The sequence below is a fragment of the Bradyrhizobium algeriense genome (genome assembly GCF_003062295.1).
Classification (GTDB): Bacteria; Pseudomonadota; Alphaproteobacteria; order Rhizobiales; family Xanthobacteraceae; genus Bradyrhizobium; species Bradyrhizobium algeriense.
The window spans coordinates 168,013-219,224 of record NZ_PYCN01000011.1; the positions used below are offsets into that span (position 1 = coordinate 168,013).

Consider the following 51,212-nt stretch of genomic DNA (forward strand, 5'->3'; position numbering starts at 1 on the left):
ATTTCGAGAGCATGCTGTCGCACGCCATTCAGAACATGGCTATCGCAGCCGGCATCGCTGCGCTGCTCGTGATGATGCTGACCATGGTGCTGGTGCGCCGGGTGACCAAGCCGCTGATCTCGGTCACGGCCTCGCTGACGGCAATCGCCAACGGCAACACCGAGGTTGAGGTCGACTACCACGACCGAATGGACGAGATCGGCGAGATTGCGCGTACTCTCGCGGTCTTCAAGAACAACTCGGTCGAACGCCGTCGCCTGCGCGACGAACAGATTGCGGCTGCCGCCGCCGCCGCCGAGCAGCGCAAATCCGAGCTGCGCGGCTTCGTCGATGAGTTCCAGACCAGCATCGGCAGCATCCTCGACAAGGTGCTGAACTCCTCCAGCGAATTCGAGCGTGTCGCACGGCAGCTCACCGAGACCGCGCGGACCACCGCCGGGCTCTCCGGCAAGTCGGCGGGCGCTTCCGAGACCGCCTCCGAGCATGTCCGCACCGCGGCGACCGCCTCCGACGAACTCTCCAGCTCGATCGCCGAAATCACCCGCCGGGTCCAGGAATCGAACGGGATCGCGGCCGACGCCGTCAAGCAGGCGGCTGCCACCGACCAGCGCATCAACGAATTGTCCGAAGCGGGCGCCCGGATCGGCGACGTGGTGAAATTGATCACCTCGATTGCCGAGCAGACCAACCTGTTGGCGCTGAACGCCACCATCGAGGCGGCGCGAGCAGGCGATGCCGGCCGCGGCTTTGCCGTGGTGGCGCAGGAGGTCAAGAGCCTCGCCGGCCAGACCGCGAAGGCGACCGAGGAGATTTCCAGCCAGATCGGCAACATGCAGCTTGCGACCGAAGAGTCGGTCAGCGCGATCAAGGCGATCGGCCAGACCATCGAACGCATCAGCGATATCGCCACCTCGATCTCGGCGGCGGTCGAGCAGCAGCGCGGCGCTACCCAGAACATCGCCCAGAGCGTTCGCGCGGCGGCCAGCGGCACGGCAGACGTTGCGGCCAACATCCGCAACGCCGCGCAGGGCGCCGACGAGACCGGCGAGACCTCGAGCCGGATGTTCGCGTCGGCGCAGAATCTGTCGAGCGAGAGCCTGCATTTGAAAGCCGAGGTCGAAAAATTCCTCGATCGCGTCCGCGCGGCCTGAATACGGGCTTACGGCGGCGCACGGCGCCGCCGTTGAAACCGGAAGCCTCCACGTTCGTAGTTTGCCTATACTGCGAATGATTGCCCCTCGTTTCCCGGGCTGGAGGGCTTTGCGTGAATCGATACGCCGCGCTCTATCTGGTGACGCTGCTGGTCATCCTCCCCCTTGATTTTTTGTTCCTTGGCGTCGTCGCCAGGGACTTCTTCGCCTCCCAGGTCGGCAACATGCTGGGCGAGATCAAGCTCGCACCCGCGATCCTGTTCTATCTGCTCTATGTCGCCGGCGTCGTGATCTTCGTCAGCGGCGGGCAGGGCGCTACCTGGCAATCGACGCTGCTCTATGGCGCGCTGTTCGGCTTGTTTTGCTACGCGACTTTCGACCTGACCTCGCTGGCGCTGCTCAAGCATTGGAGCTGGCCGGTCGCGATCGTCGACATCAGCTGGGGCGCGTTCGTGACGGCGGTCTCATCGACCGCCGGATTGCTCGTGGCGAATTGGGTGGTGCCTAGAAGTTGAGGCGTCATTCCGGGGCGATGCGTAGCATCGAACTCTGGTGCGCAATTGCGCACCTGAGGTCTGGTGCTTACGCACCATCCCGGGATGACCGCTACGCCGTCACTTCGGCTGCGGCACGATGCGGATGTAGGGCTTCGGCGCCTTCCAGCCGGCCGGATAGATCGTCTTCGCCTCGTCGTCGCTGACGGAGCCGGCGATGATGACGTCCTCGCCCTGTTGCCAGTCGGCCGGCGTCGCGACGCGGTGCTTTGCGGTCAGCTGCAGCGAGTCGATCGCGCGCAGGATCTCCTGGAAGTTGCGGCCGGTGGTCATCGGATAGACGATCGTCAGCTTGATCTTCTTGTCGGGGCCGATCACGATCGCGTTGCGGACGGTCTGGTTGTCCGCAGGCGTGCGGGTGAGGGGATCGCCGGAGGTCGAAGCCGGCAGCATCTCGTAAAGTTTGGAGACGTTGTAATCGGTGTCGCCGATCATCGGGTAGTTCGGCGCCGCCCCCTGCGTCTCCTTGATGTCCTCGGACCATTTCGAATGCCGGTCGACGGGATCGACGCTCAGGCCCATCAGCTTGACGCCGCGCTTGTCGAATTCCGGCTTCAACTTTGCGAGAGCGCCGAGTTCGGTGGTGCAAACCGGCGTGAAATCCTTCGGGTGCGAGAACAAAAGCGCCCAGCTATTGCCGATCCAGTCGTGGAATTTGATTTTTCCCTCGGTGGTCTGGGCTTCGAAATCGGGGGCGGTTGCGCCAATCGGGAGTGCCATGATGTAACCTCATCTTGTTCTAGTTACAGGAGAAATCGTTGCGGAGATTATAGAGCCTGACGGGGGTTAAAGGAACTGGTTCAGGTAAAAGGTGAGATCCTTCTCCGCAAGCCCGGAACTTCTAGCACCTTCTTGCGGTCCGGGCCGCTGCGACGAAAAAACCGCAACGTCGCCACGGTCCGGCCGTCTGCCCCGATATTGCCTTTTATCAACCGCATCACCCCCGGCCGGTTTGCCATCTGAACCGTGACCGGCATCACAGCGACCAATTGGCAACCATGTAAAAATCTCGAAATGCCAGTTTCGAATCGTTAACCGCTCGTTCATGCCCGGTATGGAAATGCTGGGCCTGAAAAAGAAATCGAGAAGTGCAACTATGCCTGCCCCGACTGCCAAGACCACTGAAACGTCCACTGAGACGTCCGACGACGTCCCGCAACCGTCCTGCCGCCAGACCGCGGCGCACGCGCTCACCATCGTGCGCGACGGCGTGATCACCGGCGAGGGCCCCACCACCAGGGGCCGTATCCATTTTTCCCGCGCGCTCGATGCCGATGACGCCGCCTGGTGCGCGCGCATCCTGACCGTCAGCGCGGTCGAGCATCAGCCGGTGAGCCGCGCCGAAGTCGAGGCGCTGTTTGAAATCAGCGACGCCGCCGCCGAGCGTACCGACGACGGGCGTTTCGACGATCTGCTGGCCAAGGCGGTCGCCCATCATGCAGCCTCCGAGTCCGGCCTGCCGGTGCCGCCGCGCACGGTGGCGCTGTCGCCCGATACCGACATCGAGAGCTGGGCGCCGACGCAAGCCGCCAAGATCGATACCAAGGTGCTGGAATGGCTTGCCAGCCAGATGCGCGGCAAGCGCCGCGTCAACCACCGCCTCACAGCGCTGGTCGCAACCCTGATCGGCGCCGCCGCGCTGCCGCTCGCGCAACTGCCGGGCATGCTGGATATGGGGATGCTGTAGGTTCATCTGGCGATCACTGATCTGAAGACGGCGGGGTCATTCCCCGCCGTTTTGTTTTTGTAGGATGGGTGGAGCGAAGCGATACCCATCAGCGCTGCTGATGCTGTGGGATACAATGATGGGTTTCGCTTCGCTCAACCCATCCTACGGTGCGAGCGCCGCTTGTAGCCCGGATGAGCGAAGCGATATCCGGGGCGGTGTTAGAGCGGTCCCGGATCTCGCTGCGCTCATCCGGGCTACGAACTGAGTGTGCGGCTGCGATCTCGCGGCGCATTGCGTCCGAGGTTTGCATCTTCGTTTGCCCTCCTCGAAATAGAGGGCGCAGGGAAGACCGGGTGCTTGCTGCACCCGCGGTCTCGTGTGCAACGTGCACAGAAGAACACGCACACGAGCATACAGGTACAGGCGGAGCATCCCGGCCTTCCCTGCGCAATGGCTTTACGGCTTACTTCGTGCTCTTCCCGGAGAACGGCTTTCTTGCCTCCGTCGCCCCCAAGAAGCTTGCTTCTCGAGAACTTAGCGCCAGCACCGCGGCGCCCGAACCACACGACTTCGCCGTACGCGTCCGGCGCGTACGTCTAGCGCGCCATCAGCGTCCATCGCATCTCACCGCACGTTCGTGACGATCGCGAGCGTCCCTCAATTGGGTGAGACGAGCGGAGTTATGCGACTGATTTGCCCTGCAAGTTAAGCGGAATATTTTTGCTTCCGGGGATTGACGCGATTTCGGAAAATCAGAAGTGATTTGCCTGTGGGAAGAACGTCGCCGCGACTTGCTCCACCGCTCGAACTGAAGCCGACATCGCGGTTGTGGCCAGGAGCTTCATTTTTGGACCAAACGACAGAGGAATGTGACTTAGGTCACATTAACCTCTCGGCATTCCTACGTATTGTGACCGCTAAATTCGATGCTAGTGTCGGTTTTCATTGCCGATTTGGAAATTTTCTGATGCGCGCGTTTTTGGGGGTGGTCCTCACGGCCTGGCTGACTTTGCTGGCTGGCCAGCCCGCGTTTGCCGAGAAGCGCGTGGCGCTGGTGATCGGCAATTCGGCCTACCGGAACGTGGCCAAGCTGAGTAATCCCACGAACGACGCGGCGGCTGTTGCGTCGATGTTCAAGTCCGCAGGCTTCGACACCGTCGAGTCCAAGCTGAACCTGACCGTCGGCGAGTTGCGCAAGACGCTGCGCGATTTCGGCAACAGGAGCCGCGATGCGGACGTCGCCGTTGTCTATTATGCCGGCCACGGCATCGAGCTTGATGGCACCAACTATCTGATTCCGGTCGACGCCACGCTCGAGACGGACGCGGATGTTCTGGACGAGACGCTGCCGCTCGACCGGGTGCTGTTCGCAGTCGAGCCGGCGAAGCAATTGCGGCTGGTGATCCTCGATGCGTGCCGGGACAACCCGTTCGCCAAAAACATGAAGCGAACGATTGCGTCCCGCGCGATCGGACGGGGATTGGCCAAGGTCGAGCCTTCGAGCCCCAACACCATGATCGCCTTTGCGGCGAAGGCCGGATCGACCGCATCCGACGGCGACAGCAAGAACAGCCCGTTTGCGGCCGCGCTGGTCAATCATCTCGCCAAGCCCGGACTTGATCTTCGCAAGGCATTTGGCTTCGTGCGCGACGATGTCTTGAAGGCAACAGGCAATGCGCAGGAGCCGTTTGTCTATGGTTCGTTGGGCGGCAACGACGTGACGCTCGTGCCAGCCGCGCCTGCAGCCCCAGCCGCTCCAGCCGCCGCATCGACCGATCACGATGCCACCATGCAGCGGTACTACGAATTCGCACTTCAGGTCGGCACCAAGCCGGTGTGGGATGCCTTCATCGAGAAATATCCGTCCGGCTTCTTTACGGCACTTGCCAAAGCGCAACGTGACAAGCTCGCGGCTGAAGCGGCACGGATCGAGGCCACCAACAAGGCCAAGGCTGCACAGGACGAGCAGGCACGACTCGCTATCGAAGGCGCTAAAGCCGCGGAACAGGCAAAGGCAGCCGAACAAGCCAAGGCGGCCGAAAAAGCACGCATCGCGGCCGAACAGGCGAAAAAGGCCGAAGAGGCGAAAGTAGCGGAAGCCGAGCGTGCGAAGGCCGCGGCAGAAGCAAAGCTTGCCGAAGCCGAGCGTGCGAAAGCAGCAGCAAAAGCCGCCGAGGAAGCAAAGGCTGCGGAGGCCGCGAGGTTGAAAGCCGCCGAAGTAGAAAAGGAGCCCGCTGCGAAGAGGGGAAGCGAGAGCAAAATCGCCGCGCTCACGCCGCCGGCCGACCAATCCGATCAGCCCAAGGCGATCGACCTCCCTCGCTCCCTACAAGCCGAACTGCGGCGGGTCGGCTGCAACACCGGAGCGGTTGACGGGAACTGGAATGCGGCCTCGCAGCGGTCGCTCGATCTGTTCAACAAGCACACCGGGATGAAGCTGGAGGTCAAGGTTGCAAGTGTCGATGCACTCGATGTCGTCAGGAGCAAAACCACGCGCGTTTGCCCGCTGATTTGCGATCATGGGTTCAAGGCCGATGGCGATCGCTGCACGAAGATTACGTGTCGTGCTGGTTACGAGGTCGGCGACGACAACACGTGCGAAAAGATCGAGACGAAGAAGCCTACTGCAAAGCGCGAAGAACCGAGGGTGCAGCGCGACAAGCCAGAGCGCGGCAAGTTGGAATCGACCCCTTCGAAGCCGCAAGCCTCAGGCCAGATATTTTGTACCGGTCAGGGATGCAGGCCGGTAGGCAAAGGCTGTAGCATTCAAGTCGTGAGGCCCGGAGCGCCGGGATATGTCTCAGGCGCCAGCGGCCAGATCGAAGTCTGCAACTGAGCGGCTGACGAAGTGCGCGGTGTTTGGATCTAGGATTCGGTATGCCGATTTGAAAGTTTTTTGATGCGCGCTTTGCTAAACATCTTTTTGACGGTCGGGTTCATTTTCCTGGCTAACCAGCCCGCGTTTGCCGAGAAGCGCGTGGCGCTGGTGATCGGCAATTCGGCCTACCGGAACGTCGCCAAGCTCAGCAATCCAGCGAACGACGCAGCAGCTGTTGCCGCGATGTTCAAGTCGGCAGGCTTTGACACCGTCGAGTCCAAACTGAACCTGACCGTTGGCGAGTTGCGCAAGACGCTGCGCGATTTCGGCAACAGGAGCCGCGACGCGGATGTCGCGGTTATCTATTATGCCGGGCACGGCATCGAGCTTGATGGCGCCAACTATCTCATCCCGGTCGACGCGACGCTTGAGACGGATACCGATGTGCTGGACGAGACGCTGTCGCTCGACCGTGTACTGGTTGCGGTCGAGCCGGCCAAGCAATTGCGGCTGGTGATCCTCGATGCCTGCCGGGACAATCCATTCGCAAAAAGCATGAAGCGGACGATCGCGTCGCGCGCGATCGGCCGGGGACTTGCCAAGGTCGAGCCTTCCAGCCCCAACACCATGATCGCATTTGCTGCGAAGGCCGGGTCGACCGCATCTGATGGCGATAGCAAAAATAGCCCGTTCGCGGCCGCGCTGGTCAATCATCTCGCGAAGCCCGGACTTGATCTGCGCAAGGCATTTGGCTTCGTGCGCGACGATGTCTTGAAGGCAACCGGCAATGCGCAGGAGCCGTTCGTGTACGGCTCGCTGGGTGGCAACGATGTAACGTTGGTCCCGGCCGCGCCTGCAGCGGTTGCTGCGCCGGCCGATCAGGACGCCACGATGCGGCGCGATTATGAGTTCGCGCTCCAGGTAGCAACCAAGCCCGTCTGGGATGCCTTCATCGAGAAGTATCCGTCAGGTTTTTATACAGCGCTCGCCAAAGCGCAGCGTGACAAGCTTGCTGCGGAAGCTGCGCGGATCGAAGCTACCAACAAGGCCAAGGCAGCCCAGGACGAGCAGGCGCGGCTCGCGATCGAAGGCGCCAAGGCCGCCGAACAGGCCAGGGCTGCGGAACAGGCGAAAGCCGCCGAGAAAGCCCGTGTCGCTGCCGAGCTGGCAAAAAAGGCTGAAGAGGCGAAAGTCGCGGAAGCCGAGCGCGCGAAGGCGGCTGCGCTTGCCAAGGCCGCCGAGAAGGAGGCTGAGCGCGTCAAGGCGGCCGAAGAAGCCAAGGCTGCTGCCGAGGCAAAAAAGGCTGCTGCAGACGCCAAAGGTGCTGCCGAAAAGAAGGCGAAGGAAGAAAAACTCGCCGCGTTAGCGCCGCCGGCGGACCAATCCGATCAGCCGAAGGCGATCGATCTTCCCCGCTCGCTCCAGGCCGAACTGCGGCGGGTCGGCTGCAACACCGGTGCGGTGGATGGAAACTGGAATGCGGCCTCGCAGCGCTCGCTCGATCTGTTCAACAAGCATGCGGGGATGAAGCTGGAGGTCAAGGTTGCGAGCGTCGATGCACTCGATGTCGTCAAGGGCAAGACGACGCGCGTTTGCCCACTGATTTGCGAGTTTGGTTACAAGGCTGACGGTGATCGCTGCACCAAGATTGCTTGCCGTGCTGGCTACGAGGCCGACGACGACGGAAGGTGCGAGAAAATCCGAACGAAGAAACCAACAACTAAGCGTGAAGATGCGCAGCCAAGACGCGATGTTCAGGACCGAGCGAAGACTGAAGTCGCGCCATCCAAGCCGCAGACTTCTTCAGGTCAGATGGTATGCAGTCAACAAGGTTGCAGACCGGTCGCTAAGGGATGCCGTCTAGTGTATGGTGTTGCCAGCCGTACTTACGGCAGTCCAGCAAACAACATCGAGGTTTGCAATTAATGCTGTCGCCACCCGGACGCGGTGCAGCGGCTGCTGAGTGCCGTCGGATGTGTCTGGTTTGAAGTTTCGATACTTAACGCTCTGATCGGGGGCTGTGTTGTGAAGATATTTTGTGCGGGATTTCTGGCGGCCTTCGTTCTCATGGCGCAGTCGGCGCCGGTCGCCCAAGCAGGCGTTGTTCTGATCACGCCGGAAGAAGCCCAGCTTCCCACGCCCAAAGGCGTTCATGCCGCTCGCGCCATCACCCGCGGTCCGCGTATCGACCTTGCCGGTCCTGATGCCAGCGAGGCGCGTTCCCCGCTACGTCTGCAACTCAAATTTCGGGGTTTCGGCGGTGCAACGATCAATCTCGACTCGCTTCGCGTGACTTACCTGAAAATGCCGAACGTCGATCTGACGTCGAGAATAAGGCCTTATGCCCAGCCGACCGGCATCGAGATCCCGGACGCCGAAGCCCCGCCGGGCGAACATCTGGTTCGCGTGGAAGTCCATGATTCCGAGGGACGACGCACGGCGACGACATTTTTGCTCAGCGTCGCACGCTAGAAGGTCAGGGATGCCGGAAACTTGCTTCTTTTGCAAAACGGAGAAGGATGACCATGCGCTCGTCTGCGCGGCCTGCGGACGGGATACGGCCGTTCCTTTGCCGCTGGCCGCCGAACATCAGGCGCTGTCGCAAAAGCGCGATCGCTTGCGGGCCGAGCTCGTTGAGGCAAAGGCCCGGCTCGAGTCGCGCCGGCGCAGGCCGATCCGCGCATGAAGACTGATCCGGCAAGCCTCGCTCGAATGCTCATGGCGTTCCAATCTTCCACGGACCGACCGGCCGCCTGATGGAATGTCCGTTCTGCGCCGAGACGATCAAGGACGAAGCTCTCGTCTGCAGGCATTGCAGCAGGGATCTCCGCGTCGTGCAGCCGATTGTGATCGAAAACCAGAACCTCGTGGCGGAGCTGGACCGGCTCCAGCGGGAGCTGGACCGGGTCAATACGCAACTCGCGTTCCTGGACCGTCCGGTTCACTTCGTGCTGCGGCATGCGGCGCTCTATGTCTTGATCCCATCACTTCTGTTGCTCGCCGCGCACATCGTTGTGACGATCCTGCTGGATGTTTCCGCAGTCTACCTGCGGATAGCTTCGGTGCTCATCCCGATTCCGTTCGGCGTGATGCTCTACGCCGTCACCAAGATCGGGGTAAGGGGCGCCATCGGGTTTGGGATCGCCACGGCCTTCCTCAGCGTGACGGCCATGCTGATCACCATCGGAGTTGTCGACAAGGTACCGATCCTGCCCGACAGCCTCCGCGAATGGCGCGAGGCCGTCGAATACGCGCTCAGTATCATGCTGGCCTATTTGACGGGAAATCTGCTGGTCATGCTGATCCTTCGTTCGCTGCCGAATGCGATCGCGGCTTCAGGCCGCCCGAGTGCTGTAGCGGTGCGGCTCGCCCGGATGTTTGGCCAGCATGTGGGGCCGGACGTCATGCGCCGACGGGCGCGCCGGATACAGGAACTGATGAAAACCCTTGGCCCGCTCGCCGGCCTGTTGGTGACGGCCGGCGGATCGATTTACACCGGGCTAAAAGGGGTGTTGGGGCACTGATAGGGCGAGTGAGGGGGTTTAAATCTCACCCCGCCATCCCCATATAGAGTTCCATGGCACAATGGAAATCATCGACCACGCGGCAACCACCGATGACAAAGGACGAGTTGCGTCTGATGCTGGCCGAAGCTGTCCGCAACACGCAACCGAGCCCGGCCCCCAAGCCGAGAGGCTCGAAGGTCGAGGACGACCAGGCCTAGAGTGGGATGACTTTTCTTCGAATCGTCATCCCACTCTATCTCTTTGATTTACGCATGATCTTTTCGGAAAACCGGTACCCACTTTTCCGGATCATGCTCTAGTTGGCGTCCGTCGATCAGCCGTATTGGATTGATTGCCTACCAGCCAGAAACGAACGTGACTTGCGGCAGCGATGTCGAGCCGATAGTGCTGTCTTGAACAAGAATTCGAAAGGGAATAGTGGATGCGGATTGCTGCCAAGCCCACCGAACAAGAGATCATCGAGGGGCCGCAAGCGGTATCCTTTCAGATCGCGAACGGGAACGTGCGGCAGCGCTGCATTCTGCAAACCGAGCTGCCGACGAAGGCGCTGGCCCAAAAATATCTTCTCGCCAATTGGTCTGTTATCGAAAAGATGGCACGCGATGCGCTCGCGGCGGGAAATCTTGAAGACGGCCAGATCAAACTCGTGGCCTGAGTAGTTTCATTGGCCTGAGCGTTCATCATGAACGCCGGTTTTGGATTGCAGGAGCAGTTATGCTGAAAGATCGCGAGAATATCCTGAATGCGCTCCGCGAGAAGCCGCAGAAGGCTTACCAACTCATGCGGCGCGCCAATCTCCCGAATGAGGAAGCCTGCCAATCCCTGCTTCTGAAGATGCGCGACGAAGGCCTGGTGAAATTCGACATCCACAAGGGGCTATGGCTCATCGGATAGTCCGATACATGCGGCGAGGTTATTTCCCCGCCGTTTTCTGTTTGCCGCCTTCCGCATCCAGTCCGAGCGTGCGGCCGGGAAAGCCCGCCGCGTCGAAATAGCGTTGCGAGCCGACGCGCTGGAAGTTGAGCACGGTGCGCAGGCCGTTCGCCGCCGGTTTTGACTTCACGGTGCCGGCATAGGCGATCGGCGTTGCGCCATTGGGCATGGCTTCGGTCATGACGCGGCCGATCAGCTTGCCCTTCGCCTTTTGCGTCAGTCCCATGATCTTCGCTGCGGTGGCGCCGACGTCGGCATTGCTGACGGGGAGGGGATCGACATAGCCCGATTTGAAGTCGGGTCCGATCGCCGCCATGAAGTTCATGGTATCGCCGCGGCTGAAGCTGCCATGCATGCCCTGGCCCTGGCGCAGCACGGTGTCGGCAATCTGCACCGAGCAGTTGGTCGGCTCCTCGCATCCTGACGACCACGACCGGAAATTGACCACGATCGACGGATGCGGCACGACCGCCTTGCCCTTGAGGCCGAGCTGCGACATCGGCAGCGTGCCGGGGAAATTCCCCAGTTCGTCATCGACAAAGAGGCCGCTGACGTAATCCTGTTCAAGCAGCGCCTTGATGGTGCGGTCGGCCAGCTTGCGTTCCTTAGCCGGAATATAGATCAGATCGGATCCCCCATTGGTGGCGACGACGACGTCGGGCTTTGCCGGATCCTTTCCGAGCAAGCCATTGCCGAACCGGGGATGAGCGTTGTCGGCAACGCGGGCGTTCTTGTCGTTTGGGTCGTACAGCGGCAGGTTCAGCGCCTTCGCCAGATCGATAGCCACGAAGCCGAGCGGCAGGAAATCCTTCGGCGTATCCTCGTAAGATATCTTTGCCGCCGGGCTGGTCTTGCTCTCCTTCGAGATCGTCGAGAAGCCGTGATCGGAGGAGACGATGATGTTGGTCGACGCGGCGAGGCCGAGTTCGTCCAGCGCTTTGCGCAACTGCGCCAGGTTATTGTCGGCGTTCCTGATGCCGGCCATCGAGGTCGGTCCGTTGATGCCCGGCGTGATGGTGTTGAGGCTGTCGCCGGTATTGTGCTGGCTGCCGTCGGGATCGCGCGACCAGAACACCAGCACGAACGGCTTGTTGCGCGCCTTGAACATCGGCAATACGACCTTGGCCGCGACGTCGGCCATGTAGGCCTGCTGCGCGACATTCGCCGTCGTGGTGCCCGGTGTTTTGGCGTCGCCGGCCTTGCTGTTTTCCCCGCGCGGGGTCGTCACCAAGGGGAGGCCGGCCTTGGTCAGCGCGTCCTTCATTTCATCGGACAGCGGCACGCCATTCTTGCTACCAGTGGAGTCGTCGATCACGATGGAATTCTTGCCACCGTCGGTATGGTCGAAAAGATAGGTCGGACCAAGCTTGCCGATCGCGGCGGTGCTGTAGCCCTTCTCGCGCGCCATCTTCAAAAGCGTCTCTTCGTTCAAATAGTCGCCGCCGAAATGCTCGTCGACCTCGAGCAGGACGGGATTGACCTCGAGGAACGGCGTCACCGTGTTGTTGGCGTGGGCGATGGGGCGGCCGGTGTAGATCGTGTTGCTGAAGGTGCCGGTATCGCCGAGGTAATGGCCGCTGGCCATCGCCGAGCCGTTCGCCATGGTGAAGGTCGGGAACAGCGAATGCGAGTTCTTGAAATTGACGCCCTTGTCGCGCACCTCGGCCATCGCAGGCGCGGTCTGCGGCGTCACGATGCGCCCGCGCAAACCATCAGGCACGAACAGGATCAGGTTACGCGGGGTGGCGTTTTGCGCGGATGCCGAGCCTGCGATGAGTGCGATCAGACCGGCTGATAGCAACAGGGTTGTGTGGCGCATCTGGTTCCCCCACAGAAAGGCAGTTGCGGCGATCCGCCGCAACTTTCCGTTTAGTTTTGCTCTGCGACAGGATTGTTACATTGTGTGGAACCGGCCTCAAGGGCGGGCAGCAAGCGTCCGCGCCCCGTCAAAGGTTGGGCCTCGCGTAGGAAACATCGGAGCCCTGGCGCCGTTCTCATTGGCAGGAGGCCAGCCATGAGCAAGTTCCAACAGAAAGCCGAAGCCCAGACCAAACAGATCATCGGCCAAATGCTCGGCGACGAGCTGCTGGTGAAGGAAGGCAAGGAGCAGCAACGCGAGGCGGCGGAGCCGGGACGCGGTCACGATGACGAGGGCGGCCATGACCAAGGCATCGTCCGCGACGAACGCGGACAGGAGCAGCCGCGGGACAAGGAGCGTGCCCAGCGTGTGAGCCGAGTGGACCGCGGCGGCGATCCGCCGGGGAAGAAGGGTCGGCCCAGGCGCGCCTCATCAGTTACCTGACGTCGGTTGCGGATTTAACCGGCAAGTCACAAGAAAAGAGGCGGCCGCGGGGCCGCCTCTCCAGTCTTTCATGCGCTCTTGTTACTGACAGATGTGACGGCGACCGTCGTCACCCCAGAACGTCGTTCCGGGCTGACAGACGAAACCGCTGTTGTAGCCGCCGTAGTAGCGGCGCCCGTAATAGCCGTCATTATACGCGTAGACGTCGTTTCGGAACGGCGCGGTTGCGATCGCGCCCGCGGTACCGATGGCGCCGCCGATGATGCCGGCCGCTACGTCACCCGGCCAGAATCCGCTGTGTCGATGATAGTAGCGGTCGCTGGTTTGATACTGCCGGATGGCATCCGACCTTCCGTGAGCATCCTGCGCCAGTGCCGGCGCCGCGACGGCAGTGGAAAGAACTGCGGCTGCGGTCAGGAGCTTCAAGTTCATAAGTTGCCTCCGTTATAGTGGCCTTGCAGTGACCTAGGGCCAACGAGGGGGCGACAGCGACCGTTCCGATATCGTGATCGGATCACTTCAAACGGATGTGAGGTTTCAGTTCCGCCTCGCGTTCCAAAAAACGGAACGCAGCGTTCCGGCAACGCTGTCGAAATGTGCTTTCCATCCGCGACTATCCTGAAACGCGAGCGCGGTGCCAGATCGGATAAACCAGCCAGAACGCAAGCAACGCGACCAGCGCAATCGCGCCGGCGCTCAGCGCTATGACCGTATCGTCGGTGGTCTTGAAGAACACCACTGCGACGTCAGCGGCAATGCCGATGGCCAATGGTATCGAGGCGGCGATCACAAGACGGGAGCCGATCTCGAAGAAATCCGGATCGTCTTCGCCCTGAAAGCCCAGGCGGTGAACGGCGGCGGGTGTCATCAAGAGGATGACGGCTAGCGCCACCGCACACAGCGCGGCACAATGGATATATTTGAACAGGTCCGGCAGCTCGTTGAACGCCTTCGTGAAGGTGGCGATCAGTTGAAACCCGAGAAGCGCCTGGCCGCCCGGGATGATGACCCGGGCCTCCGTCAGCATCTGCTCGATCTTGGATTTCAGCGAGGTCTCGTTGGACATTTCCTGCATCTGGTTCTTCCGATCCCGTCTCAGCGCAAAGCCGAGGCCGTAAAGCAGCGCCAGGCCGACGGCGGTAAATGACGAGCCGGCGGCGATAGCGACGGTGCGGCCGAAAATATGTTCGAGGGCCACGAAGGCCGAGATGCCCAATCCGACCGTCAGCGGCAGCAGGCTGATGCCTGCCAGCCTCGTCGCCGTTGCGATGGCTCCCACCCGGCTGTCGCCGGCGAAGATGATCTGATGGAACAGCGAAGGGGCAATCAGAAGGCTGATGCTGATCAGCATCAGCACAAGCCCCGCACCATGCATATGCCGGGCGGTGTCGGAGACATCGGGAAAGCGCTCCTGAAAGACGGCCTCGAATTGGAATCCGAACAGCACCTGGGCTCCGAGGATCAGGAGCCTTGATTCATCGAGCGCAGTCTTCAGGCGGCCTTCGACATCCATCGCCATCTCCGCCAAGTGAACTTCCCTCGGATAGCGGAGTTCCAAACCGGCGCGCCTCCGGCAGCGCGATGGCCGCTTGATTCAGACCGCCTGGAACGATGTCTGGCGACGCCGATTGACCGGGAGTGCCGCGCGACCCGCCTCAAGGAGGCGGGCGCAACCGTCGAGCTGCAGACGTGGCGCGGCCTGAACGGCAATTGCGAGGTTATCCATGAAGAGCAAGCGCATCGGCGCCGACGAGCAGGGGCAGGTTCACGTCATCATTCTTGACACGGGCGAGGAGGCGTTTGCCGTGCTCACCCGCTTCGCCAATGAAGCAGGGATTTCCGCGGCCTCCCTGACGGCCATCGGCGCCTTCGAGCGGGCCACCGTCGGCTGGTTCGACATCGCCTCGAAGAGCTACCGCAAGATCGAGGTCAATGAGCAATGCGAGGTTCTCAGTGCGATCGGAGACATCGCCGTCGGCGATGACGGCAAGCCCAGTCTTCATGTCCACATCGTGCTGGGGCTCGCCGACGGCTCGACCCGCGGCGGCCACCTGCTGGCAGGCACGGTGAGGCCAACGCTCGAGGTGGTCCTGACCGAAGTCCCGGCAACGCTTCGACGAAAGAAGCGGCCGGACCTCGGGATTGCGCTGATCGATCTTGCGGCTGCGCGCGGTTGAGGCGTCGCGCGCGGCTTAGGAACATTACGTTCAATCCCATGTTGTCCGCCTGCCAACAAGGGAGGACGACATGGCTGAGAAGGACCTCAACGAATTATTTCTCGATACGCTCAAAGACATCTACTACGCCGAAAAGCAGATCCTGAAGGCGCTGCCGAAAATGGCGAAGGCTGCGAATTCGGACAAGCTGCGGGCCGCGTTCGAAAAGCACCACGAAGAGACCGAGGGGCACGTCGAACGACTGGAAAAGATCTTCGAGCTGCTCGGCAAGGCCGCGCGCAGCAAGAAGTGCGAAGCCATCGAGGGCATCATCGACGAGGGCAAGGAGATCATGGAGGAATATGCCGGCACGCCTGCCCTCGATGCCGGCCTGCTCGCCGCTGCACAGGCCGTCGAGCATTACGAGATTTCACGCTACGGCACCCTGAAGGCCTGGGCGACCAAGCTCAACAATCCGCAAGCCGTGAAGCTACTCGACCAGACGCTCGGCGAAGAGAAGAAGACCGACGAAACCCTGACCAAGATCGCGGAGACCGCCGTCAATTACGAAGCCGCGGCTTAAAGGCGGTTGCCGGCCGGGCGGCGCTGATGCCCCTGTGGCCAGCGCTGTCGGCCGTGCTTGCAAGGCGACACCTCTGGCTCCAAGCAGCGCCCGTCCGTTCTTCGGAATGAAAGAGCCCCGCCAACCCCGTCCATGGAAATTTCTGCGGGGCTCGAGTTCGACGTCGCGGGGAAGGAAACGTCGATAAGGGAAAACCCGCGCCGAGCCCGATCGTTCCTGTGGCCGCTTCGCCCCACGGCGTTTCACTGGCTGCAGCGAGGCCGATCCCGCGAGGAAATGCGGCGGCAGAACGCCCGCCGAGGTAGTAGTTTTACGAGGCCGAACAAATATTTGCGCGGACAGGCGCCAGCGTAAGCAAACGTTTAGCCGCCGTCCGTAAAATGCCGGCATCAACATTGCATTAACCTCTGGTTAGTCATGCGCCTTCTGCCGATGAAAGAGCCGGACAGGTCCTGGCGGTCGATCAAGGGCCAATGGAAGAAGGACGCTGAAAGCGTCGGCGAGGACTTTTCGACCTTTTCGACGGGAAGTTTCACGACCTATGACGCCCTGACCAAGGACGGCGACCACCCCAGCCTGTACTGCCTTTCCGACGGCGAGCGAATTCATGCGGCCTGCCAGGTCAGCCGCCTGATGATGAGCAAATTCCCGTCGCCGATCCTGCGGGCGCGCTTTATCCTGGTGTCGCCGGTCTATGAACTGGGCATCGCAGACGCCGGCCAATACGCCCAGATGATGGTGGCGCTGTTCTCCGGCATCGTGTGGCTGTCGAGGGACACGATGTCGGCCAACCACATCCGCTTCTTCCTGAAGAGCCCCGGAGATTCACAGTACTTCGCGGCGCTGCAGGCCTCGCCGCCGGCCTCGCTGTTTTCGAAGTTCACGATCGACGGCGCGCTGATCGAGTGCAGCCTCAAGGAAGACGAACTGGCGGAAACCGAAACCGCCTGATTCCGCCGCCGCGTTAACCTCGCGATAACTCATTTTGCTAACGCCCTTTTGGGTTGTGTTCCCTACAACAAGTTCCTGTGGGGGCAGCGGAAATGCTGAATAATTCATCGCAAGACATCGTCGCGGAGAGCCAGCCGCTGTTTGGCGGCGGCATGCCGTGGCGGATCAGGCTGAGTGCCATCCAGTGGCTGATCCTGAGTGCTGCGGTGCTCGTGATCGCGATCATGCTCGGCACCGGCTATTTCGCCATGCAATACCGCGAGCGGGCGCTGGAAGTCGCCGAACGCGAACTCAACAACAGCGCGCTGCTGCTGTCGCGGCATTTCGACCAGCAACTGAGCGATCTCCAACACGTACACGAGGACGTCGTCGCCGGCATGCAGGCCGATGGGGTCGATACGTCTGACGAATTCGAACAGAGAATGTCGAGCTTAAGCGCGCACGAGATGCTCCGCTCCAAGCTCTCGGCGCTGCCGCATGTCGGCGCGCTGAACCTGTGGAACGCCAAGGGATGGCTGATCAATTCCTCCGAGATGTGGCCGGTGCCGGACCTCAGCATCGCCGACCGCCAGTACTTCAAGGAGTTCACATTCGGGAGACCGACGTCCGACGTGATCGTCGAGCCGGTCGTCAGCAAGGTGACGAAGAACTGGACCACCCTGTTTGCGCGCAGGATCGTTGGCCGGAACGGCGAGATCATCGGCTTCGCCAGCCGCGGTGTCGAGCCTTCGCATTTCGACGCCTTTGTCGGATCGCTGGAGCTCAACAGCGGTACCGCGATCTCGATGATTCACCGCAACGGTACCATCATCGCCCGCTATCCCAAGAACGACAGCCTGATCGGCTTCAATGTTGCCGGCACCGAGGCGTTTCAACGCGCGCTGGCCGTGGACGGCAACATATCGGGACGCTTCACCAGCGCGAGATTGTCGGAAGACAAGGTCGGCGCGGTCAAGTCGCTGATGCACTTTCCGATCCTCATCGTCGCGACCACGAGGACCGAGACCGCACTCGCCGATTGGCGGGCGCAGACCAGGCTGCAGTTTTTTGCAGCGGCATTGGCGATCATTGTCGTGATCGGCATGGTGTTCCTGATCGTGCGTCAGCTGCGCCAGCAGCATGCCGTAGCGCAGCGCAAGCTCTCGGAGAAGAGCCAGCATCTCGACACCGCCATCAACAACATGACGCAGGGCCTGCTGCTGTTCGATGCCTCGGGGCGCCTCGTGATCTGCAACCGGCGATATATCGACATGTTCGGCCTCTCGGCCGACGTGGTCAAACCCGGCTGTCATCTGCGCGACCTGATCCGGCACCGTCAGGAGCGCGGCTCCTTTGTCGGCGATGTCGACGCCTATTGCGCCCGGTTTCTCGACCCTAACAGCAGCCTGGTTCAGGACACCGTGACCTCGACGCCGGACGGGCGCACGATCCGGCTGATCTTCAAGCGCTCGCCGGACGGCGGCTGGGCGACGACATTGGAAGACGTCACCGAAGGGCGGCGCGACCAGGCCAGGATCGAACATCTCGCCCATTACGACGCGCTGACCAATCTGCCGAACCGTTCGCTGTTCCAGCGCCATGCGGAAGGATTGCTGCTGGAAACCGAGGGGCGCGAATTCGCGATCCTCTATCTCGACATCGACGAGTTCAAGCGCATCAACGACACGCTGGGACATCTGATCGGCGACGAATTCCTGAAGGGCGTGGCGGAGCGGCTGCGGCAGTCGGTTGGGCCTGAAGATTTCATCGCCCGCCTCGGCGGGGATGAATTCGCCATCCTTCAGCACGGCATCCAGAGTGCCGAGGACGTTCACGCGCTGGTCGCGCGGATCTATCAGGCGCTGCGCACCCCGTTCGACTGCCACGGCCACCAGCTTTCCAGCGATGCCAGCATCGGCATTGCGATCGCCCCGCGCGATGGCTCGGACCTGTTCTATCTCCTGAAGAACGCCGATCTCGCGATGTATGCGGCGAAGGCGGCCGGCCGCAGGACCTATCGCTTCTTCGATCCCGCGATGGAGCAGCAGGCCAATCATCGCCGCGAGCTGGAGGCCGATTTGCGCGCGGCGCTGGCGCAGGGCGGCTTCGAACTGCATTATCAACCGCAGGTCGACCTGGGCAGCGATCGTGTCACCGGCTGCGAGGCGCTATTGCGCTGGCGGCATCCGGTGCGCGGCATGGTCTCGCCGGCCGACTTCGTGCCGGTGGCCGAGGAAACCGGCCTGATCGAGGAGATCGGGCAGTGGGTGCTGCGCACGGCCTGCGCGGAAGCGGCGGCCTGGCCGGCCGATGTCCGCATCGCCGTCAACGTCTCGCCGATCCAGTTCCGATCGGAAACGCTGTCGCTGAAGGTCGCTTCTGTCCTCTCCGAGACCGGGCTCGATCCGCGCCGGCTGGAGCTGGAGATCACGGAAGCCGTCCTGATCGCGGACGACGACGCGGCGCTCGCGACGCTGAACCAGCTCCGCGCGCTCGGGGTTCACATCGCGCTCGACGATTTCGGAACCGGTTATTCCTCGCTGCAATATCTGCAGCGCTTTCCGTTCGACAAGATCAAGATCGACCGTTCCTTCGTCAAGGAAGTGACGCGCAATTCCTCGTCGGCCTCGATCATCCGCGCGGTGGTAAGCATCGCCGCCGACCGCAACATGATCACGACGGCAGAAGGCGTCGAGACGCTGCAGCAGCGCGAGACCGTGCAGAATCTCGGATGTACCCAGATGCAGGGCTTTCTGTTCAGCGCGGCGCGTCCGTCGCAGGAAATCCGCGCGCTGCTGGCGTCGGGCAGGGCGGGCGTCGAGGCCGCGGCGTGAGCCAAGGCCCGTTCCGCGGAGGCCAAAAAACAAAATATCGAAAACAACCCCATGCAAAGTAGGATTGGCGGCGGGCCTATGAGGTCGCCCTTCTTAGACTGCGCGGCAGCAATTCAACCGAATAAGGCTTTTGAATCAATACGAAACCGCGATGGGCGTTCTCCGCCAACACCTGCCAGCACATCATAGGCGCTGGCGGCAAACGCAATTGCGCAGCCGATCCAGATCATCGACGAATCTTTAATGACGAATGCGGGGCGCGCCAACCTGTGTCTTGCCGTCGTTGATACGATCATCGTAGAGGACGCTAATGACTTGGCAGGTTGAAATCGGAAGCGGGCATCACGTGGTCAACGTTGACAATTCGAACTACGCTTCCAGGGCAGGATGGACGGCAGGACAGCTCCAGGACGAGAGTGGCGTGATTAGGCCGACGGATCAGGAGGAGTTAGCGTGACAAGATTTGTCAACCGCTTGCCCTATGCTCTTGTTGTCGCGATTTGTGCAGCCACCGCGCCTCTGTTGGTTATGTTGCCCTTTGCCACCACGGAAGTCCGGCCGTTGGTTGTCGTGCCCGGCATGGGGCTAGTCCTTGGATTTTTCGCAGCGATCATCATCCTATGGAGCAAGAAACTTCGCTGGTCGGCGACCACGGGCGAAATGATGTCAGCGATACGCGCGGAAGGTGGGGCCGACAGCGGAGCAATCTCGTGGTCGTTACGAGAGAGCCATGTAGTCGAGAATGGAAGTTTTTGGACGCGCGCAGTCAGCTTCAGTGATTTCTATTTCCTAAACCGACCGCAAATCGTTCGAATGTGGATAGTCGATTGCCTCATCGGAATTTTAGGTTGGAGCGCGGCGCTTCTTCTTTTCAGCGAGCCAAATTTTGCGCTGACTGTGACATTAGCCGGCTTGCTGGCAGTGCATGTCGCTCGGATAGCTTGGCTCATCCGCCAACGCAATTTGATGCTGACACTCTACCAATCTACAGTAACAATTGTAGTTGGAGGAGCAGCGGGGGCAATAATTGTATTTCTCGCCTATTTTAGCGTCTTGGGTTACTCGAGCAATTGGTGGCCAGCATACCGCAACGTCAACCTCACGTTTGCGCTGCTTCCCTGTTTCCTCGTGTTTGTTGACGTCGCAATCGCTTCGATTTTGCGTAAGCTCCTGAGATAAGAAAAGGAAGGCCGTCATGTCGGTGCTTGCCGGCAACACCGTCCTTATGAAAAACGTGGCGGTCGCCAATCTGCACACAGGAGATTTCCACATCGTGTGAAAGTGCTCGGGCGAATTCGGCTGGACAGGGCCTCCGACCTGTCTCGTTCCCCGCGTCAGAGCGCGCGGTAGCGGATCACGAAGGCGTCATGGGAGATATGACGCACCGTTGGCGGGAACAAGCCGTCGACCAATTGCCGTGGCCCAACCTGATCTCATCCTGCTCTAGCGGCGCGCCTCGGAGATCGCCTTCCTGAGAATCCGCGACAGCAGTTCCACCGAATAAGGTTTCTGGATCAGCTCGAAGCCGCGGTGAGCATTCTCCGCGAGCACGTTGCTGTAGCCGCTGGTCAGCACCACGGGCAGGCCGGGATAGCGCTCGCGCACGATGCCGGCGAGCTCGACGCCGTTCATCCCGGGCATGATGACGTCGGAAAACACCAGGTCGGCGGAAAACTCGTCCTCGGCAAGGATCGCCAGCGCGGCATCCGCGCTGGCGACGCGGCGGACCGTGTAGCCGAGATCTTCCAAGAGCTCGGTGGAGAACTGTCCGACGTCGTCATTGTCTTCGACGACGAGCACGCGATAGCCGCGGCCGCGCGCGGCGGGTTCGCTGCCGGTCGCGGCGGCCTCGACCGCATCGGCCGGCATCGCGGCCTGCGGTAGGTAGATCGTGAACGTTGCGCCCAGGCCGGGCTCGCTCGCGACCGCAATGTCACCGTCGGACTGCTTGGCAAAGCCGAACGCCTGGCTGAGGCCGAGGCCAGTGCCCTTGCCGACTTCCTTGGTGGTGAAAAACGGCTCGAAGATCGTCTCGAGCAGGTCGGACGCAATGCCGCAGCCGGTGTCGGTCACGGTGATGGCGACGAAGTCGCCGTCGCGGGCGGGCTGGGCGCGGAGCGGGGGAATGACATCCACTTTCCGGACGCGGATGATGAGCCGGCCCTCGCTGTTCATGGCGTCGCGGCTGTTGACGGCGAGATTCATCAGCGCGGTTTCGAACTGCGCGATATCGGCGATCGCAAAACAATGGAGATCGGCGATGTCGAGATCGATCCTGACCCGCGCGCCGACCAGCGGGCGGATCAGTTGCGCCACCGCCTCGACCTGGGTGCCGACATTGAATACCTGCGGCTTCAGCGGCTGCCTGCGGGCGAACGCCAGCAACTGCCCGGTCAGCTTGGAGGCGCGCTCCACGGTCTCCGCAATGGCGTCGATGTAGCGCCGGCGTCGCTCTTCCGGCAGTTCGCGGCGACGCAGGAAGTCGGTCGCGGAGCGGATGATAGTCAACAGATTATTGAAATCGTGCGCCACGCCGCCGGTCAATTGTCCGACCGCTTCCATCTTCTGCGACTGGCGCAGCGCTTCCTCGCCCAGGCGGCGCTCGGTGATGTCGACGGCGTCGGGCACCGCGCCGACGATCGCGCCGTGCTGATCGCGCAACGGGCGCATCACGAAGTCGAAATAACGCTCGCCGATCGGCAGGCATAGTCGCATTTCGATCTGGGCTTCTTCGCCCCGCATCACGGCCATGAAGGCGTCCCGGACGGCGTCGCGCATGCCTTCGGTGCCCGAAAACCACGGCGTTTCCCAGAACGGCTTGCCGACGACGTCGCCGGCGTCACAGCAGATTCCGGCAAGCGCGGTCTTGTTGGCATACAGGAGATCGCCGTGCTGGTTCAAAAGCCCCTGATACTGATGGCTGGTTTCCAGGATCGCGCGCATCTGGGCTTCGCTGGATTCCAGCTGCGCCGTCCGCTCGGTGATCCGCAATTCGAGGATGTCGTTCAGCCGGCGAAGATCGTGCTCGGCCTGTTTGGCTGATGTGATGTCGTGGGCGACACCGATGAAGCCGATGTGGGCGCCGGTCGGATCCCAGCGCGGCAGGGATTCCGATCGCATCCATCGCCAGTCGCCGTCGGCGCGCTGGTAGCGGGCTTCCAGCGTGAACGGCTTGAGCGAGGCCTCGCCCGCGGCCAATTCCTGCAGGAAACGGGGCAGGTCGTCCGGATGCAGCATCTTTCGCCAGTCGTACACGATGGCTTCCTCGAACGGCAGCCCGAGAAAATCGAGATAGGCCTGGTTGAGGAAAGAGCGGGTGCGGTCGAGCTTGGTGACCCAGATCGGCACCGGCGCGCTGTTGGCGATCAGGCGGAAGCGCTCCTCGCTTTCGCGCAAGGTTGCCTGCGCCAGCATTTGAGCAGTGACGTCGCAATCGGCGCCGACCAGGCGCAGCGCACGGCCATCAGGGTCGCGCTCGATCTTGGCGACGACGCGGATCCAGCGGGTCGCGCCGTCATTCGGCCGCACGATGCGGTATACGGCCGAATAGTCCTCGCTCTCGCTCTTCAGTACGCCGAACAAATGCTGGACCGTTAGCTCGCGATCCTCGGGATGGATTCGGCTGACCCATTCCTCGTAGGTTTCGTTGGTCGCCTCGGGCGGCAAGCCGTGAACCAGCAGATATTCGGGGGAGCGGCGGTTCCTGACGCCGTCGCGGAAATCGATTTCGAGACCGCCGACGCCGGCGATGCGCTGAATCCGCGCCAGCTCAGCTTCGCGTTCCTGCAGCGCACGATGAGCCTTGTCGCGCTCGTTCGCGATTTCCTGCAGATGTCGCCGCAAGCGCTCGGCGGCAGCCTCGGGCAAAACTTTTGACGTGTTGGAAGTTGTCATGCGTGCCGGCAACCTTTGCGGGCACTTTCACACAGGAAGCGGCGGCTTTGCCAGCCTCATTTGCTCTTGGCTTGTGATCGGCAATTATATGCCCTGCGGAACCCGGCGGCCTGCGCGTCTTCCTCGGAACAAAACCAGCGATCCGGCTTGGTCAGTCCCGGATAGGAGCGGCACATCTGCAGGTGGTAGATGCCGAGGTTCCCGGTGACGCGCGCGCGGACGGCGTATTTGCCCTTGATGTTGCAGCTCGCCGGCATCACGAGATCCTCTGGGAACAAGGCCTCGCGGATTTCGCGGTCGCGATCGGTACGGCACGCGGCGCCGAGCAGGGCGCCGTCCTTCTTGCCGGCGCGGAACTCGCGCGGCGCGGCGAAGCAGCCTTTCCAGAGTCCTTGGCGATCGTCCCGGGCGCGCGCTTCGTCCACCTGGAAGCGGCCGCTGGCGGAGGCTTCAACATTCAAGGCAAAGCCGCTGCGGACCAGCAACTGGCTGAGACTTGTCGTTTCACCCTCGATCTTGCAGACGCCGATGCGCCGTTTCTTGTAGGCGGGATCGGGGCCGAGATCGTCGCAGCGGACCTGTTTGCCGCCGATCAGTTTTGTCAGTTGATCGCGCGCCTCGATCCCGCAGGTCCAGCTATCGGCGTGTTCGTCGATGCAGAGCTGGTCGACGGTCGGGACATCGATGCCGTCGAGCCGGTAGGTGACATTGCCAAGCTGAAGCGTGCCGCCATCCCGAACGACGGCGGTGGCGGCCGAACTCTGGCTGGCCGGAAGTACGATCGATAGCAACGCCGCAACCAGAAAAATTTGTGACCGCATCTGTTTCATTTCAAATCAATTCCACACCTGCCGCCGCCTTCTAGCATAAGGTGAGGTGATTGAACCAAGGCGCTGACGCTAATCGCGCATGAAAGCACGTTGGGGAAAACCGTCAGCGCCATTGTGGCCAGATGTCGAACGGCCCATTGACTTCTTAAGAACAAAATAAGAACATGAGCGACATCACCCGTCACGGAATAATGCCATGTCGTCCTCTTCACAGCCGAAATCCGAAGAGCACGACGAGCTGGAATCTGCAGTGGATCAGGCCATTTCCGCTTGCGGCGGCGATCTGCGGGCGACCATCCGCGCGCTGATTGTCGCCAACGAATATCTGGAGTCCGAGGCTGCCGAACTGATGAAGGCGGTATCCCGCGCCTATGCGCGAGGCCGGTTCGGCTCTTATTCGGGGTGAATTACCGCCGGCCGGCATTCGAAGCCGATACGAGACCGTTGCCTCCATCGATATTTGCTGTACGAGGGGTGTGTTACCCGCGTTCCCGCATGTCATTGCGGGGGAGGATCCCGCCCAAAGCTCAAGCAAGAAGAACATGTTCAAGAGAATTCTGATCGCAAATCGCGGCGAGATCGCCTGCCGGGTCATCAAGACTGCGCGCCGGATGGGGATCGAGACGGTGGCCGTGTATTCCGAAGCCGACCGCGATGCGCTCCATGTCGAAATGGCCGATAACGCCGTGCTGATCGGCCCGCCGGCGGCGGCCGAGAGCTATCTGCTGATCGACAGAATCGTCGATGCCTGCCGCAAGACCGGCGCAGAGGCCGTGCATCCCGGCTATGGCTTCCTGTCCGAGCGCGAGGCGTTTCCGCGCGCGCTTGCCAAGGCGGGCATCGTCTTCATCGGTCCCAATCCGGGCGCCATCGCCGCGATGGGCGACAAGATCGAATCGAAGAAGGCCGCCGCCAAGGCCAAGGTCTCGACGGTGCCGGGACATCTCGGCGTCATCGAGGACGAAAAGCACGCGGTGAAGATCGCCGACGAGATCGGCTATCCCGTGATGATCAAGGCATCCGCCGGCGGCGGCGGCAAGGGCATGCGGATCGCGCATTCGAAGAAGGAAGTCGCCGAAGGCTTCAACCTCGCCAAGGCCGAAGCCAAATCCTCATTCGGCGACGATCGCGTCTTCATCGAGAAATTCATCGTCGATCCCCGCCACATCGAAATCCAGGTGCTCGGCGACAAGCATGGCAACGTGATCTATCTCGGCGAGCGCGAATGTTCGATCCAGCGCCGCAACCAGAAGGTCATCGAGGAGGCGCCGTCGCCGCTGCTCGACGAGACCACCCGCCGCAGGATGGGCGAGCAGGCGGTGTCGCTGGCGAAGGCCGTGAACTACGATTCCGCCGGCACGGTCGAATTCGTCGCCGGCCAGGACAAGAGCTTCTACTTCCTGGAGATGAATACCCGTCTGCAGGTCGAACATCCCGTCACTGAGCTCGTCACCGGCATCGACCTCGTCGAGCAGATGATCCGGGTTGCCGCCGGCGAGAAGCTTTCGATCGCGCAGAAAGACGTCACGCTGACGGGATGGGCGGTGGAATCGCGCGTCTATGCCGAGGACCCGTTCCGCAACTTCCTGCCGTCCATTGGCCGGCTGGTGAAGTACCGCCCGCCGGCCGAAGCGAGCCAGGACGGTGTCACCATCCGCAACGATACCGGCGTGCAGGAAGGCGGCGAAATCTCGATCCATTACGATCCGATGATCGCCAAGCTCGTCACGCATGCGCCGTCGCGGGCGGCTGCGATCGAGGCGCAGTCGACCGCGCTGGATGCGTTTTACGTCGACGGGATCAGGCACAACATTCCGTTCCTGTCGGCGCTGATGAGCCATCCGCGCTGGCGCGAGGGCAAGCTTTCCACCGGCTTCATCGCGGAGGAATTTCCGAAGGGCTTTTCCGCCCATCCGCCGGAAGGCGAGGTCGCGCGGCGGCTGGCGGCCGTGGGAGCCGCGATCGACCATGTGCTTGGCGAGCGCAAGCGGCAGATTTCCGGACAACTGACCGGCCGGCTGGTGCAGCGCGAACGCCGCCGCGCGGTGTGGCTCGATCGCGACGAAATCGCCCTCGATGTGGCGCGCGAGGCCGATGGCATCGCGGTGCGTTTCATCGGCACCGATGCTCTGCCCGGCAATCCGCACAATCTGGTCTCGACGTGGACGCCGGGCGAACCGGTCTGGCATGGCACCATCGACGGCCACGTCGTGGCGATGCAGGTGCGCGCGATCCCGAACGGCATCCGCCTGGCGCATCAGGGCTATGACGTTGCGGTCAACGTCTTCACCGAGAGCGAGGCGGCCGCCGCCCGGCTGATGCCGGTGAACTCGGCGGCCGACACCGGCAAGAAGCTGCTGTGTCCAATGCCCGGGCTCGTGGTGTCGATTGCGGTTGCCGAAGGGCAGGAGGTCAAGTCCGGCGAGACGCTGGCCGTGGTCGAGGCGATGAAGATGCAGAACGTGCTGCGCGCCGAGCGCGACGGCACGGTGAAGAAGATCCACGCTGCGGCCGGTGCGACGCTGGCGGTGGATGCGCTGATACTGGAGTTTGCGTAACGCTTCCTGTTCCGTCATTGCGAGGAGCGAAGCGACGAAGCAATCCACACTTTCTTTGCGGTCCGATGGATTGCTTCGCTTCGCTCGCAATGACGGCAGATAGAACTGAGGGCACCATGGCTTTCCGTCAGCGCCGAGAGAGATTGCGTTCCATCTTGAGCGGCTCGACCTGCATCCGGCCGGGGTCGGTCTATGACGCGACCTCGATCCGTATTGCCGAAGATCTCGGTTTCGAGCTCGGAATGTTCGGCGGCTCGGTGGCCTCTTTGGTCGTGCTCGGCGATCCCGATATCGCGCTGATCACCTTGACGGAGTTGGCCGAACAGATGCGCCGGATGTCGCGCGCCTCGACATTGCCGGTGCTGGTCGATGCTGATCACGGCTATGGCAATGCGCTCAATGTCCGCCGCACCGTCCAGGAACTCGAAGCCGCCGGGGCTGCCGGGCTCACGGTCGAGGACACGCTGTTGCCGCCGGCGTTCGGACAGGCCGGAACGCAACTGATCCCGCTGGAGGAGGGCGTCGGCAAGATGAAGGCCGCGCTCGACGGGCGCGGCGATCCCTCGCTGGTCGTCATGGGCCGCACCGGCGCCGTATCCATAACCGGTATCGACGACGCGATCGCGCGCGCGAAAGCATACGAGGCCATTGGTGTCGATGCGCTGTTCTTCACCGGCATCAAGAACCGCGGCGAGCTCGAAGCCGTTTCAGCCGCAACGAGCCTGCCGATCGTGCTCGGTGGCGCGCCCGAGGACATGACCGCGCTCGATTATCTCGAAAGTCAGCGCGTGCGGATCGCGCTGCAGGGCCACGCGCCGTTCGCCGCCGCCACGCAGGCCGTCTATGAAACGCTGAAGGCTTTGCATGAGGGAACCTCACCGAAGAACCTGAAGGGTCTGGCGTCGTCCGAATTGACCGGCAGGGCGATGCGCGAGGCGGACGTGAAAACACGCAGTGGCGCATTCCTCGGATTGAACAAGCCATGAGCGACACCATCCGCCACGTCACGATCAGGGGCCGGGTGCAGGGCGTCGGCTACCGCTACTTTGTCGAACACGAGGCGCGGTCGCGTGATCTCGAAGGCTGGGTGCGCAATCGCCGGGACGGCAGCGTCGAAGCGGTGTTCGCCGGCCCTGCGGCAGCCCTTACGGCCATGATCGCGGCATGCCGGCGCGGGCCGTCATCGGCACGGGTGGACGCGCTGCAGGACGAAGCCGCTAATCCCGACATGCTGAACCTGCGGGACGCAGGCGAGCGGTTCTCGGTGCTGCCGACGATCTGAGCGCCGTGATATGGCTGGTACGCACTCATGAGGAGAACTGAATGAGGCCGCAACACCCTGAACGCGACTGGAGACGGATCCATCACTCGCCGATGTTCTGGATCGGAGTCCTGATGTGCCTCGCCGCGATTACGATCTATGTGTTGTCTGACGACCTCTCGTGGCGGCCCGGCGCGCGATAGGACTGGGAGGCGCTGGGCGTGTACTCATTGGCCTTACAAACCGTGGTGGATCGAATCGGCGCCGAACATGTGGAGCGGCGGCTGAAGGTTGAGACTGAACATGAGGCTCAACTTTTTGGCCAGGGATTGATCATCTTCAATCTCGAAAATTGGTACAGGGCGCCTTGGATCATTGGAAGCGCGCTGAAGCTGATGGGACTGTACAACCGCGCGCGTCGCAACGCCGATCAGATCGCCATCAGGACAAATCTGCTTGAATTTGAGAGCCTTCCGCCGGCATTTGCAAATTTCACAATTCTTCATCTCAGTGACCTGCACGCAGACATAAGCGAGGGAGCGATGCAACGCCTCATCGGCATTGTCGGCGACCTCAAATACGACATTTGCGTATTGACGGGAGATTATCGCGGAAAAACCTATGGACCATTCGACACGAGCCTCGAGAGCATCCGTGAGCTGACGGCCCGGATAAAAGGGCCGATGTACGGAGTGCTCGGCAATCACGACAGCATATACATGGTGCCCGCGCTGGAAGACATGGGGATCCGGATGCTCTTCAATGAGTGCGAAACAGTTTCGCGCAAAGATAGTCAGATCTATCTGGCAGGCATCGACGATGCGCATTTCTACCGGACCGATGACATTGAGAAGGCGGCGAAGCGAATTCCAAGCGGCGCATTCTCCATTTTGCTTTCTCACACGCCCGAGGTCTATAGCGAAGCGGCCAAAGCCGGATTCAATCTAATGCTTAGCGGACATACCCACGGTGGACAGCTCTGCCTTCCCGGCGGAATTCCAATCAAGTTGGAGGCGCGCTTGCCGCGCTTGATGGGGGCGGGCGCGTGGCGTCACGGTAGCATGGTCGGTTACACATCAGTTGGTGCCGGAACGAGCCTGTTGCCCGTTCGCTTGAACTGTCCTCCGGAAATTACTTTGCACACGCTTCGCCAGCGAATGTAAGCGCTTGATCTGTACTACGTCATCCCTAGGGAAGATGCTGTCGTGCTCACGCTAATGCGTCCGTTCGCCCGGCGCGAACTCGCCGTCGTGCTGGATGGATTCGCTCTCGACATATTGCAGGTCGAGGGAGGAATACACGATGCTGCGATTGCGGCCGAGACGCTTGGCTTCATAGAGCGCGGTGTCGGCTTCCCCCACTAACGCTGCTTCGTCGAACGTCGAGCGGTTTCTGGCGGCGACGCCCGCGCTGATGGTGATGTATCCGCGGCTGGAGGCCGTGTTCGGAATGCCCAGGGCTCGCACGGTCAGCCGGATGCTCTCGGCAACCTTCAGGGCGGCGTCTTCCGTTGTATTCGGCAGCACGACGGCGAATTCCTCGCCGCCATAACGCGCGGACAGGCCTGACGTATTGGCGGTCGCATCGCCGATGGCTTTCGCAACCACCTGCAGGCAACGGTCGCCGGCCTGATGTCCGTAGGTGTCGTTGTAGCCCTTGAAATTGTCGATATCGAACAGCAGCACCGCAATCTCTTCGCAGGATTCGTATTCGCGCCGCAGGAAGCCGTCGAAGGTGCGGCGGTTGGTGAGGTTGGTCAGTCCATCGGTTGCAGCAAGCTGGGTGAGGCGGCGGTTGAGCTGGGTCAGTTCGTCTTCCATCCGCTTGCGTTCGGTGACGTCGCGGATGACGCAGAGAAATTCCGTCCGCGTGGGGTCGTCCGTTTCCGACGCCAGCTTGAACTTGCTTTCCACCCACGCCAGCGTTCCGTCGCCGCGATAGTGTCGAAACACGACTGTGCTGACGCTGTCGACGCCATTGAGCCGTGCGGTCGCCGATTTGACGCTCTCCCTGTCATCGCGATGCATCAGATCAAAGCATGATTTGCCGATAAGATCCTTTGGGCGCAATCCCAGCACCGGCTCGGCCGACTGCGAAACATAGCGGAGCAAGCTGCGGGCATCGATCAGGATGATGATGTCGGCGATGTTGTTGGCCAGCAATCGATAGTGCGCCTCGCGCTCGCGCAGTGCGCGCTCGATCTTGTTGCGGAAGCGGAACTGCAGGGCTAGCAACGCAGCCAGCATCAGGATCATGCACAACAGCACGCTGGCGACGATGACGTCGGTCCGCAACCCCTTCCACCATTCGGAAAGCAGCCAGTCTTCCGACACGGCCACGGTGACGACTGCCGGATAATGCGGCGTTTCCTCGTAGCCGAAATATTTCACGATGCCGTCGAACGGCGAGACGATCTTGTAGTATCCGACAGAGCTCAACTTGAGATGCCGTGAGAACAGGTCGGTCCTGGAAAGATCGGTGCTCTTGTCCGACAGCGGCCAGCGTATCAGGAGCGTACCATCATTGCGTATTAGGCTGATGCCGCCGTCGGGGCCGAGCTGGAATGTCCGGTAAAAGCCGTTGAAATAATCCTTGTCGATCGCTGCGGCGACGACCCCGCCGAAGCTGCCGTCGAGCTTGGTGATACGTTTCGACAGAACAATCATCGAGGATTGATTGTCCATACGGGACTGCATCAACTCGCTAATCCGAAGCGTATTGTCCGGCGTATCGCGATGATAGGCAAAATAACTCCGGTCCGAGACGTTGTGGCGCGGCGTTTCCGGAAATGACGAATAACGCCAGTTGCCCTTGGCATCGGCGACGCCGATGCCGCGCAATTGGGGCAGCGTTTTCGCCGTTTCAGTCAGGTATTTGTTGAACCGGTCCGGCTCGGGATCCCGGTACTTCAGCAAGTCCACCATTCCCGCCATCGCGATATCGACGGCCTGAAGCGTGTGCGAGGCGTGTTCGGCCAGCGAATGCGCGAGGTTCTGGATCTCGGAGCTGCCGCTCGCCAGCGCCGCCTTCTTGGCGTCGAGCGCCTTCCAGGCCATGACGCCCAGCACGCAGGCGGTCATGACAAGCGCAAACGTGATGACCACGGCCGTCGATGGTACCCGCCGCAGCGGCCCGCCGGGGTCTGGGGGATTTCGATGGGGCATGTCGTGCCTTGATGACCGCGCCAGACCTCGTTGGCGGCGACGCGCGAGAGGAATCTAAGAGGCGGCCGGTGCCAAAGGGTTAACGGATCGGTCCGGGAAACAACGGAGCCGCGATTTCGTCCGGGTTCCATTCCGGGAACCGGGACGGGCGCCCAAGGCAGGGCGGCTATTTGCGAAGCGGGTTTCCGAACCGCGAAGCCGCCGGTGCTGCACGGGACTTGACATCCGGGCAGTTCCGTCAGATATTTCTGTCATGACAGAAACAACCGACAAGAAGAAACTCCCGGCCGTCGTCGAGCGGTTCATCCTGCACTGGGGCGACATGGGGGACGAGTGGGGCGTCAACCGCTCCGTGAGCCAGATCCACGGCCTGCTGTATCTCGCCGAGGCGCCGATGACGGCGGAGGATATCGCCGAGACGCTCGGCATGGCGCGGTCCAACGTCTCCAACTCCATCAAGGAATTGCTGGCCTGGAACCTGATCCGCCGGGTGCCGATCCTTGGTGACCGCCGCGATCATTTCGAGGCGGAGACCGACATCTGGGAAGTGGCGGCGCGGATCGCCGCCCGCCGCAAGGAGCGTGAGATCGACCCCGCGGTCGATGCGCTGCGCGCCTGCGTCTCCGACGCGGCTGACGATCCGACCATCAGCCCGGTCGCAAGCAAGCGGTTAAAGGAAATGCTGGCTTTCACCGAACTGGTCGACCGCTGGTACATGCAAATGCTCAACGTGCCGCGGCCGAGGCTGGTCGCGCTGATCAAGCTTGGCGAGAAGATCGTCAGTTTCTTGCCGGCGGGGAAAGCCAAGTAGGGCTGAGGGGCAGGGCAGGAGCGTGTAATGGCGTCCACAAGAGTACCAAGGTTTCCCGCAACGCCTGCCTCGAACACTATCCTGCTCGACGACCACCGCTTCCACGATCTGTTGCCCGACGAGGATTGGGGTCGGCTGCCGCTGGCGATCTGGCGGCGCTTTTCGAAGCGTTTTGCCGATGGCGAGACCGTTGTCTATGTCGGCACGATAGAGGAGGCGAGTTTCAGCCGCGCCGGCTGGTGGCTGGCGCAGCTCGCGCGGGTCATCGGCGGGCCGCTGCCGACCGGCGTCGAGACCGGTGTCCCGATGGTCGTGACGGTGACCGAGGACGCGGCGAGTGGCGGCCAGATCTGGACCCGCATCTGCGCGCGCAGCCATGGCTTTCCGCAGGTCATCCATTCCGCCAAGCGCTTTGCCGGACCGACCGGGCTCGAAGAATATGTCGGCTACGGCATCAGCATGGCGTTGCTCATATCCGTCGAGCACGAAGCCCTGGTGTTTCGCAGCGTCGGCTATTCCCTGCAGATCGGGCCGTTGAGGCTGCCGCTGCCGCCACGGCTCACGCCCGGCGATCTCACCGTGACCCATTCCGATCTCGGCGGCGGCACGTTCCGCTTCACGCTGGAGATCGTTCATCCGCGCTTCGGCAAGCTCATTCGCCAGTCCGCAAAGTTCCGGGAGGCCGCATCATGACGTCGCTGCTTTGGATCCTGATCGCCATTCAGGTCGTGATGGGCGTGTTCGACACGTTCTATCACCATGAGCTGACCGAGCGGCTCGCATGGCGTCCCTCGCAGCGCTACGAGCTGCAGCTTCATAGCCTGCGCAACATGCTCTATGCGCTGCTGTTCCTGGTGCTGGGCTGGCTGGAAGTGCACGGCATCCTTGCGATGCTGATCATTGCGGTGCTGGCCGCCGAAATCGTCATCACGCTGATGGATTTCGTCGAGGAGGACATGAGCCGGAAACTGCCGGCCAGCGAACGCATCAATCACACGCTGCTGGCGATCAATTACGGCGCCATCCTGGTGCTGCTGCTGCCGGTCCTGATCGATTGGGCGATGCAGCCGACCGGCGTCAAATCGGCTTACACCGGTTGGCTCAGCCTGATCGCGGCGGCGGCAGCCGTGGGCGCGGCGCTGTGCGGCCTGCGCGATTTCACCGCCTCGAAGCGTCTGGCCCGTATGACCAGCGTGCCGGCGGCAGGCCTGGTCGAAAAATTACAGGGACGGCAAACGGTGCTGGTGACCGGCGCCACCGGCTTTATCGGCAGCCGTTTGGTGGCAGGCCTGAGCGGCGCGGGCCATCAGGTCATCGCGCTGGTGCGCAATCCAGCCAAAGCCGAAATGTTGTCGCCGCCGATCATGCTGATCACGAGCCTCGACCAGCTTCCAGCGGACAGCCGCATCGACGCGATCGTCAATCTCGCGGGCGAGCCGATCGGCAACGGGCTCTGGACCGACGCCAAGCGCCGAAAAATCCTCGACTCCCGCATCAACATGACCGGCGACATCGTCAAGCTGATTGCGCGGCTCGAACGCAAGCCGGCCGTGCTGGTCTCCGGCTCCGCGATCGGCTGGTACGGGCTCTGGCAGGACCAGGTGCTGACGGAGTCGGCAAAATCGCACGCCTGCTTCAGTCACGAACTCTGCGACGCCTGGGAGAACGCGGCGCGTCCGGCGGAAGAACATGGCGTGCGCGTGGTCTGTCTGCGGATCGGCCTCGTGATCGGCACCGATGGCGGCTTCATCACGCGGATGCTGACGCCGTTCGAATTCGGTCTTGGCGGACCGCTGGGCTCGGGCCGGCAGTGGATGTCGTGGATCGAGCGCGACGATCTGATCCGCCTGATCGCCCATGTGATCGCAAAGCCTGAGCTGGCAGGGCCGATCAACGCCACCGCACCGATCCCCGTGACCAATCTGAAATTCACCGAAGAACTCAGCCGCCGCTTGCACCGGCCCGCGGTGTTCCGCATTCCCGGCGGGCTGCTGCGCCGTGTCGGCGGCGACTTCGCCGATGAATTGCTGTTGGGCGGCCAGCGCGTGCTGCCGAACAAGGCGCTCAGCAACGGCTTCGTATTCCGGCACGAAACGCTGCGCAGCGCATTCGAGGCGATCTTGTGACGGGCGGTGGGCTCATCGGGCGCAATGTTCGAACGGAGGCGAGCATGTATTCCAATAGATGTCGTGCAGCGGGAGGCTGGATCGCTGGATGCTTGGCTGCAACCGCTGTCATATCCTCCCTTGCAGTGAATGTGCGCCTTTCCGAGATGCTGCCTTTCTCACTTCTGATATTTGCCGTCACTTGCGTGCTGACTGCGATCCCGGCTGCCCTGACCATCTGGTTGAGCCGGAGATTTCGGATACGATCTTTCTTGTTCTTTGCGTGCAGCGGTGCCGCGATCGGAGTTCTGGCTCAGGGTTTCCTGTTTCAATCCATCTCGCTTGTCAGCTGGCTTTTCGTTGTAGCCGGATTTGCTGCTGGACTGATCTATTGGTTGGTGGCCGAACGGCACGTTAGCGGCGAGCCGGCCTAGCGCCGTCACCGCGGCAGCTTCGCGATTGCCTGGCTGAGTTCGTGGATTTCGTAGGGCTTGCGCAGAATGGGAAAATCGCCGCGCACGCTCAGCGCGGCATCGCTGTAGCCACTGGCCAGCAGGATCGGCAGTCCGGGCCTGACAGCCTTCAGGTGGCGCGCCAGACCGAGACCGTCCATTTTGCCGGGCATCACGATGTCGGAGAAGACGAGGTCTACGCCGTCGAGCTCGATTTCGCGCAAGGCCGCTTCGGCATTCGCCACCCTGCGGACGGTGTAGCCGAGCTGTTCGAGCAGGCCGGCGCTGACGGATGCGACCTCCGGATTGTCCTCGACCAGCAGCACGGTGCCGCTGCCTCCGATCTCCACCGCATTGGCGTCCTCGGCCTCAGGCGCGGTTTCCTTTCGCGGCAGCAGGATCGTGATCCTGGTGCCCTTGCCGAGTTCGCTCGCCACCTTGACCGTTCCGCCGGCCTGATGGGCGAAGCCATGAACCTGCGACAGTCCCAAGCCGGTACCCTTGCCGATCGGCTTGGTGGTGAAGAAGGGATCGAAGATCTTGCCGAGGATATCGGGCGCGATGCCGGCGCCGGTGTCTTCGACCGAAATCGCGACCTGTCCACCTGCGCCGGCTTCGCCGCCGGGCGTAACGTTGTGCGCCGATATCGTGATGACGCCGCCGCCGGCCATGGCGTCGCGCGCGTTGACGACGAGATTGACCAGCGCCGTTTCGAACTCGGCAACGTCGACCATGACCGGCCAGACGTCAGGCTCGACGTCGATTTGCAGCGTCACCGCGCTGCCGACGCCGGTGTCGAGCACTTCGCGCACCGCATCGATCCGTTCGGCAACGTCGATCGCTTGCGGATTGACGCTCTGCCGCCGTGCGAATGTCAGCAACTGGCTGGTGAGGGAGGCGCCGCGCTTGGTCGCCCCTTCGATCGCCGATATCGCCCGCTGGCATTTGGGATCGTCGCCCACCGCTTTCCTCAGCGTGTGAAGACTGCCGCTGATGACCATCAGGAGATTGTTGAAATCGTGCGCGACGCCGCCGGTCAGCTGGCCGAGCGCGTCGAGCTTCTGCGATTCCGCGAGCTGCTGATGCATCTGTTCGAGCTGGAGCTGGGTTTCGCGGCGCTCGGTAATGTCCCGGGTGATCTTGGCGAAACCGACGAGGTGGCCGTCCTCGTGGATGGGATCGATGATGACGCTGGCCCAGAAGAAGGTGCCGTCCTTGCGGACGCGCCAGCCTTCCTCCTCGTAGCGGCCCTGTTCCCGGGCGATGCGCAGGGCGCGGAGCGGCTTGCCGTTCGCGCGGTCGACTTCGGTGTAGAAGCGGGAGAAATGCTGCCCAATAATTTCGTCGGCCGAATAGCCCTTGATCCGCTGGCCGCCGCCATTCCAGCTCGTCACTACGCCGTCCGGATCCAGCATGTAGAGCGCGTAGTCGGCAACGCCTTCAACCAGGAGTCGGAAGTTACGTTCGGATTCGAATAGATCCCTTTGCTGCTGCTGATCTTTCCTGAACATCCGAATGCCCGTTTAAGAGGCGCAAACGCACAACGTGCCGATTGGTTCCCTAAAAATCGGCTTTTTAACGAAACGGTCGTTACGCCGGCGAAACGTTCCGTTACGCCGGGGTAACCACACTCCTGAACGTCGCTGCCAGCGTCCGCAATGCCGAGAGCTTGGCGGGGTCGCTGACCTTCGAGTGCAGCATCACCTTCGAGGAAGAAAGCCGCGGCAGCCCTTCGGCCGGCCCGATATCGACCAGGCCCTGCGGCGCGATCCGCCGGGCCAGCGGCGCGACCGCAAGGCCGGCCAATGCGGCCGCGACCACGGCGGTGACGCCGCCGCCGACAAAGCGCTCGCTCCAGGCGATGCCGGCTTTATCGAGGGCGCGGATGGCGAGCGCGCGCACGCCGCAGGGCGGCGCCAGCGTGGCGAGAGGCAGCGTCTCACCGCGGCGCCAGACCAGGCGCTTGGCGGCGAACCAGCCGAACGCGTCCTCCGTCAGCTTCTCGCCGCCGCGGCGGCTGCCTTCCTGGCGCACCACTACGGCGTCGAGTTCGCCGGCATCGTAGGCATCCAGCATCTGGCGCGAAAAGCCGATCGTCACGGAAAGCGCCAGTTGCGACGACACCGCGTGCAGCCGTTCGAGCAGCGGTACCAGTTCCGCTCCCGCGGCGTGATCGGAAATCCCGAGCGACAATTGCTGACGCGCGGGCGTCTCGCCCGACAGCGCGCGGTCATGCGCCTCGATCAGCGCGTGGGCGTGGGGCAGGAACGCAGCACCCGCGGCGGTCAGCGCGACCGCCCGCGGCGAGCGCTCGACCAGCCGCTTGCCGACCACGCTCTCCAGCCGCTGCAGCTTCATGCTGACTGACGCTTGCGTCGTGCCCAGTGCCTCGGCGGCGCGGGTAAAGCTCTGCAGTTCGGCGACCAGCAGGAACGCCTGAACGGTATCGATATCCAGCGTGCTCATGTCATCATCAATATCTGTTATCATTGTTATGAAGAGAGATAAGATACCAAAATGATGCGCGCGGGTCTAGATATCGAGGGGCGCGATGCCAGCGCGCCTTATCGAAGGAGAACGACCATGCCGCTCATCACCGTTACCTATTCCAGCGTCCGCAAGTCGCCGTCGCTGAAGGCTGAGATTGCGTCCACCGTGAGCGATCTCACCGCGCGAATCCTGCGCAAGGATCCCAAGGTCACCGCCATCATCGTGAAATCGGTCGATGCTGCCGACTGGTTCGCCGGCGGCCAGTCACTCGCCGAGCAGAGCCTCGCCAGCTTCTGGCTCGACGTTCATGTTAGCGAGGGCACCAACACCAAGGACGAGAAGGCCGCCTATCTCGCCGCGCTGTTCCAGCGCATGGGCGAACTGCTCGGGCCGCTGCATGAGGAAAGCTATGCCCATGTCGACGAGGTCAGGGGCGATGCCTACGGCTTCGGCGGCCTCACCCAGGAGCGCCGCTATATCGCTGGCAAGCTAGCGGTCGCGCCGCAGAAGGTTGCGGCGTGAAGATTGCCTGACTTGCGGACGGCGCCTGTAGCGCCGTCCGCGCATGCGCTGTCAACGCGAGACCATCGGCCCATGATGGTCGCCGAATGGAAGGCCACGCCCGAGCGACCAGTCCACCGGGGCATTTTCAGTGAGCACGATCATGATGTCGTCGCCGGAAAATCCGGCGCGGACGGCCTGGTCCGCGATCCGCCGAAACAGGTTTTTCTTCTGATCGATCGTGCGCCCTTCGAGAAACAGAATCTCGATGATCGACGCGTCCGGCGTGCGCGCGACGTCAGGGAAGGTTGGGTCGATGAACATCATCTCCGGCGCATAGACCGAAACGAGTTGAAACCGGTCCTTGGGCGGCACGCCACAGGTCTCGACAAGACCCTCATGCACGGCGTTGGCAAGGGCGCGAATTTGGGCCGGCGCCAGATGGACTGGAACAGATATGCGGGCGAGGGGCATGAGGAGGTCTCCGGGGTTCTGGACCTCCGTCCTATTCATGCTAGAAATGGAGATAAATTTCTCTTTTTGATAAATACTCATACCTAAAAGTCATGAATATGCTGATGCACCCGATGTCAGACCTCGCGGTCTTTGTCCGGACGGTCGATTTGGGGAGTTTTGCGGCCGTGGGCGCCGAGATCGAACTGACCGCCTCAGGCGTCTCCCGCATCGTGACCAGGCTGGAGCGCCGTTTCGGGACCAAGCTTCTGCATCGTACGACGCGGCGGCTGGTGCTTACCCAGGAAGGCGAAACCTTCCTCATTCACGCAAGGAGCATCCTGGCCGCGGTCGAGGCAGCCGAAGCCGACGTCGCTTCGGTCCATGGACGCCCGCGCGGGCATCTGCGGATCAACAGCGGCACTGCATTCGCAAGACACCGGCTCGCGCGGCTGCTGCCGTCATTCATGGACCAGTTTCCGGAAATTATGGTCGATCTGTCGGTGAGCGATCACCGCATCGATCCGATCGCCGATCAGGTCGACGTCACGATCAGGGTAGGACCGCTTGGGGATAGTGAGTTGATCGCGGTTCGCCTTGGCGAAGTCAGGCGCATCATTGCCGGCAGCCCGCGATATCTGGAGCGCCATGGCGTTCCCGAACAAGCCGCCGATCTCGCCCGGCATAATTGCCTGCAGCTCTCCGGCTTCTCGCGGCTGGCGCAATGGCCGATGTTCGAGCAAGGCAAGCGGGTCATGGTGCCGGTGAAAGGATCGATCCGTGCTGACAGCGCCGACTTCCTTCTCGACCTCGCGCTGGCGGGCGCCGGCCTCGTGCGGTTCGGCGACTTTCTGGGTGAGGCGGCCTTGCAGGATGGCAGGCTCGTGCCGGTGCTGTCGCACTGCCACGATCCCGACCCGCAACCGATCACGGCCCTGATCCTGCCCGGGCGGCAAAACATCCCGCGGGTTCGCGCGTTCGTTGATTTCCTCAAGGCCAGCGTTTGACGGAAGTGAAATAGCCGCTTCCGACGGACGCGCGTCGGCGCCGCGCTCTAAAAACCTGCGGCAGCGCCGGGGCGCCTTCAAGCGGCCCTGCCATTTCACGCGATCAGCACGCCCAGCACGGCCGCCGTCGCGGCGATCGCCGAGAGTGCAATCACGGTCGCGCGCCAAAGCAATTGTTGTCGCGCCGCGCGCCGATCCTGGAACGCCAGCCAGTCACGGACAAAGCCGGCCGGAACGTCCTGTACAACGTTGCGCCGGTTGGGATGCCGCGTTTCGTGATCTACAAACAAGGCCCGTACGTTCGCCACGCCCAGATGGTCAAGTTCACAATTCCATTGCCGCGCGTTCGCGCTGTTGGTCCACCGGTTCTCAAAAGGAAGTCTGTGCGTCGTCATCGCGACCTCCTCTACACCACTGCTTCTGGATATGTGGCTCCGCTCGCCGAAGCGGAAGACCGCAAGACAGGGCGGCGGACGTCTCAGATCGTTGCTTCCGGCAGGCGCGCAGCTGTCGCGCCGAATACGTCTTCAAATGCTCGCCGGAGCGCGACGTCGACGTCTTCCATCGTCACGGGCAGGCCGAGATCGACCAGCGAGGTGACGCCGTAACGCGGATCGATGACGCCGCAGGGCACGATCGCGGAAAAATGCGCTAGCTCCGGCTCGACATTGATGGCGATGCCGTGGAACGACACCCAGCGCCGCAGCCGCACGCCGATCGCAGCGATCTTGTCCTCGTAGCCTGCGCCCTTGTCCGGCCGCCTGACCCAGACGCCGACGCGATCCTCGCGGCGCTCGCCGCGCACGTTGAAGGCGTCGAGTGTGCGGATGATCCATTCTTCAAGGCCCGCTACATAGGCGCGCACGTCCGGCCGGCGGCGCTTGAGGTCGAGCATCACATAGGCCACCCGCTGGCCGGGGCCGTGATAGGTGAGCTGCCCGCCGCGGCCGGTGGTGAATAGCGGGAAGCGCGGATCGAGCAGGTCGCCTTCCTTGCCGCTGGTGCCGGAGGTGTAGAGCGGGGGATGCTCCAGTAGCCAGACCAGTTCGGCGGCCTTCTGGTCGGCGATATCGGCCGCGCGTGATTCCATCGCAGCCACGGCCTCGGGGTAGGGCACAGGAGTAGCCGAAATCCGCCATTCGACCTCGCCGCCGCCCTGGACTAGCGCGAACGTCGTCAAATCAAGGCTTTGGCGGTCATTAACCATTGGCTAACCATAACGTGGTCAGGTGGAACTACACCAATTTAGTCCCCCTTTTGGCGGTTTCGAAGTGGCCACCCTCGATAAAGTCAGCGTCGATCTCATGGTGGTGCTCGGCACCACGACCATGCCCATCCACCAGGTGATGCGGCTTTCCCGCGGCGCCATCATCGAACTGGACGCCACCGAGGCGGACGAGGTCAAGATCCTCGCCAACAACCTTCCGGTGGCTTCCGGCGTGGTGCTGGTGGATCGCAACCGCATCGCGGTCGAAGTCAAGCAAATGCTGCCGAAATCCCCTGATGTCAGGTAGTTATCGGAGCGCAAAACTTCCTTGTCCCCCCATCCCTGATTTGTTACATCGGCGCCGTTGATCCGGCGGACGCTAGTCCTTCCAGCCGGTATCCCAAGCGCTCGTGGCGGAATTGGTAGACGCGCTGCCTTGAGGTGGCAGTGAGTAAAATCGTGGGGGTTCGAGTCCCTCCGAGCGCACCAAAGGCATAAGCCATTGATACGAAAGGTGTTTTCGCGATTTTTTCTCCCACATTGTTACTCACTTCGAAAAGTTACTATTTTGTTCTGCGCACATCTCCCTAGTTGAATTTCACGCGTCTTCGGTTGAGGAAACTCGTTCAGGTGGCGCGACGCCTGTTCCGGCACTTCCCATAAGGGCGGTCACCTACAGCTTTTGTTTTCAATCTGTGGCAAGCGCAGCGAGGCGCTTGCGTCGCAGCTTGTTCTTCAAACTTTGTCACCGGCGTCTCCAACGTGCGTCCAGCGTTTGCTCTTGTCGTCCTCGCAGCTTTATTTGAACCAGGGCCGCGAAAAGCAAAAGCGCAATTTCAGTACGATAGGGCAGCAGCGTAGCCCAGCGTACAAATCGGTGGGGCTCGTACTAGCTCCTGGTCAGCGACCCGCTTACTCCAGCTCAATTTGCGTTTGAACGGACCGGACGATCCGTTCGAAGGCAGCTTTGGCCGGCTGATCGTCAGTATTCCATTCCATTGTCCAATTCGGCTGACCTTCAAGTTTCTTGAACGTGGCGATGTCGTAGGCGCCGCCGGAACGTGAGAGCCACGCCTTGAGTGTTGGGTGGTCATGGACCAGGGACCAAACCCTGGCTTCGATATCGCGCCGGGCAGCCTTGACCGGATGCAGCTCATTTTTTTTTCCTGAAGGTGACTGGCGATCTGGTCGAGCCGCGTGTAGCAGGCCACAGAGACCTTGTTCTCCTTGCCTGCGATACCAAAGCCCCAATTGGCGCCAGGCCGTGGCGTCGGTCCAAATATGAAAAGATCTTCCAGTTCGCTGCACTCGACGTGTTGGCGAGCGGCCGCGAGCATCATCTGGCGCAGTTCCTTTTCGCTCCTCCGTTCCTTGACCACGCGGCATCTCCCCTGCATGCAAATAACGCCGTCGTCCGGGCGCTCACCGATCGAGCGCCCGGACGGATGCGTCAGCCATTGCGATTGATCGCGATGCGGCGGACATTCTTCGCTTCGGCGGATTTCGGCACCGTTACGGTCAGCACGCCGTTCTTGAACGCGGCGGAGACCTTGTCCTCCTCGACGTCCTCTAGCGGTATGCGCCGTTCGAAGCGACCATAGTACCGTTCACTGAAGCGACGGGCCTTGTCTTCCGACTCCGATTTCTTCTCGCCGGAGATCGAAAGAACGCCATTTGCGATTTCCAGGCTGACGTCCTTCTCATCGAGACCGGGCAGCTCGGCGGTGATGCGCACCTCCTTGTCCGTCTCCTCGATGTCGATCTGCGGCCAGCCGAGCCCATCCAGAGTCCGGGAGGCAAACCCGAACGGTGCAACATCGAATCCGCGAAATACGTCCTCGAACATGCGATTCATTTCGCGGTGCAACGCAAGGAATGGATGTACTTCCGAGGCGCGCTGAAAACCGACCTCGCGCCCCTTGTTGTTCCAGGGAATGAGATCCTTAATAGCCATGGTTGTGTTCTCCCTCGATAGACTGACCTCCGCCGGGCACAGGACCGCCGCGGAAGTTAGTTTGCTGATATGAAGTTTTGAGTGTGGTCAGGCCGCTTGGCCGTCGATCTGCCGGACATCCGAAGCGGACGAACCCGCGATGGAAATCCGACGCGGCTTCATGGCCTCCGGCAGCTCGCGGACCAGTTCAATCCGGAGCAAGCCGTTGTCAAACGCCGCTCCCTTGACCTGGACGTAGTCCGCCAGATTGAACTGCCGCTTGAAAGGCCGCGACGAAATCCCCTGGTACAGGAATTCGCGCTGTTGTTTCTCGGCCTTCCGGCCTTCCACCGTCAGGACGCTTTGTTCTGCGGTGATCTCGATTTCGTCAGGCGAGAAACCTGCGACCGCCAGCGAGATCTGGTAGCGGTCTTCGCCCACGCGCTCGACGTTGCACGGCGGATAATTGTCCTCCGTGCCCGTCTGCTGCTGCGCGGCATCGACAAGGTCGAAAAGGCGGTCAAAGCCGATGGTCGACCGCCATAGGGGAGCAAAATCGTAGGTAGTCCTCATAGCCAAATCCTCCGTTGAGCAAGATGGATACGAGCAGGCCCCGGACACCTCCGGCGCCCGGCTCCGCCGGGCCCCTGAAGGGCGCCCGGTCCGCTTGTCGCGGCACACAAGAAATTAGAAAACGCCAATCGGATTTCAAGAGGGGGCAGGGATCCAGTTGCGCAATCCGCGCGGGCTGGAGGACGATCGTTAAAATTCCGGAAGTGGCGCCCATTAAATTCACGACCATCGAACCACCGCCACCGAAGCGGCGGTGGTTGGCTTGCGCTTTCTATTCAACTCCCGTCCCTGCCAACAGCTGCTTGGTGTTAAAGACGTCGTTATTGGCAAACGCCGAGTCTTTCGGCATCGCCGGGACAACGAAACTGGGCGGCAACAGGGTGTCCACTCTTGGTCCCTTCGTCTCCAAGTCAAAGTTCATCCACGGCATCGTCTCAAGATGGGGGATCGGCGGGAGCGGAAGATTCTCCGGAAATTTCGACGCTGCTTGCCGTGCCCCGTCATTGCTGAACGCGCTCTCTCTCGCAAGGCCTGTGGTGGGAGTCATGAGAGCGCCCGCCAGCACAAATGCCAACAGTCTTTTCATCATGTCATCCTCCGTAAAAGTTCGTCGGGCTCGTCATTGTGGTTCCGGACTCGCCCGCTGGCCGCCGAACGCACCACCAAAGAAAACGTTCCTTGGGCTGCGCCCGGTCATGCTGCGTAGGCGATTCCTTCCTCTTGGTGCGGAAAGCGGCTGTCGGGAGCCACATCCGTCGTCGCCACCCGATTGCCTGGGTCCAAGACGGATGCCAGCAAGGCCAAAAAGGGCGCCGTGCTTGCCGCAACGGTGTTGACGATCATTACAAGAACGATCGACGACGTAAGCATGGCCCCGGTATCCGCACGATTCGATCGTTCGGAGCCTAAGCGCGGTACAGGTCCGGCTGCTTACCGCCGGCACCGCGCCCGTAACTCTGCATCGCAGCCTGCACCTTTTGAAAAGCCCGCTGTTCGATCTGGCGGACGCGTTCGCGGGACACACCGTGTTCCGCAGCCAGCTCTTCAAGGGTCGGAGGCTCGTCCGTCAACCAGCGCGCGGTGAAGATTCGACGTTGGCGAGGGTTAAGCGTCTCGATGGCACTCTTCAGGGCCTGATGGCGATAAGCGGTCTCCTGCTGCTCGGCGAACGCTGTTTCCTGGGTTGGTGTGGGATCAACAAGCCAATCCAATGCATCGCCGGCCTTATCCTCGTCGTGGTGGACCGGTGCATTCAACGACACATCGCCCTGCAGACGCCGATTCATATCGACCACGTCTCGTTCAGCAACCTTAAGACGCTCGGCAATGAGGGCGGCCTGGTCCGGCCGCAAGTCGCCGTCGTGGAAAGCCGAGATCGCGCTCTTGGCCTGCCGCAGTTTGAAAAACAATTTCTTCTGGGTGGAGCTGGCGGCAACCTTCACATGGGACCAGGATCGAAGGATGTACTCCTGGATCGTGGCCCGGATCCACCACATCGCATAGGTGGCGAGGCGCACACCCCGGTCCGGATCGAAGCGCTTCACGGCCTGCATCAGGCCGATGTTGCCTTCGGAGACGATATCGGCGATCGGAAGGCCGTAGCCGCGATAGCGCATCGCTATCTTGGCGACCAGCCTGAGGTGGCTGGTGACCAGTTGAAAAGCGGCGTCGCGATCCCGATGCTCGCGCCAGCGCCTTGCGTAGGCGAGTTCTTCCTCTGGTGTGAGGATCGGAAATTTGCGGATTTCGGCGAGATATCTCGACAATCCGGCGTCGAGAGACGGAGGAGTCAGAGCGGATCGCCGCAGGGGAGTGATGTCGTAAGTCCTCATAGCCAAATCCTCCAAGGAGCAAGATGGGTACGAGCAGGCGGCGGGCACCTGCGGGCGCCCGTCTCGCCGGGCCCCGAGGGCGCCCGGACCGCTTACCGCGGCGGGCAAAAAACGAATAAATGGCCGTTTAGTTTCAAGTGGCAAACCGAGATTTTCCGCGGCGGGCGCGCGCTGGAAATCATTCAACTCGGCCTTGCAAGCCATCGCCGTTTCACTAAGTGGATCGACCGCCCGTGTTGCGATGGCAGCTTGATCGGTTCAACCCGGAGGGCTGGTCTCGGTTCGGGTACGAAATGAGGAGGTATAAGCAATGTTCTTCGAGCGCTCCGAAGTCGGAAAGTTGGTCGGGATGACAGGCTGCCTTCTGAGCATGCTGTTCATTCTGACAATTGTCATAACGGGTGCGCCAGCACCTTTGCAGTAGTCGCACAACGGCGGCTGGGGCCGTTGGCTGGAGCCGCCAACGCAAGCCGGATAGGGCCGGCCAAAGACGAAGGGTGCCGGCCGGGTGCCGAGGAGGCCGCGGTTCATTCCATGGAAGACCCATACGAACTGGCTTTAGCCATGCTTGGACTAGCGCTTACTGCCGTGATGCTCGTCGCAGGCGTCCTTTATCTCATCTCTACGCCGAGCCCTGAACCGACGTTTCCCGCACCCGTTCCTGGCAGTGTCTTCTAATTGCGAAGGGTTTGTGCCACGCGCGGGCCCGACCCCGTTGCATCGCAAAAACTGCGGGATGTGGGCCGGGTCTAACAGCCCGCATCCTCCTCGCGACATCCTTATCGTTGGGCGCCGACCCGCTGCTGTGGCGTCTGATGCATGAACCACAGCTGCAGGCCTGCCAGCCCGGCGACGATCAGCCCGATGCCGACGTGGGCCCATCTCGCTGTCGTCTGAGCCGAGAAACTCAGTACCCAAGGCGAAATCAGAACCCACACCCCGAGAAGGAGATTGATCCACTCCTCCCACGCGGCGAATTTCGTGAGCGCTGCGATCGCCACTGCGCCGATGATAATGCCGCTCACCCACGCGTTCGGCGCCGCAACGTGGTCGGATGCAAATCCGAACATCCATGGCGTCAGAAGCAAGAAAGCCGCGAGGATGAGATTGACCACGTCAACACCCGATTCTTTCATTTCAGCTCCATCATTCGACCTCCTACGTTGCAGATCACGTTGCATTACCATGCCCAGTTCAGGGCGTTGCCGTTCCAACGTGTTCAGCCGTCGAACCGGAACTCGTACACGGCGCGCGGAAGGCTCGACCCAGTCGGCTGCCCGTGCAATCATGCTGCGCGCGCTCCGTTGCTTAGTATTTCCCTTCGCTTGATCACCAAGCCCTCGGGCTCATCCAGATCGATCAAGGCGTCGATTACCTTGTCCAGCCGTGAGAAATCCGTCCGCGCCGTGCGGTGCGCGTCGAGCGCCCAGCGGCGCAGAATTTCGCGTTTCTGCTCATGCGATAGTTTGGACTGGCGGACGACCCGTTCGGGTTCGTCGAACGCCGCGGCGGGGTTGGCCAGCGCGCGGTCGAGATCAATTCCGTCGTTCGTGACCCTGGGCTCGAGCGTTCGCTCCACCCATTCAAGCTTGCGGGTGCATGATCGGAAATCGCAGGCTTGGGCGGCCCTTCGATCCCGATCGCCGGGTTTCGACTTGTCTGGCGCCGGGCAGCGGTCCTGGGTCGCCTCTGCAGGACCCTGCACGACGAAATTGAGGCCCTGTCGTTTGGCATAGGCCACGGCGGCCTCCGCGGATGGAAAGTCCAATTCTACCTGGGACAGGGTGTCCGTCCCGCCGGTCCATCCCATCAACGGTTCGACGAAAGGGGCCGTGCGCGGCTCGAAACGGAGCTTCCAACGCCGCGTGTTGGCTGTTCCGGAAGTCATTGCCGATCGCGCCGGCCGGTAGATCGTCGCCATCGCATCCGGCGGGAAAGCCCGTTGAGCGAACGGCAAGGTATTGCGGGGCAGGATGTTGTCCTCGCCCTTATGTTGCGGCATGCCAGCGCTGACGCCGGAGGGGTGATCGGGCCCCATACTCGAGCGCCATAGCAGGTTCAGGTCGTCGTTCCTCATAGCCCACATCCTCCGTGGAGCAAGATGGACAAGGGATGCCGGACGCCGTGGGCGTCCCACCATTTTCCATCGTCAGGCCCGGAAGAGGCGCATGCAAAAAAATTAGGAAGCGAGCTTGGCCTGTCAAGTGGAGTTGAAGGCCCGCGTGATGAGGAGCCGACACGATCGCCTTGTCGCCGCTGGACCAGTCGCGCGTCGCGCGCGACGCCACTTTTTTTCGTTCACAAACTTTCGTCCAAGGAGAAGAGCAATGAAATTCCGTCCGCTTCATGATCGGGTGGTGGTCAAGCGCGTCGAAGCCGAGGAGAAAACCGCCGGAGGCATCATCATCCCTGACACCGCCAAGGAGAAGCCGCAACAGGGCGAGGTCGTCGCGGTCGGGCCGGGAGGGCGCGACGAGACCGGCAAGCTCATTCCGATCGACGTTAAGACCGGCGACCGGGTGCTGTTCGGCAAATGGTCGGGCACCGAAGTCAAGATCGACGGCATCGAATACCTGATCATGAAGGAAAGCGACATCACGGGCGTGTTGGTCGAGGCCAGTGCCGGTCGGAAGGCCGCTTGAACGCCCGTCCAATGTGATCGGGAGGAATGGAAACAGTATCATATAGCCCTGAAGGGGAAGGTCCCGGGCGCAAGCGCCAGATTAGGCTGCCCACAGAGGCCTGAGCGGGCGTTGTCGTCGCGATAGGAAATGCGGCGGCAGGAGCTAAGAGCACCCAGCGCGTCCACGACGATCTTGACCGGAAATTCCGGAGCGATCTAAATTGGTTTCATCGGGAGACCGACGGAGGAGGAGACGGAGTACAGGAAATGACCGGGGGGGCCCCACCTCCGTCCGAAATGCCGACAGCCCATGGCCTTCGCGCTGCAGCCCGGCGGCAAGCCGCCCAGGACATGGCGATGCCTTGCGTGCGAGATGCCGGATCCGCTTACCTCGCCCGAGTTGCAGGCCCTCATGAACGGCCTCCTCAAGGAAGCTCCGGCGTAGGAGCCGAGGCCCCTAGCGCGCTCTTCGCCCTCGTCCTCAGTCCTTGGTTCAGGCCGGCGGCAGTCCTCCGCGAGCGCATCGAGCGTCGGTCGCCGGATTTGCGGCATTTTTCGACCCCGTCCGATGGACAACTTGGACTTGGAACCCTAGCCGTCCCGACAAGTTAGGTCCAAGCCGTGAGGGAGGACCCCATGGAATTTGCTCCAATGGAGGAGCTGGACCGAAGACCGACTCGGATACTGCTCGTCGAGGACGAGTTTTTCGTTCGGGTCGACATAGCAGCTGCGTTTCGGGGATCAGGATTTCATGTGGTCGAGGCAGTGACCGCAGACGAAGCGTGGGCCTTCCTTGAAGCGGGAGAGTTGCCGGACCTGCTTTTGACCGATGTTCGCACACCCGGCGACCTCAATGGGCTCACTCTGGCAGAGCGGGTCCGCAGCAGGCTTCCGAACTTGCCAATCATTATAGCTTCCGCCGACATCACAAACGAGAAGGAAGCGACTCGGATCGGCAAATTTGTCTCCAAGCCGTATGACATCCAGTGCATCGTGCAACTGCTCGCAAATATTGCGGGCGAGCCACTGAAGTAACATGACTGCAAACACAATTCTGGTGGTGGAGAGCGAGATCCTCGTTCGCCAACCGCTCGCTCAATACCTTCGAGACTGCGGGTACAGCGTTATTGAGACGGCCAGCGGTGAAGAAGCTCGACAGGCATTCTCGAATGGCAAGCTGCGGATCGACGTAGCCTTGATCGACGTACACTCGCCAACCGAGAGCGGATTTGTGCTCTCAGCCTGGATCAGATCGCATTTCCCAGACGTGGAATTGATGTTGGCCGGCACCGTGGCGAAAGCCTTGCAGAGTGCCGGGGACCTTTGCGACGAGAGCCCGGCTGCTGGCAAACCTGCAGACTACAAACCGGTCCTGGATCACATCCGGCGGTTGCTGGCGAACAGAAAAGCTACGATTGCAAAGGACGAGCCGGACACAATTTTGCGCCCTGCAAAGCGTCTACACAATCGTTCGAGCGGCGGCCTACGAGTCCAATCCGACCACTTAACTTACTGTTCTTAGACTGGCGAGCTTCTGACCGACATCGTCAGTTGCCAAGCTATCTGCGGTCGGCCACGATTTTCCCACCAGATTTGCTCGCTCGAATGCGGCACAGCCGGAGTCTCCGTCCCAAGAGTGGATATCGCGCTGTATGATAAAAAAATGGCGCGCCCGACACGATTCGAACATGTGATTGAGCTAGCGCGTGGTCATCGGCTGGGCCGGATCGCGGCCCGGGAACAGCCAGCCCTGCGGGCGCGCCGCCATCCATCAGGTGCGCAGCAGATCGAGCAGCTTTGGCGACAGCATGACGTTACGGTCCTTGCCACCCTTGCCCTGCTCGACGCGGATGATCATGCGCTTACTGTCGATGTCGGAGACCTTGAGCGAGATGACCTCGGCGGCGCGCAGGCCGGCGCCGTAGGCCACGCTCAGCGCCGCCTTGTACTTGAGCCCGGGTGCGGCATCGAGCAGCCGCGCCACTTCCTCGACGCTGAGTACCACCGGCAGCTTGCGCGGCTCGTGAATGATATGGGTATGCTCGACGATATCGTGGCGCCTGAGCGTGACCTTAAAAAAGAACCGCAATGTCGAGACGGTCTGATTGATCGTCGGCACGCCAACGCCGCTCGCCGCCAGATGCAGCTAGTAGCCCGAGGAACGCAGCGAAGTTCTTGACCCTCTGCACGTAGTCATGTTGGGTCTTCGGCGCTAACTTGCGGATCGTCATGTCTTCGATCATGCGCCGCCGCAATGGGCTCATGGCCTCGTCGGTCATGGGGATGCTCCTGTGTTGAGTGAGGTTGTCGAAACCCTCGATCTCAAGACAGGACGCCCCGTTGCGCTATCGTCTTGGCTGTGCCGCCCGTCGCAGGGCCCTACCGCGCGAGCGGTTTAGTCCATTGACCCAGAAGAGACATGAGGCCGAGGCGAAGAGACGCAACATCCTTCCCTTTCTGACTGTGACCCGGTTCACAATCAGCCGGAGGCGATGTGATAAAATTGAAATGTATTGGGAGACTTTCAGGAAAACTGACCATCGTGCCTGCCCCGCTCTCGGCGTCGGCTCTTGATGACAACCGACGAGAGCTCAGGCTGGTCAGCAACAGATCAGGTGCGGCATGGAGTGCCCGAGCTGCGGCAGCGCCAACCCTGACGGTCACGACATGTGCCGCGACTGTGGCAGGCCGCTATCTGTGCGCTGCGCCGCATGCGGGTCCGAGAACCCGTCGGGCAAGAGATTCTGTGGCGACTGCGGCGCCCTGCTGATGCCGATAGGAGCGGCGCGAGTATTGGCAGGGGCGGGAGGGGCGATGTGCTCCGTACCGCGGGTATCAGAACCGCTGACCTTGCCACCGGCGCCAAGTTCATCCGCGGAGCGCCGTCAGCTCACAGTGATGTTCTGCGACCTCGTCGGTTCGACGGCGCTTGCGGCACAGCTCGATCCGGAAGATTTACGAGAAACCATTGCCGCATACCGCGATGGCGTCGCGGCGATCGTCCGGAAATATGGCGGCACCATCAGTCGCTACATTGGTGATGGCATGCTGATCCTGTTCGGCCATCCTTCGGCGCACGAGGATGATGCTGAACGCGCGGTGCGCGCTGCGCTCGAGATCGCCGCCGCCGGGCATGCGCCGGGCGCCCCGCCTGGACTCGAACTGCGGGTTCGTCTCGGGCTCGCGACCGGTCTCGTCATCATCGGCGATCTGATCGGCAGCGAGGCATCGGAGGCGCAGGCGGTGCTCGGTGAAACGCCGAATCTGGCTGCCCGGCTGCAATCGCTCGCTGAGCCGGATGGGGTGGTGATCGCCGAGGATACGCGGCGGCTGATCGGCGGGCTCTTTGATTATCAGGATCTCGGCGCAGTGACGCTGAAGGGCTTCGCCGTGCCGGTGCGCGCCTGGCGAGTGCTGCGCGAGGGGACAATGGAGAGCCGCTTCGAGGCGCTGCACGCGGCGGTCCTCACCCCGCTGGTCGGGCGCGAGGAAGAACTCGAGCTGCTGGGACGGTGCTGGGATCGCGCGCGGACGGGCACCGGCCAGGTAGTGCTGCTCGCCGGCGAAGCGGGGATCGGCAAGTCACGCCTCGTCGCGGCTCTCCAGGAGCATATCGAGGGCGAACCGCACACTCGCTTGCGCTATTTCTGCTCGCCGCGTCATCAGGACAGCTCGCTCTATCCCTTCATTGCGCAGCTCCAGCGAACCGCTGGTTTCGAGCGTGAGGACACACCGGGGATCAGGCTCGACAAGCTGCGGGCGACGCTGTCCCCTACATCGCCGCCCGACGAGGATGTGGCAATCCTCGCCGAGCTGCTATCGATCTCGACCGCCGATCGCAGCCTGCGGATTGTCGTCACGCCGCAGCGAAGGAAGGAAAAGACCTTCGACGCTCTGGTTCGACAGCTTGAAGCTCTGGCACGGCGACATCCAGTCTTGATCGTGTGCGAGGACGCGCAATGGATCGATCCGAGCTCGCGCGAGTTGCTGGACCGGACCGTCGAGCTGGTGGCGAGCCTGCCGGTGCTACTGCTGGTCACCCATCGCCCCGAGTTTCAGTC

The 51,212-nt window shown here is 61.9% G+C and carries 53 protein-coding genes, 1 tRNA gene and 1 pseudogene (1 of these 55 running past the window's edge); 33 read left to right on the forward strand and 22 right to left on the reverse strand.

The genetic code is table 11. From position 1 onward, the window contains the following. Both C7G61_RS22040 and C7G61_RS22045 read left to right on the forward strand, forming a co-directional pair. Positions 1 to 1,151, forward strand: partial view of a methyl-accepting chemotaxis protein gene (locus tag C7G61_RS22040; protein WP_108518291.1) — the 3' portion only. 586 nt of this gene lie to the left of the window's left edge; 1,151 of the gene's 1,737 nt are visible here — the last part of the coding sequence; the start codon falls outside the window, past its left edge; the stop codon is at positions 1,149 to 1,151. Positions 1,152 to 1,264: 113 nt separating this feature from the next. After that, positions 1,265 to 1,666 (forward strand): DUF2177 family protein, encoded by a 402-nt coding sequence (locus tag C7G61_RS22045; protein ID WP_108518292.1) that lies wholly within the window; start codon positions 1,265 to 1,267, stop codon positions 1,664 to 1,666. Between the two features lie 99 nt (positions 1,667 to 1,765). Here C7G61_RS22045 and C7G61_RS22050 read toward each other — a convergent pair whose 3' ends face one another. After that, positions 1,766 to 2,425 (reverse strand): peroxiredoxin, encoded by a 660-nt coding sequence (locus C7G61_RS22050; protein WP_108518293.1) that lies wholly within the window; start codon positions 2,423 to 2,425, stop codon positions 1,766 to 1,768. Positions 2,426 to 2,801: 376 nt separating this feature from the next. Here C7G61_RS22050 and C7G61_RS22055 point away from each other — a divergent pair, with 376 nt between their 5' ends. The 7 genes from C7G61_RS22055 to C7G61_RS22095 all read left to right on the forward strand — a co-directional run bounded on the left by C7G61_RS22055 (position 2,802) and on the right by C7G61_RS22095 (position 10,613). After that, positions 2,802 to 3,392, forward strand: coding sequence for a hypothetical protein (locus tag C7G61_RS22055; protein ID WP_108518295.1), 591 nt, complete (start codon positions 2,802 to 2,804; stop codon positions 3,390 to 3,392). 949 nt (positions 3,393 to 4,341) lie between these two features. Beyond that, the gene (locus tag C7G61_RS22065; protein ID WP_108518297.1) at positions 4,342 to 6,210 is read left to right on the forward strand and encodes a caspase family protein; all 1,869 of its coding nucleotides are present in this window, start codon (positions 4,342 to 4,344) and stop codon (positions 6,208 to 6,210) included. Positions 6,211 to 6,273: 63 nt separating this feature from the next. After that, positions 6,274 to 8,118, forward strand: coding sequence for a caspase family protein (locus C7G61_RS22070; protein ID WP_108518300.1), 1,845 nt, complete (start codon positions 6,274 to 6,276; stop codon positions 8,116 to 8,118). 99 nt (positions 8,119 to 8,217) lie between these two features. Further along, positions 8,218 to 8,664, forward strand: coding sequence for a hypothetical protein (locus C7G61_RS22075; protein ID WP_244608405.1), 447 nt, complete (start codon positions 8,218 to 8,220; stop codon positions 8,662 to 8,664). Between the two features lie 362 nt (positions 8,665 to 9,026). Then, positions 9,027 to 9,716, forward strand: a complete 690-nt coding sequence (locus tag C7G61_RS22085) for a hypothetical protein (RefSeq protein WP_244608406.1) — start codon at positions 9,027 to 9,029, stop codon at positions 9,714 to 9,716. A gap of 424 nt (positions 9,717 to 10,140) precedes the next feature. Then, positions 10,141 to 10,374: a hypothetical protein gene (locus tag C7G61_RS22090; protein ID WP_108518309.1), complete on the forward strand. Its 234-nt coding sequence runs from the start codon at positions 10,141 to 10,143 to the stop codon at positions 10,372 to 10,374. A gap of 59 nt (positions 10,375 to 10,433) precedes the next feature. Further along, the gene (locus tag C7G61_RS22095) at positions 10,434 to 10,613 is read left to right on the forward strand and encodes a hypothetical protein (RefSeq protein WP_108518311.1); all 180 of its coding nucleotides are present in this window, start codon (positions 10,434 to 10,436) and stop codon (positions 10,611 to 10,613) included. A 19-nt stretch (positions 10,614 to 10,632) separates the two neighbouring features. Here the strand turns inward: C7G61_RS22095 and C7G61_RS22100 are convergent, their stop codons facing one another. After that, on the reverse strand, positions 10,633 to 12,471 hold the full coding sequence (locus tag C7G61_RS22100) for an alkaline phosphatase family protein (RefSeq protein ID WP_108518313.1): 1,839 nt from the start codon (positions 12,469 to 12,471) through the stop codon (positions 10,633 to 10,635). A 195-nt stretch (positions 12,472 to 12,666) separates the two neighbouring features. Here C7G61_RS22100 and C7G61_RS22105 point away from each other — a divergent pair, with 195 nt between their 5' ends. Then, on the forward strand, positions 12,667 to 12,954 hold the full coding sequence (locus C7G61_RS22105; RefSeq protein ID WP_108518316.1) for a hypothetical protein: 288 nt from the start codon (positions 12,667 to 12,669) through the stop codon (positions 12,952 to 12,954). Positions 12,955 to 13,035: 81 nt separating this feature from the next. Here the strand turns inward: C7G61_RS22105 and C7G61_RS22110 are convergent, their stop codons facing one another. Together C7G61_RS22110 and C7G61_RS22115 are read right to left on the reverse strand one after the other, a co-directional pair. Then, on the reverse strand, positions 13,036 to 13,386 hold the full coding sequence (locus C7G61_RS22110; protein ID WP_108518318.1) for a hypothetical protein: 351 nt from the start codon (positions 13,384 to 13,386) through the stop codon (positions 13,036 to 13,038). 181 nt (positions 13,387 to 13,567) lie between these two features. Continuing rightward, positions 13,568 to 14,467 carry a DUF6328 family protein gene (locus C7G61_RS22115; RefSeq protein WP_108518320.1) on the reverse strand — a complete coding sequence of 300 codons (900 nt, stop codon included), beginning with the start codon at positions 14,465 to 14,467 and terminating at the stop codon, positions 13,568 to 13,570. A gap of 211 nt (positions 14,468 to 14,678) precedes the next feature. Here C7G61_RS22115 and C7G61_RS22120 point away from each other — a divergent pair, with 211 nt between their 5' ends. The 5 genes from C7G61_RS22120 to C7G61_RS22140 all read left to right on the forward strand — a co-directional run bounded on the left by C7G61_RS22120 (position 14,679) and on the right by C7G61_RS22140 (position 20,636). Continuing rightward, on the forward strand, positions 14,679 to 15,131 hold the full coding sequence (locus C7G61_RS22120; protein WP_108518322.1) for a PPC domain-containing DNA-binding protein: 453 nt from the start codon (positions 14,679 to 14,681) through the stop codon (positions 15,129 to 15,131). A gap of 70 nt (positions 15,132 to 15,201) precedes the next feature. After that, positions 15,202 to 15,693, forward strand: coding sequence for a YciE/YciF ferroxidase family protein (locus tag C7G61_RS22125; protein WP_108518324.1), 492 nt, complete (start codon positions 15,202 to 15,204; stop codon positions 15,691 to 15,693). Positions 15,694 to 16,110: 417 nt separating this feature from the next. Then, complete coding sequence (locus tag C7G61_RS22130) at positions 16,111 to 16,644, forward strand: hypothetical protein (protein ID WP_108518326.1); 534 nt, start codon at positions 16,111 to 16,113, stop codon at positions 16,642 to 16,644. 152 nt (positions 16,645 to 16,796) lie between these two features. Next, positions 16,797 to 19,457: a bifunctional diguanylate cyclase/phosphodiesterase gene (locus tag C7G61_RS22135; RefSeq protein ID WP_108518418.1), complete on the forward strand. Its 2,661-nt coding sequence runs from the start codon at positions 16,797 to 16,799 to the stop codon at positions 19,455 to 19,457. A gap of 453 nt (positions 19,458 to 19,910) precedes the next feature. Then, positions 19,911 to 20,636, forward strand: a complete 726-nt coding sequence (locus C7G61_RS22140) for a hypothetical protein (RefSeq protein ID WP_145963666.1) — start codon at positions 19,911 to 19,913, stop codon at positions 20,634 to 20,636. Between the two features lie 264 nt (positions 20,637 to 20,900). Here C7G61_RS22140 and C7G61_RS22145 read toward each other — a convergent pair whose 3' ends face one another. After that, positions 20,901 to 23,363, reverse strand: coding sequence for a hybrid sensor histidine kinase/response regulator (locus C7G61_RS22145; protein ID WP_108518330.1), 2,463 nt, complete (start codon positions 23,361 to 23,363; stop codon positions 20,901 to 20,903). A gap of 44 nt (positions 23,364 to 23,407) precedes the next feature. Continuing rightward, positions 23,408 to 24,172, reverse strand: coding sequence for a thermonuclease family protein (locus C7G61_RS22150; RefSeq protein WP_108518420.1), 765 nt, complete (start codon positions 24,170 to 24,172; stop codon positions 23,408 to 23,410). Positions 24,173 to 24,377: 205 nt separating this feature from the next. Between C7G61_RS22150 and C7G61_RS22155 the strand changes: the two genes are divergently transcribed. The 6 genes from C7G61_RS22155 to C7G61_RS22175 all read left to right on the forward strand — a co-directional run bounded on the left by C7G61_RS22155 (position 24,378) and on the right by C7G61_RS22175 (position 29,163). Beyond that, positions 24,378 to 24,587 (forward strand): hypothetical protein, encoded by a 210-nt coding sequence (locus tag C7G61_RS22155; protein WP_108518332.1) that lies wholly within the window; start codon positions 24,378 to 24,380, stop codon positions 24,585 to 24,587. A 136-nt stretch (positions 24,588 to 24,723) separates the two neighbouring features. Then, positions 24,724 to 26,739: an acetyl-CoA carboxylase biotin carboxylase subunit gene (locus tag C7G61_RS22160; protein WP_108518334.1), complete on the forward strand. Its 2,016-nt coding sequence runs from the start codon at positions 24,724 to 24,726 to the stop codon at positions 26,737 to 26,739. A gap of 116 nt (positions 26,740 to 26,855) precedes the next feature. Further along, the gene (locus tag C7G61_RS22165; protein ID WP_108518336.1) at positions 26,856 to 27,725 is read left to right on the forward strand and encodes an isocitrate lyase/PEP mutase family protein; all 870 of its coding nucleotides are present in this window, start codon (positions 26,856 to 26,858) and stop codon (positions 27,723 to 27,725) included. Further along, positions 27,722 to 28,021, forward strand: coding sequence for an acylphosphatase (locus tag C7G61_RS22170; protein WP_108518339.1), 300 nt, complete (start codon positions 27,722 to 27,724; stop codon positions 28,019 to 28,021). The genes C7G61_RS22165 and C7G61_RS22170 overlap by 4 nt, the downstream gene beginning before the upstream one ends. A gap of 41 nt (positions 28,022 to 28,062) precedes the next feature. Next, positions 28,063 to 28,203, forward strand: coding sequence for a hypothetical protein (locus C7G61_RS44775; protein ID WP_190241916.1), 141 nt, complete (start codon positions 28,063 to 28,065; stop codon positions 28,201 to 28,203). Positions 28,204 to 28,221: 18 nt separating this feature from the next. Next, complete coding sequence (locus C7G61_RS22175) at positions 28,222 to 29,163, forward strand: metallophosphoesterase (RefSeq protein ID WP_108518341.1); 942 nt, start codon at positions 28,222 to 28,224, stop codon at positions 29,161 to 29,163. A 51-nt stretch (positions 29,164 to 29,214) separates the two neighbouring features. On the opposite strand, the gene C7G61_RS22180 is transcribed toward C7G61_RS22175, so the two are convergent. Continuing rightward, positions 29,215 to 31,164, reverse strand: a complete 1,950-nt coding sequence (locus tag C7G61_RS22180; RefSeq protein ID WP_108518343.1) for a diguanylate cyclase domain-containing protein — start codon at positions 31,162 to 31,164, stop codon at positions 29,215 to 29,217. 253 nt (positions 31,165 to 31,417) lie between these two features. Between C7G61_RS22180 and C7G61_RS22185 the strand changes: the two genes are divergently transcribed. The 3 genes from C7G61_RS22185 to C7G61_RS22195 are packed head-to-tail and all read left to right on the forward strand — an operon-like array spanning position 31,418 to position 34,101. Continuing rightward, positions 31,418 to 31,975 carry a GbsR/MarR family transcriptional regulator gene (locus C7G61_RS22185; RefSeq protein WP_108518345.1) on the forward strand — a complete coding sequence of 186 codons (558 nt, stop codon included), beginning with the start codon at positions 31,418 to 31,420 and terminating at the stop codon, positions 31,973 to 31,975. 27 nt (positions 31,976 to 32,002) lie between these two features. Next, complete coding sequence (locus C7G61_RS22190; RefSeq protein WP_108518347.1) at positions 32,003 to 32,668, forward strand: DUF4166 domain-containing protein; 666 nt, start codon at positions 32,003 to 32,005, stop codon at positions 32,666 to 32,668. Continuing rightward, positions 32,665 to 34,101: a TIGR01777 family oxidoreductase gene (locus C7G61_RS22195; RefSeq protein WP_108518349.1), complete on the forward strand. Its 1,437-nt coding sequence runs from the start codon at positions 32,665 to 32,667 to the stop codon at positions 34,099 to 34,101. The genes C7G61_RS22190 and C7G61_RS22195 overlap by 4 nt, the downstream gene beginning before the upstream one ends. 158 nt (positions 34,102 to 34,259) lie before the next feature. Here C7G61_RS22195 and C7G61_RS44000 read toward each other — a convergent pair whose 3' ends face one another. The 3 genes from C7G61_RS44000 to C7G61_RS22210 form a co-directional block, all read right to left on the reverse strand. Continuing rightward, positions 34,260 to 34,523: a hypothetical protein gene (locus C7G61_RS44000; protein WP_145963667.1), complete on the reverse strand. Its 264-nt coding sequence runs from the start codon at positions 34,521 to 34,523 to the stop codon at positions 34,260 to 34,262. Then, on the reverse strand, positions 34,520 to 36,043 hold the full coding sequence (locus C7G61_RS22205) for a PAS domain-containing sensor histidine kinase (RefSeq protein ID WP_108518354.1): 1,524 nt from the start codon (positions 36,041 to 36,043) through the stop codon (positions 34,520 to 34,522). Before C7G61_RS22205 ends, C7G61_RS44000 begins: the two co-directional genes overlap by 4 nt. Before the next feature lie 100 nt (positions 36,044 to 36,143). Further along, positions 36,144 to 36,998: a LysR family transcriptional regulator gene (locus tag C7G61_RS22210; protein ID WP_108518356.1), complete on the reverse strand. Its 855-nt coding sequence runs from the start codon at positions 36,996 to 36,998 to the stop codon at positions 36,144 to 36,146. 117 nt (positions 36,999 to 37,115) lie between these two features. On the opposite strand from C7G61_RS22210, the gene C7G61_RS22215 reads away from it, so the two are divergent. Next, on the forward strand, positions 37,116 to 37,544 hold the full coding sequence (locus tag C7G61_RS22215; protein ID WP_108518359.1) for a tautomerase family protein: 429 nt from the start codon (positions 37,116 to 37,118) through the stop codon (positions 37,542 to 37,544). Between the two features lie 51 nt (positions 37,545 to 37,595). Here the strand turns inward: C7G61_RS22215 and C7G61_RS22220 are convergent, their stop codons facing one another. Further along, on the reverse strand, positions 37,596 to 38,078 hold the full coding sequence (locus C7G61_RS22220) for a tautomerase family protein (protein WP_108518362.1): 483 nt from the start codon (positions 38,076 to 38,078) through the stop codon (positions 37,596 to 37,598). A gap of 23 nt (positions 38,079 to 38,101) precedes the next feature. On the opposite strand from C7G61_RS22220, the gene C7G61_RS22225 reads away from it, so the two are divergent. Then, positions 38,102 to 38,983, forward strand: coding sequence for a LysR family transcriptional regulator (locus tag C7G61_RS22225; protein ID WP_190241917.1), 882 nt, complete (start codon positions 38,102 to 38,104; stop codon positions 38,981 to 38,983). Positions 38,984 to 39,078: 95 nt separating this feature from the next. Here the strand turns inward: C7G61_RS22225 and C7G61_RS22230 are convergent, their stop codons facing one another. Together C7G61_RS22230 and lipB are read right to left on the reverse strand one after the other, a co-directional pair. Beyond that, positions 39,079 to 39,378, reverse strand: a complete 300-nt coding sequence (locus tag C7G61_RS22230) for a hypothetical protein (RefSeq protein ID WP_108518367.1) — start codon at positions 39,376 to 39,378, stop codon at positions 39,079 to 39,081. A gap of 83 nt (positions 39,379 to 39,461) precedes the next feature. Next, a complete protein-coding gene (gene lipB / locus C7G61_RS22235; protein WP_108518369.1) occupies positions 39,462 to 40,190 on the reverse strand; it encodes a lipoyl(octanoyl) transferase LipB in 729 nt (242 codons plus the stop codon). Positions 40,191 to 40,254: 64 nt separating this feature from the next. Between lipB and C7G61_RS22240 the strand changes: the two genes are divergently transcribed. Together C7G61_RS22240 and C7G61_RS22245 are read left to right on the forward strand one after the other, a co-directional pair. Next, positions 40,255 to 40,497: a FliM/FliN family flagellar motor switch protein gene (locus tag C7G61_RS22240; protein WP_066505938.1), complete on the forward strand. Its 243-nt coding sequence runs from the start codon at positions 40,255 to 40,257 to the stop codon at positions 40,495 to 40,497. 97 nt (positions 40,498 to 40,594) lie between these two features. Then, positions 40,595 to 40,679: transfer RNA gene (locus C7G61_RS22245), tRNA-Leu, on the forward strand. 423 nt (positions 40,680 to 41,102) lie between these two features. Here the strand turns inward: C7G61_RS22245 and C7G61_RS22250 are convergent. The 7 genes from C7G61_RS22250 to C7G61_RS22280 form a co-directional block, all read right to left on the reverse strand. Beyond that, positions 41,103 to 41,576: a hypothetical protein gene (locus C7G61_RS22250; RefSeq protein WP_190241918.1), complete on the reverse strand. Its 474-nt coding sequence runs from the start codon at positions 41,574 to 41,576 to the stop codon at positions 41,103 to 41,105. Between the two features lie 64 nt (positions 41,577 to 41,640). Then, positions 41,641 to 42,144, reverse strand: coding sequence for an Hsp20/alpha crystallin family protein (locus C7G61_RS22255; RefSeq protein ID WP_108518372.1), 504 nt, complete (start codon positions 42,142 to 42,144; stop codon positions 41,641 to 41,643). 87 nt (positions 42,145 to 42,231) lie between these two features. Beyond that, positions 42,232 to 42,696 (reverse strand): small heat shock protein HspB, encoded by a 465-nt coding sequence (gene hspB / locus C7G61_RS22260; RefSeq protein WP_108518375.1) that lies wholly within the window; start codon positions 42,694 to 42,696, stop codon positions 42,232 to 42,234. A 271-nt stretch (positions 42,697 to 42,967) separates the two neighbouring features. Next, positions 42,968 to 43,285: a hypothetical protein gene (locus C7G61_RS22265; protein ID WP_108518378.1), complete on the reverse strand. Its 318-nt coding sequence runs from the start codon at positions 43,283 to 43,285 to the stop codon at positions 42,968 to 42,970. Between the two features lie 316 nt (positions 43,286 to 43,601). Further along, positions 43,602 to 44,528, reverse strand: a complete 927-nt coding sequence (rpoH, locus tag C7G61_RS22270; RefSeq protein ID WP_108518380.1) for an RNA polymerase sigma factor RpoH — start codon at positions 44,526 to 44,528, stop codon at positions 43,602 to 43,604. 779 nt (positions 44,529 to 45,307) lie between these two features. After that, positions 45,308 to 45,817: an SPW repeat protein gene (locus C7G61_RS22275; RefSeq protein ID WP_244608409.1), complete on the reverse strand. Its 510-nt coding sequence runs from the start codon at positions 45,815 to 45,817 to the stop codon at positions 45,308 to 45,310. Further along, positions 45,814 to 46,449, reverse strand: a complete 636-nt coding sequence (locus C7G61_RS22280; protein ID WP_244608410.1) for an NADH dehydrogenase ubiquinone Fe-S protein 4 — start codon at positions 46,447 to 46,449, stop codon at positions 45,814 to 45,816. The genes C7G61_RS22275 and C7G61_RS22280 overlap by 4 nt, the downstream gene beginning before the upstream one ends. A 406-nt stretch (positions 46,450 to 46,855) precedes the next feature. Between C7G61_RS22280 and groES the strand changes: the two genes are divergently transcribed. The 3 genes from groES to C7G61_RS22295 all read left to right on the forward strand — a co-directional run bounded on the left by groES (position 46,856) and on the right by C7G61_RS22295 (position 48,673). Further along, on the forward strand, positions 46,856 to 47,170 hold the full coding sequence (gene groES, locus C7G61_RS22285) for a co-chaperone GroES (RefSeq protein ID WP_108518386.1): 315 nt from the start codon (positions 46,856 to 46,858) through the stop codon (positions 47,168 to 47,170). A gap of 617 nt (positions 47,171 to 47,787) precedes the next feature. Next, entirely contained in the window at positions 47,788 to 48,186 is a 399-nt protein-coding gene (locus C7G61_RS22290; protein ID WP_108518388.1) for a response regulator, read from the forward strand. 1 nt (position 48,187) lies between these two features. Next, the gene (locus C7G61_RS22295) at positions 48,188 to 48,673 is read left to right on the forward strand and encodes a response regulator (RefSeq protein WP_108518391.1); all 486 of its coding nucleotides are present in this window, start codon (positions 48,188 to 48,190) and stop codon (positions 48,671 to 48,673) included. A 249-nt stretch (positions 48,674 to 48,922) separates the two neighbouring features. Here the strand turns inward: C7G61_RS22295 and C7G61_RS47245 are convergent, their stop codons facing one another. Together C7G61_RS47245 and C7G61_RS47250 are read right to left on the reverse strand one after the other, a co-directional pair. Then, the gene (locus C7G61_RS47245; protein ID WP_338026105.1) at positions 48,923 to 49,270 is read right to left on the reverse strand and encodes a tyrosine-type recombinase/integrase; all 348 of its coding nucleotides are present in this window, start codon (positions 49,268 to 49,270) and stop codon (positions 48,923 to 48,925) included. Continuing rightward, a complete protein-coding gene (locus C7G61_RS47250; RefSeq protein ID WP_338026106.1) occupies positions 49,224 to 49,430 on the reverse strand; it encodes a hypothetical protein in 207 nt (68 codons plus the stop codon). Before C7G61_RS47250 ends, C7G61_RS47245 begins: the two co-directional genes overlap by 47 nt. Positions 49,431 to 49,773: 343 nt before the next feature. Between C7G61_RS47250 and C7G61_RS47490 the strand changes: the two are divergent. Next, positions 49,774 to 49,899, forward strand: a pseudogene (locus tag C7G61_RS47490) (double zinc ribbon domain-containing protein); the annotation flags it as partial. A gap of 150 nt (positions 49,900 to 50,049) precedes the next feature. Beyond that, positions 50,050 to 51,212: AAA family ATPase (locus tag C7G61_RS22310; protein ID WP_244608411.1), on the forward strand; the 1,163-nt coding region annotated here is incomplete at its 3' end.

What these genes read in the sequence shown, in the direction of transcription:
- C7G61_RS22050 (WP_108518293.1), bottom strand. Translation starts at nt 2,425, where the DNA reads ATGGCACTCCCGATTGGCGCAACCGCCCCCGATTTCGAAGCCCAGACC.
- C7G61_RS22055 (WP_108518295.1), top strand. Translation starts at nt 2,802, where the DNA reads ATGCCTGCCCCGACTGCCAAGACCACTGAAACGTCCACTGAGACGTCC.
- C7G61_RS22065 (WP_108518297.1), top strand. Translation starts at nt 4,342, where the DNA reads ATGCGCGCGTTTTTGGGGGTGGTCCTCACGGCCTGGCTGACTTTGCTG.
- C7G61_RS22070 (WP_108518300.1), top strand. Translation starts at nt 6,274, where the DNA reads ATGCGCGCTTTGCTAAACATCTTTTTGACGGTCGGGTTCATTTTCCTG.
- C7G61_RS22090 (WP_108518309.1), top strand. Translation starts at nt 10,141, where the DNA reads ATGCGGATTGCTGCCAAGCCCACCGAACAAGAGATCATCGAGGGGCCG.
- C7G61_RS22095 (WP_108518311.1), top strand. Translation starts at nt 10,434, where the DNA reads ATGCTGAAAGATCGCGAGAATATCCTGAATGCGCTCCGCGAGAAGCCG.
- C7G61_RS22100 (WP_108518313.1), bottom strand. Translation starts at nt 12,471, where the DNA reads ATGCGCCACACAACCCTGTTGCTATCAGCCGGTCTGATCGCACTCATC.
- C7G61_RS22105 (WP_108518316.1), top strand. Translation starts at nt 12,667, where the DNA reads ATGAGCAAGTTCCAACAGAAAGCCGAAGCCCAGACCAAACAGATCATC.
- C7G61_RS22110 (WP_108518318.1), bottom strand. Translation starts at nt 13,386, where the DNA reads ATGAACTTGAAGCTCCTGACCGCAGCCGCAGTTCTTTCCACTGCCGTC.
- C7G61_RS22115 (WP_108518320.1), bottom strand. Translation starts at nt 14,467, where the DNA reads ATGGATGTCGAAGGCCGCCTGAAGACTGCGCTCGATGAATCAAGGCTC.
- C7G61_RS22120 (WP_108518322.1), top strand. Translation starts at nt 14,679, where the DNA reads ATGAAGAGCAAGCGCATCGGCGCCGACGAGCAGGGGCAGGTTCACGTC.
- C7G61_RS22125 (WP_108518324.1), top strand. Translation starts at nt 15,202, where the DNA reads ATGGCTGAGAAGGACCTCAACGAATTATTTCTCGATACGCTCAAAGAC.
- C7G61_RS22130 (WP_108518326.1), top strand. Translation starts at nt 16,111, where the DNA reads ATGCGCCTTCTGCCGATGAAAGAGCCGGACAGGTCCTGGCGGTCGATC.
- C7G61_RS22135 (WP_108518418.1), top strand. Translation starts at nt 16,797, where the DNA reads ATGCCGTGGCGGATCAGGCTGAGTGCCATCCAGTGGCTGATCCTGAGT.
- C7G61_RS22150 (WP_108518420.1), bottom strand. Translation starts at nt 24,172, where the DNA reads ATGCGGTCACAAATTTTTCTGGTTGCGGCGTTGCTATCGATCGTACTT.
- C7G61_RS22155 (WP_108518332.1), top strand. Translation starts at nt 24,378, where the DNA reads ATGTCGTCCTCTTCACAGCCGAAATCCGAAGAGCACGACGAGCTGGAA.
- C7G61_RS22160 (WP_108518334.1), top strand. Translation starts at nt 24,724, where the DNA reads ATGTTCAAGAGAATTCTGATCGCAAATCGCGGCGAGATCGCCTGCCGG.
- C7G61_RS22165 (WP_108518336.1), top strand. Translation starts at nt 26,856, where the DNA reads ATGGCTTTCCGTCAGCGCCGAGAGAGATTGCGTTCCATCTTGAGCGGC.
- C7G61_RS22170 (WP_108518339.1), top strand. Translation starts at nt 27,722, where the DNA reads ATGAGCGACACCATCCGCCACGTCACGATCAGGGGCCGGGTGCAGGGC.
- C7G61_RS44775 (WP_190241916.1), top strand. Translation starts at nt 28,063, where the DNA reads ATGAGGCCGCAACACCCTGAACGCGACTGGAGACGGATCCATCACTCG.
- C7G61_RS22180 (WP_108518343.1), bottom strand. Translation starts at nt 31,164, where the DNA reads ATGCCCCATCGAAATCCCCCAGACCCCGGCGGGCCGCTGCGGCGGGTA.
- C7G61_RS22185 (WP_108518345.1), top strand. Translation starts at nt 31,418, where the DNA reads ATGACAGAAACAACCGACAAGAAGAAACTCCCGGCCGTCGTCGAGCGG.
- C7G61_RS22190 (WP_108518347.1), top strand. Translation starts at nt 32,003, where the DNA reads ATGGCGTCCACAAGAGTACCAAGGTTTCCCGCAACGCCTGCCTCGAAC.
- C7G61_RS22195 (WP_108518349.1), top strand. Translation starts at nt 32,665, where the DNA reads ATGACGTCGCTGCTTTGGATCCTGATCGCCATTCAGGTCGTGATGGGC.
- C7G61_RS22205 (WP_108518354.1), bottom strand. Translation starts at nt 36,043, where the DNA reads ATGTTCAGGAAAGATCAGCAGCAGCAAAGGGATCTATTCGAATCCGAA.
- C7G61_RS22210 (WP_108518356.1), bottom strand. Translation starts at nt 36,998, where the DNA reads ATGAGCACGCTGGATATCGATACCGTTCAGGCGTTCCTGCTGGTCGCC.
- C7G61_RS22215 (WP_108518359.1), top strand. Translation starts at nt 37,116, where the DNA reads ATGCCGCTCATCACCGTTACCTATTCCAGCGTCCGCAAGTCGCCGTCG.
- C7G61_RS22220 (WP_108518362.1), bottom strand. Translation starts at nt 38,078, where the DNA reads ATGAGTATTTATCAAAAAGAGAAATTTATCTCCATTTCTAGCATGAAT.
- C7G61_RS22225 (WP_190241917.1), top strand. Translation starts at nt 38,102, where the DNA reads ATGCACCCGATGTCAGACCTCGCGGTCTTTGTCCGGACGGTCGATTTG.
- C7G61_RS22230 (WP_108518367.1), bottom strand. Translation starts at nt 39,378, where the DNA reads ATGACGACGCACAGACTTCCTTTTGAGAACCGGTGGACCAACAGCGCG.
- lipB (WP_108518369.1), bottom strand. Translation starts at nt 40,190, where the DNA reads ATGGTTAATGACCGCCAAAGCCTTGATTTGACGACGTTCGCGCTAGTC.
- C7G61_RS22250 (WP_190241918.1), bottom strand. Translation starts at nt 41,576, where the DNA reads ATGCCGCGTGGTCAAGGAACGGAGGAGCGAAAAGGAACTGCGCCAGAT.
- C7G61_RS22255 (WP_108518372.1), bottom strand. Translation starts at nt 42,144, where the DNA reads ATGGCTATTAAGGATCTCATTCCCTGGAACAACAAGGGGCGCGAGGTC.
- hspB (WP_108518375.1), bottom strand. Translation starts at nt 42,696, where the DNA reads ATGAGGACTACCTACGATTTTGCTCCCCTATGGCGGTCGACCATCGGC.
- C7G61_RS22265 (WP_108518378.1), bottom strand. Translation starts at nt 43,285, where the DNA reads ATGATGAAAAGACTGTTGGCATTTGTGCTGGCGGGCGCTCTCATGACT.
- rpoH (WP_108518380.1), bottom strand. Translation starts at nt 44,528, where the DNA reads ATGAGGACTTACGACATCACTCCCCTGCGGCGATCCGCTCTGACTCCT.
- C7G61_RS22275 (WP_244608409.1), bottom strand. Translation starts at nt 45,817, where the DNA reads ATGATTGCACGGGCAGCCGACTGGGTCGAGCCTTCCGCGCGCCGTGTA.
- C7G61_RS22280 (WP_244608410.1), bottom strand. Translation starts at nt 46,449, where the DNA reads ATGGCGACGATCTACCGGCCGGCGCGATCGGCAATGACTTCCGGAACA.
- groES (WP_108518386.1), top strand. Translation starts at nt 46,856, where the DNA reads ATGAAATTCCGTCCGCTTCATGATCGGGTGGTGGTCAAGCGCGTCGAA.
- C7G61_RS22290 (WP_108518388.1), top strand. Translation starts at nt 47,788, where the DNA reads ATGGAATTTGCTCCAATGGAGGAGCTGGACCGAAGACCGACTCGGATA.
- C7G61_RS22295 (WP_108518391.1), top strand. Translation starts at nt 48,188, where the DNA reads ATGACTGCAAACACAATTCTGGTGGTGGAGAGCGAGATCCTCGTTCGC.
- C7G61_RS47250 (WP_338026106.1), bottom strand. Translation starts at nt 49,430, where the DNA reads ATGACCGACGAGGCCATGAGCCCATTGCGGCGGCGCATGATCGAAGAC.